Here is a 57,671-nt window from a genome sequence, read left to right as displayed (position 1 = left end):
TTGAACTTAAAAATATCAATGTGGTGTTTGAACAAAAAACCGCGTTACAGAATATCAATTTAAAAATTTACCCAAATTCCATTATTACCATTGTCGGACCAAATGGCGGCGGAAAATCAACATTACTCAAAACCTTGTTGAAACTACAGCCGCCCACCAGCGGAGACGTGATTTATAACCAAAATGTACGCATTGGTTATGTGCCGCAAAAAATTCATTTGGATCCGAGTTTACCGATTACGGTAAAACGTTTTCTCGCCCTGAAAAAAGGGGTAAAAACAACGGATATTTTGACCGCACTTGAGCAGCTTTCCATCACGCACTTATGCGACAACAATATGCAAAAACTTTCCGGCGGTGAAATGCAGCGAGTTTTACTCGCCCGTGCTATTTTAAATAAACCGAATCTATTAGTGTTGGACGAACCGACACAAGGTGTGGATATGACCGGACAAGCGGCGCTCTACCACCTTATTCATCAAACCCAACAAAACCTAAATTGTGCGGTATTAATGGTTTCTCATGATTTACACATTGTGATGGCGGATAGTAAAGAAGTGCTTTGTATTAACCAACATATCTGTTGTGCTGGCACACCCGAAACCTTATCGAACGATCCCGCATTTATGCGTTTATGGGGAAATCAGCTTGCCCAAAATGTCGGTTTTTACACTCATCACCACAATCACCATCACAACTTACATGGCGATGTATGCGGTTGTAATGCCTCTGAAAACTCTTGCCAAAATAAGGATGCCTAATGTTTGAAATTCTTCTTCCGGCATTTTTAACCGGTATTTTACTTTCACTGATAACCGCCCCATTAGGCGTCTTCGTCGTGTGGCGCAAAATGGCCTATTTCGGCGATACGCTTTCTCATTCCGCACTTCTTGGCGTGGCGTTGGGAATTTTCTTGCAAGTCAATCCTTATGTAACGATTGTAATTCTTACGCTTATTCTCGCCTTAGTGATGGTCTGGCTGGAAAGCAACACGCAATTTTCTATTGATACCTTACTCGGCATTATCGCGCACAGTTGCTTATCCCTCGGTGTGGTAACCGTCGGTTTATTAAAGAATGTACGGGTAGATTTAATGAACTATTTATTCGGCGATCTGCTGGCGATAAATTATACGGATCTCATCTATATCGGCATCGGCGTTGTTATGGTATTAAGTACCCTGACTTATTTTTGGCAAGCCTTACTTTCCACCACCGTTTCACCGGAGCTCGCCCAAGTCGAAGGCATTAATATTAGAAAAATGCGCTTTATTCTAATGATTTTGACCGCCCTTACCATCGCTTTAAGTATGAAATTTGTCGGTGCGTTGATTATCACATCACTGCTGATTATTCCTGCCGCCACCGCTCGACGCTTTGCCGCCACACCGGAATCTATGGTGGGGTTCGCTATCGGAATAAGTGTGCTTTCTGTCATCGGCGGATTGCTATTATCCGCTTTTTACGACACCGCCGCCGGGCCTTCCGTCGTTATTTGCTCCGCATTTTTATTTATATTGTCATTATTAAAAAAAGCCCGATTGTAAGCTTGCCCAACCAGTGAAAACTATTTGCGCCATAAGGTAATTCTTGATAAAGTGCGGTCAATTTTTGTGGTGTTTTTAGGATAAGAAAATGAGCCAAGAATATTTAGATTTTGAACTGCCGATTGCAGAATTAGAAGCCAAAATCGAAGCCTTACGCACGGCTTCCGATGATAAAGTCGATTTAACCGACGAAATTAAACGCTTACAGAAAAAAAGCGATGAATTAACCAGAAAAACCTTTGCTAATCTTGATGCTTGGCAAGTTTCCCGTATGGCGCGCCACCCAAATCGCCCTTATACATTAGATTATATCGAACACATATTCACTGAATTTGAAGAACTGGCAGGCGATCGCGCTTTCGCAGATGACAAAGCGATTGTAGGCGGTTTAGCCCGTTTAGAGGGGCGTCCGGTTATGGTAATCGGTCATCAAAAAGGACGAAGCGTAAAAGATAAAGTAAAACGTAACTTCGGGATGCCTGCTCCTGAAGGTTATCGCAAAGCCCTACGTTTAATGGAAATGGCGGAGCGTTTTAAACTTCCGATCATTACTTTTATCGACACTCCGGGGGCTTATCCGGGAATTGGCGCAGAAGAACGCGGTCAAGCGGAGGCCATTGCACGTAACTTACGCGAAATGGCGCAATTAACCGTACCGGTTATCTGCACCGTGATTGGTGAAGGCGGTTCCGGCGGCGCATTGGCAATCGGTGTAGGCGATAAAGTGAATATGTTGCAATATTCCACCTATTCCGTTATCTCGCCGGAAGGTTGCGCCTCTATACTTTGGAAAAGTGCGGAAAAAGCCTCAACCGCAGCTGAAGTGATGGGTTTAACCGCAGATCGCTTAAAAGAACTCAACTTAATTGACAGTATCGTACAAGAACCCATTGGCGGCGCACATCGTGATTATGCGTTGATGGCGGAAAACTTAAAACAACGGTTGATGGAAGATTTGAGCGAACTTGACGGATTATCAAAAGAAGCATTGTTAGACAGACGTTATCAACGTTTAATGTCTTACGGCTATTGCTAACCTGATTTAAAAAGAGCGGTATTTTTGACCGCTCTTTTTGTCGTTTATAAGACTCACATACGTTCAAATAAATATAAAATGAAATCGCACAAATAACAGGATTCAAAAATGAAAAACGTACTTTCTATCCAATCTCATGTCGTATATGGCTTTGCCGGAAATAAATCCGCCACATTCCCAATGCAGTTATTGGGCGTAGATGTTTGGGCACTCAACACCGTACAATTCTCTAACCACACGCAATACGGCAAATGGACGGGAATGGTAATTCCACAAGAACAAATCCGTGAAATCGTCACCGGTTTAGACAATATCGAAAAATTGCAGGAATGTGATGCGCTACTTTCCGGCTATCTTGGTTCGGCAGAACAAGTAGATCAAATCATCTACGCCCTAGAACAAATCAAAAAACGCAACCCTAATGCCCTCTACTTATGCGATCCGATTATGCCGCACCCGGAAAAAGTTTGCGTTGTTGCAAACGGCGTTCGCGAAGCCTTGATAGAAAAAGCAATCCCTGTGGCCGATATTATGACGCCAAACCTACATGAATTACGCCAACTGAGCGATTTCCCAATTAACAACTTTGACGATGTACTTCAAGCCGTACGTGCATTACTCGACAAAGGCGTGAAAAAAATCTTAGTAAAACACTTAGGCAAAGTAGGCAAAATTAATGATCCCGATACCTTTGAAATCATTATGGCGACACCGGAAGGTATTTGGCATTTAAGCCGTCCGCTTTATCAATTCAACTTTGAACCTGTGGGCGTAGGTGATTTAATCGCCGGTACTTTCTTAGCGAATTTACTCAATGGCAAATCAGATGTGGAAGCATTTGAGACAATGAATAATGAAGTCGCCGGTGTGATGAAAACCACTTTTGATCTCAATGCCTACGAGTTACAAACGATTGCCGCGCGTTTCGAGATTTTAAACCCAACCGCACAATACAAAGCTGAAAAAATTGCTTAATGGATCTTTTCTCAAGTTTTGAACAACAACTAAAACAAACCGCCGCACAAGGTTGTCTTATCGCCTTAAGCGGTGGTTTAGACTCCGGCGTACTTCTCTCTCTGTTTGCAAAATACCGTAAAAAACAACCGCACTTTCATCTGCGGGCAATTCACATTCATCATGGCTTAAGCCCAAATGCAGACAGCTGGGCAAAGCACTGCCAAACGTTATGTGATAAATTCGATATTTCGCTCATTATTGAATATGTTCAAATCGATCGTTGCAACGGTATTGAGGCCGGCGCACGTGAAGCTCGTTATAACGCCATACGCCGGCATCTTCAAGCTGATGAACTACTGGCAACCGCACATCACCTAAACGATCAAACGGAAACCTTTTTCCTTGCCCTTAAACGTGGTAGCGGTTTACGGGGCTTGGGGGCAATGCAAACGCATAGCGAAATGTTCGGTATGAACATTTTCCGTCCGTTGCTGAATTTCACCCGCGAACAATTAGAAAATTACGCTCAAATTGAAAATCTGATTTGGGTTAATGACGAAAGCAATAATGACAACCGCTATGATCGCAATTTTTTACGCAACCGGGTTTTGCCGATACTCCGAGAACGTTGGGCTTATTTTGATCGGGTCGTCCAACGTTCTGCGCAACATTGTTTTGAACAACAACAGTTGATTGACGAACTGCTACAAGAAACCTTTAGTAAACACTGCCAAACACAAACCGAGTTTAACCTTTGTCATTTCGTTCAATATTCACGTGCAAAACAGACCGCACTTTTGCGTATGTGGCTGACTGAAAATGATTGTGAAATGCCGAGTAAACGTCAACTTGAACAACTTATTCAAGATGTCATTTTGGCAAAAGAGGAGGCTAATCCGCAATTTCATCTTGGCGAAAAAGTAGTTCGCCGTTATCAATCTTGCCTATATCTTACGGATAACTTTGCCGATCTGGCACAAATTTGCCTTGAAATGAAAGAACCTAATCTTATTCTGCCTGATAATTTGGGTGAGCTTCATTTGCAGCGGACAGAGAAAATATTTATTTTTCATTGGCAGCAATATTCCGTTGAACTCCTGCCAACAACGCGACCCATTCAAATTCGTTTTTCTTATTCGGGTAAAATCAAACATCATCCTAAACGTCCAAGAGAGGAAATCAAAAAAGTATGGCAAGAATTGGGCGTTCCCCCTTGGCAACGACATCGGATCCCACTGATTTTCTATGGTGATAGGCTGCAAAGTGCGGTCGGTTTTTTTCAAGTTTTTGAAAACGCAAAAAAATAGCGCAAAATATCCTGCGCCACCCTCACTTTGCTCCATTTATTTGATAGAATGCCCCTCATTATTTTTTATTATTTAAAAAGGAAAGCGAATGTTTGATTCTTTTATTGTTCAATTTGTCGTACTTTGGGCTGTTATTGATCCTATCGGCTCAATTCCCGTTTACCTTTCTAAAACGATTGGATTCTCTCTTGAAGAACGCCGCAAAATCGCACGTAATGCGGTGATTATCTCTGCCGGCATCTTACTTTTCTTTTTAATCAGCGGACAAATTCTTTTTGAAGCAATGCAAGTCCCTTTACCGGCTTTTCAAATTGCAGGCGGATTAGTCCTTTTCCTGTTTGCTTTAACAATGATTTTCGGTGAAAGCAAGCCTGATCAGGAAATAAAAATGCGCGCCAATGTAACGGAAATTGCCGTTTATCCGCTTGCCGTTCCTTCTATCGCTTCACCGGGTGCGATGATGGCAATTGTGCTTTTAACGGATAATCACCGTTTCAATTTCAGCGAACAATTTATTACCGCCGGAATTATGCTGGCAGTGCTGCTGATTACTTATATTTTGCTTCTTGCCGCAAATCGTATTCAGCATTTTATTGGCAACTCAGGCGCGGCGATCATTAGTCGTGTGATGGGATTGATTTTGGCAACGGTTGCCGTAAATAACGTATTGGTGGGATTAAAAGAGTTCTTTACGCAGGTAGTATAAACTTTTAATGAGGCTTCTTTTCGGAAGCCTTTTTATTTTCTCGCTGAGCCTTTAAATACGCTGTAAGCTAAGAATCTAAAAAATCCCTCAAAATACCTGCGGTAAATTCTTTTCTTAAATAAAAGCCTAAAGGTAAGGTTTCCACCATCTCACCATGCTTTCCAATCCCTTTTGTGATGGCTTTACTGTTCGCTCCTTTTGGTCTTAACTGCATCACCTCGCCGATTCTTGCAGTAATTTGGTCAAGACGTCCAAGCGTGATGTATTCCATCAATTCTTCCCAATCTTGCTTTAATTGACGTTCTTGCTGCGCATTCGGTCGCCATAAAATCGGGGCACCGATATGGCGTTCACGTAACGCAATACTGCGACTGCCTTCAATCGGGATCCAAAGTACGCAAGATAATTTATGGCGAACATGAGAGGTTTCCCACCGCACACCGGAATTTTGTACTAACGGAGCAAGGCTAACAAAGGTGGTTTCTAATGGAAAACCCTGCTCATTAATAGGCAAGGTTTTCAGCTCAACACCAAGGTGGACAAAATCTTGTTCGGCTTTACTGCCGGCAGTTGCCCCCAATGCGGTTTCTAATAACATACCAACCCAACCTTTATTCCGTTTTAAATTTGGTGGAACAGCGATATTCAGTTCGTCCGCAAGTTCGCCAAAAGTTAAACCGGCGATCCTTTGTGCCCGTTGAAGGAGTTGTGATAAGGTAGTTGGCGATGTTTGGGAAATCATTCGTTATACTTTTTGAAAAAACGGGGTCTGGTGTATTCACTCCCTTTATCAATGTAAGGAATATTTTCTAATTTCAATAAAAAACGTTTTGCGGCTAATCCGCCACCAAATCCGGTTAAGGTTTTATCTTTACCGAGAATACGATGGCAAGGAATGATAATGCTAATCGGATTACTGCCCACTGCCCCCCCTACGGCACGTACGGCTTTAGGATTATTGATTATGTTTGCCAGCTCGCCATAACTCGACATCTCTCCATAAGGAATTTGGCGCAATGCTTGCCAAATCGCTTTCTGAAACGGCGTTCCCTCTGCTTTCAAAGGAATATCTGCAAAAGTCTCGGGTTCACCGTTAAAATAGCGATCAAAAGCTAACCGCACTGTTTGAAACAAAGGTAAATCGTTTTTTTCCTGCCAAGCCGGATTCGGTGCGTATTGTTCTTTCTCAAAATCAATATGTGTGATGTATTCACCATCAGACAAAATTAAAAGTTGTCCGACCGGTGAAGAATAATAAGTGTAATAAAGTGCGGTCATTTTTTTCTAAGTTTTTCAGTATTATGTATCAATCATACAAAGAGAAATTTATATCCAATATTTGTAGGGGCGTATTGCATATACCTCTACAATCCATTTCATCATTAAACCTCTATTGGTGCATTAGGATCTCGCCTAACGACACCCTACAATGATTTGTGCGAGTATTACATAATACTGAAGTTTTTTGGCGAGATAAATCTCGTACTACAAAAAAGCACAGACTTTATGTAAACCTGTGCTTTTATTATGCTAAATTTTTTAACGAATTAGAAACTATAATTTAAGTTTAAACCATAGAGATTCGCGCTTGCCTTAGAGGTGTAATCCGCCTCGATTTTCGCAATACCACGAACATCTTGTGATTCTTTGAATTGGATTTTTTTACCTTTTAAGTAAGCATAGCCTAAATCAACAGAAAGATTCGGGGTAACTTTATAGGTTGCACCAAAGCTATACCAAGTACGATCAGTATCAGGAATTGAGGCACTTGCGTGATTTAATGTCGCGGCAGCCTCATCATAAGCGATACCCGCACGTAAGGTGAGCTGATCGTTCACATCATAAGTCGCGCCAAGTGCGATACGGGAATTACTACGATAATTTTCATCTTTATGGAAAGCTAATTCACCGGTGTTATAAGTTGCATGTAACGATTTTAAGCGGCTCCAGTGCGTATATTTATAACTATAGTGCATTGCAAAGCGATCCGTTAACTGGTGAAAACCGGATACTTCCAAATAATCCGGTAAATGTAACGTTAAGTTACCTTCCCCTGCTGGTGCTCCCGCAATTGCACGTGGAGCGCTCACCGCATAGCGATCATTAAAATCAATATCGATTTTTGAATGATATGCCACACCGAGGCGATTACGTTCATTAAACTCATATAACAAACCTGCATTCCAACCGAAGCCCCATGCATTTCGATCACGTAAATGTGTTAAAACGGTATCTTTTCCCACACCTTGAAGTCTTGATAAAGACTGCGCTGCATTTGGAGAAATTTGTCCGGCAGCGACTAAAGACGGAACTAAAGGCGCAGCGTTTTTAACCGCAGTACTTAAAATCCCCGCACGGCGCTCGATTTCAGCTTTCGCATAAACCGCATTCAAACCCAAACCGGCACTTAACCCTTGGGTAACACGATATGAACCGCTTAAGTTAAGATTAATTGCGGTTAAATCGGTTTTACCGCCAAAAACACCCGCATCATAGTTGTTGTCATATTCGCTTTTTAAACCGAAGTTTACGTTCATTCCCGCTCCCACCGCAAATTTATCGTTGATAGGTGCAACAAAATACATATTCGGAATAAATGATCCCGGCACGACACTCTTTTGGGAAGCAGAACCTTGCGCAAGAGGACGACCAAAAGCGGTAACAGTAACAGGACCGCTCATATTAATCTTAGAGTCCACATAAACACCACCCACAGAGAATTGGTTCGTTTTAAACATACTCATCAATGCAGGATTCGTTGCCACAACAGAGGCATTATCCGCCATCGCTGCTTCACCGGCATAAGCCCGACCTAAGCCGGATGTAGAAACTTCCGCTAATTGGAATGCGGCGGCATTTGCGCCCCCGGCTGCAAATAACGTTGCGACAGCGAATAAAGATTGGTTAAATTTTTTCATTGGGAAACCCTTGTTATATTTATATGGAAATAATAAAAAGACGCAAAATTCTAAAACTCCATTTGTTGAAGTGCAAATTTATTTTGCTTATTTTTAATGAGTTCCGACCAGTGGAAATGATTTAAAGTGCGGTTAATTTTCAATAGGTTTTCAAAAGTGGTAAAATAACGCCAAATTAATTTCAAAATAAGGATGAAATATGACGATAAAATGCAAAGCGGAAGAGTCTCTTACCTGTAGCTGTGTAGATGTAGGCACAATTATTGACGGTTCGGATTGCACCGTAAACGTAGATCAAATTTATCACAACCAAACAGAGGCGGAACAAGCTCTCGCCCGTTTCACCGAAAAAGCCCGCAAAACAGAAAGCGAACCTTGCGAAATCGTTAGTGAAATCATATCCACCGAAGACGGAGTACAACTAAAAGCAAGCTTCACTTTCAGCTGCCAAGCCGAAGCAATGATTTTTGAATTGGCAAATCGTTAAAAACAAACATGGAAATAACCGCACTTTGATCTGCCCCCCAAAATTTGGACAGATAATTTAACTTAAATATTGAGTCCTGTAATCCACAGGGCTCAAATTTTTTAAACCTAATTTAATCCGTTTCTCATTGTAATAACGAATATAACGGTGAAGCGCCTGCTCCAACTCATCAATATGACTAAATTGTTTAGGGTAAAAAGCTTCTGATTTCAATAAACTAAAGAAACTTTCCATTACCGCATTATCATAGCAATTACCCCGACGACTCATACTCTGAATCGCATAAGGCGTGCCATCTTCTCTAAGAAGCAATTCCCGCCAACGTTTCAGCCCATAAAGCGTGCCTTTCACTATGGATTATCGGTAAATCTTCCCGGCTTAATTGTGCCAAGGTCTTCTTGAGCATACCGCTCACCAAGGCAAAGGAAGGTCGTCTCCCTATTTGATAGGCGATAATTTCTCTATTCGCCAAATCCATCATCGGTGATAAATACAACTTTTCTTTCCCCACCCGAAACTCGGTGACATCCGTCACGAATTTCTGCTTCAGTTTCTTCGCACTAAAATTGCCGGCCAGAAGATTCGGGGCAACGTAGCTTGTTTTCCCGCCTTTCCTACGACGTTTCACTTTGACACAAGAGCGAATATTCAGGGCTTGCATATGTGAAAGCACGGTTTTACCGCTTAGAAAAAGCCCTTCCTTACGTAACTTCACCCGTAACACCCGATAGCCGTCCCTCCCTTCATTATCTTGATGAAGCTGTAAAATTCGCTGTCGAATCCGAGTATTATCCTGTGCAGTCGTTTTATAGTAATAAGTTGAACGGGATAAGGACAGAATTTGCAATAACAGGGGCAAGCGATGCCTATGTCTTAAGGCATTCACTATGTCCCTTTTTTCCTTTTGACTTTCTGCTCCCGCAAGGCTTTTAACTTTTTTAGCACATCATTTTCCGCTTCAAGGTATTCTATTCGTTTTAAAAGCGCATTTCTATCCGTCAGGTCTTTGACCGTCTCCGAACCATCATATTTTTTCATTTTTTGTGAATATCCCTTATTAGGTTGGCGAATAAGCCCGTTCATACCTTGTTTTTGGAAACGTTGCAACCAATTTACGATAGAGGCATGGCTTGAGATATGGTAGCGTTCTGCCGCTTCTCGGATACCTAATTGGTCGTTTCGTATCATTTTAACGATGTTTAATTTAAAGTCTGTTGAATAATGTTTGCCCATAAAAGAATCTGCTCCTTAATTTGTTGGTTTGGATGTCCAACTTTTGGGGAGCAGATCACTTTCGCTGAAGTGCGGTTATTTTTACCCCGATTTTCTAGTCATCATGCTGGCTTAGGAAACCACCGCTTTGGTGTTTCCAAAGTTTGGCATAAAGTCCGTTTTGTTCAAGTAACTCGGCATGTGAGCCTTGTTCGACAATTTGACCTTTATCCAACACAATTAAACGATCCATTGCGGCAATGGTTGATAAACGGTGTGCAATCGCAATAACCGTTTTATTTTCCATCATTTTGTCCAGACTTTCTTGAATCGCAACTTCTACCTCGGAATCCAACGCACTTGTGGCTTCATCAAGTAACAGAATCGGGGCATCTTTCAACATAACACGGGCAATAGCGATACGTTGGCGTTGACCGCCGGAAAGTTTCACACCGCGTTCACCGACATGCGCATCATAACCTTGACGACCTTGCTCATCACGCAAGAATGGAATGAAATCCGCCGCTTCAGCCCGCTCTGCCGCCTGTTTCATTTCTTCTTCTGTCGCATTTGGGCGACCATAAATAATATTTTCACGTACCGAGCGGTGAAGTAAGGAAGTATCCTGCGTTACTAAACCGATTTGACTGCGCAAACTTTCTTGTTTCACATCCAATACATTTTGTCCATCAATGGTAATCGTGCCGTGTTGAGCTTCATAAAAACGGAGTAACAAATTTACAATGGTGGATTTACCTGCACCGGAACGTCCGATTAACCCGACTTTTTCCCCCGGTTTAATGGTAAGGTTAAAATGATTCAATAAAGGCTTTGTCGGATCATAGGCAAAGGTAATATCATTAAATTTAATCTCACCTCGTTTCACTTGTAGCGGCGTACTATTCGATTTATCCACAATGGTGTGCGGCTTAGTGAGCGTATTCATACCGTCATTTACCGTACCGATATTTTCAAATAAACGGGCGGATTCCCACATAATCCAGCGAGAAAGCCCATTCACCCGTAATGCCATTGCCGTTGCCGTGGCAATTGCCCCCACACTGGTTTGCCCTTGTTGCCATAAAATCACGCCTAATATTGCCGTGCTTAACGTCAGAAAAATATTAGAGGCATAAGTTAGCGTATCAAGCGAGCTTGCCAAACGCATCTGTGCATGCACCGTTACCATAAATTCTTCCATAGAACGTTTTGCGTAGGAGGCTTCACGTGCACCATGGGAGAATAATTTTACGGTTGCAATGTTTGAATAGGCATCCGTAATACGTCCTGTCATCAACGAACGTGCATCCGCTTGGCGTTCCGCCGTTTTGGCTAAACGTGGAATTAATAACTTTAAAATGATAACGAATAGCACAATCCAAATACCAAACGGCAATAAGAACCATGTATCTAATGCCGCCAATACCAAACCTGAAGTGATAAAATACACCACCACATAAACCAACATATCCGCAATCGTCATTACGGTATCACGCACGGCAAGTGCCGTTTGCATTACTTTGGCGGAAACCCGACCGGCAAATTCATCTTGATAAAAACTTAAACTTTGCCCCAGCATTAAACGGTGAAAATTCCAGCGTAAACGCATAGGGAATACGCCTTGCAACGTTTGTAAACGAACATTTACGCCAATAAAAGACCACACAATGCTTAATACAAGCAGTGCAGCCATTCCCAACAATAAATGACCTTTCTCCTGCCACAAGGTTGCCGGCGTATAGGTGCCTAACCAGTCAACGAGCAATCCCATAAATTGGAACAGTAACGCTTCCATTACCCCCGTACCGACCGTTAAGATCGCCAGCAAGAAAATCCAGCCTTTCATACCGTCAATACTAGACCAAATAAAACGGAACAAACCTTTTTCCGGTGTGATCGGATTACTTTCCGGATACGGATTTAAACGGTTTTCAAACCACGAAAAAATTTTGTTAAACATAGTATTTCCTTAAAAACAAAAGGCAACCTAAAGTTGCCTTCTCAAACGCCTGCCATTATAACGCAAAATTTTTACAATTTATAGAGAAGACAATTTCCGATATTGACTTGGGGAGAGCTGATAAACATTCTTAAAGGCTTTACTAAAATGCGCCTCCGATTGATAGCCCACCTCCAACGCAATAGCCAGTATTGACTGTTGCGATTGCTTTAACAAAAACGCCGCTAAATCTAACCGCACTTTGGTAAGAAACTTACCGGGAGACATTCCCAATTGCTGCTGAAACACACGAATAAAATTCGCACGTGACATCGCCGCCAACTTAGCAAGTTGTTCAATATGCCACTGCTTCGCCGGCGATTGCAATAATTGCACCAGCACCGTATTAAGACGCTTATCTTGCAGGGCATACAATACGCCTTTATCAATCACACTGCGAGAAATCACATCACGTAAAATATAAATAAATAACACATTTGCCAGCGCATCAATAACCGATTGCGTGCCGCTTTCTTGTTTTTGGGCTTCCTGTAAAAATAATCGAATCAAAGGGTGAATCGGCGTATCACATAAATTTAAATGTAAATAAGTCGGCAATGATTCTATCAATAGGGCATTTTTCTGATAATAAAACGCACCGCAAAACATTTTAAAATTCGGCGTACCCTGTCCGATTTGATGAATTTGAAAAATACCTTGTTGTTCCTTTTTTAAAGGAACGGAAGGCTTCCCTTCCGCTAAATTACTCATCAAGTGCGGTAGGCTTTGCGGAAGAAAAAAGATATCGCCGGTCTTCAAATGAAAGGTCTTTTCACCGAATGTCAGCCAACACTCGCCTTCTTCAATAAAATGAAAGATGCCTTTGTCATTATGCTGTTCTTCATAGTTGATCTGCCATTCGCCTTGAAAAAGGCAGTGGATATTAATTTCACCGCGTACTTGAGCTAAATGCGTGAGCCTATCTAAATAATCCATGATGAGATTTTAGCCATAAAAATTGAGATAAATTGGCAAGTATCATACCGCAGTCTGTCTATAATGGCTCGCAGAAATTACCTATATGTTTAATTGTTTCTAGGAGAAAATACAATGTTTACAGATTGGAAAGAACATACATCACACGTTAAAAAATCATTTGCCGCACTTGGTAAACAACACCCGAAAATGTTACAAGCCTATCAAGCATTAGGCGCAGCCGCTGCCGAAGGTAATGTACTCGATGCGAAAACCCGCGAATTAATCGCGCTTGCAGTGGCAGTTACAACCCGTTGTGAAAGCTGCATTAGTGTTCACGCAGAAGAGGCAGTGAAAGCCGGTGCGACAGAAGCCGAAGTGTCTGCGGCACTTGCGATGTCTATCGCCTTAAATGCAGGTGCGGCATACACTTATTCTTTACGCGCATTAGAAGCTTACCATACACAAAAAGGTGAGTAATCAAACCGTTTAAGCTTTATTATTTAGGAACCTAGTTTATATTGGCACTCGCTGAGTGCCTTTTTTATTGCCACAAATTTAACGTTTTTATTTGCGTGATGACATCTTCCACCTGAATTTGTGCCATCAAGTTTTTCGCTTTTAATTTTGTTACCCAAGGCAATTCGGAAGAAGGTTTACCAAACTCCCGCAACACATTTTGTTCATAAACGGAAACGACATTTGCTAAATTATGATAAGGTGCGGTGCGAAGCGGATTATGATAAGCATATAACCCGACCACCGGTGTATTTTGCGTTGTTGCGATATGAGCCGGGCCGGAATCCGGCGAAAGCACAAGATCCGCTTTTTCAATCAATGCGGCAAGTTGTTTTAGATTCGTTTTACCTGCGGCATTAATCGGTGTGAAATCACAAAGTGCGGTAATTTTTCCGACCATTTCTAATTCTCTTTTTGCCGCAGAACTGCAGAATATCACATTCACATTATGTTGATTGGCAATATTCGCCACCTCTGCATAACGTTCTACTAACCAATCTTTTTCTGCTTTACTGGAACAGGGGGAAATCAATAAATTCTTACGTGAAGGATCTATAAATTGCTGCGCAAATTGCCGATCTTGTTCAGAAATGGCTAACCGCCAAGCAGGTGCTGCTTTCGGCACTCCGATATATTCCGCAAACGCCATAAAGCCATCTAATACGTGCGGCGAAACAGGATCATTTACACGGCGATTGACAAACAACCACTGCCCTTCGCGCGAACGTTTTTTGCCGAAACCGATTTTGTATTTAGCCTTAATGCCTAAAGAAAGCACGGAAGCGCGAAATGCCGTTTGCATATTTAATAACGCATCAAAGCGTTCATTTTTAATCTGCCGCCATAAATTAAAAATGCCTTGCCAGCCCGTTTTTTTATCGTAAATCACCAAATTAATATTTGGAATTCCCTCCAGTAATGTCGACTCAGTTTTACCGATGATCCAAGTAATCTTCGTTTCAGGATAATAGGCTTGGATACACTGCACCACAGCAAGGGCATGGCACACATCTCCCACCGCTGAAAGTCGAAGAATACAGAGGGACTTAGGGGCTTTGTTAAAAAGTGGCATTTGAGATCCTTTATCGTTTAATTTGCCGATATTTTAAAGTAGAATGAAGGCATTTTCTATCAAGAATCCAACCCAAATGTTTGAATATCAACATAACAATCAATTTTTCATCTTCAATTTTGACCGCACTTTCGATACCCAAACGGAATTTTTTAATCCTGAATTTTGGCAATCCCAACAATGCATTTTGGGATCTGCAAAAGGGCGCGGTACAACATATTTTCTGCAAACGAAAGATTGGTTTGGGGTAAATTGTGCACTTCGCCACTATTATCGTGGTGGTTTATGGGGAAAGTTTAATAAAGATCGCTATCATTTTTCTTCCCTTGAAAAAACCCGTAGTTTTGCAGAATTTCGATTATTACAAAGGTTATACAACGCCGATTTACCCGTGCCGAAACCTATCGGCGCACGTGTAAAAAAAGGACAACTCGGTATTTGTTATCAAGCGGATATTCTGACGGAAAAAATAGAAAATGCCCAAGATTTGACCGCACTTTTATCAAATGAAACATTACCAACGGAAATATGGCAGCAAATGGGGCGACTAATCCGACAATTGCACGACTTACAAATTTGCCATTCAGATCTAAATGCGCACAATATTTTGGTACAACAAACCGTGCAAGGACAAAAATGTTGGTTATTAGACTTTGATAAGTGCGGCGAAAAATCGGGGGATTCTTGGAAAATGGAAAATCTAGATCGCCTTTATCGCTCTTTCATAAAGGAAGTGGGCAAAATGAATATTCGATTTAACGAACAAAACTGGTCGGATTTAACGGACGCTTATCATCAAAATTAAATATAACGAAGGATAAATTATGACAAAAAAAATCGTACTTGCTACAGGCAACAAAGGTAAAGTGAAAGAGATGGCTGATGTGTTGGCAACCTTTGGCTTTGAGGTTATCGCACAAACGGATTTAGGTATTGAAAGCCCGGAAGAAACAGGATTAACTTTCGTGGAAAATGCCTTATTGAAAGCCCGTTATGCTGCTAAAAAATCCGGTTTGCCCGCCATTGCCGATGATTCGGGATTAGTCGTAGCAGCGCTTAACGGCGCACCGGGGCTATATTCCGCCCGTTATGCCGGCGAAGACGGCAATGATGCGAAAAATCGCCAAAAATTATTGGCAGAACTTGCAAATACTGCGGAAACGGAACGTAATGCAAAATTTGTCAGTTGCATCGTTTTTTTACAGCATCCGACCGATCCCTCCCCCATTATTGCAGAGGGTGAATGCCATGGCGTGATTGGTTTTGAAGAAAAGGGCGAAAACGGTTTTGGCTATGACAGCCTATTTTTCAGCCCTGAACAAGGCTGTACTTTTGCCGAATTAGAAACCGCAGAGAAGAAAAAAATCTCTCATCGTGCACGTGCATTAAACATATTGAAAGCAAAACTTAGCATATAAAATACAAAAAGAAATGACCGCACTTAATGAGTATAAAGTGCGGTCACAAAATCTTTAGATTTTGAACGTTGGCTTGCCAACGGTGCCGTGAGGCATAACAATCGCTCAAAGCGATTGTGTATATTTTATGAAGAATTTTTACACGTCCTCTTGTTCTTTTTCTTTTGCTCTTAACAAGATTTCTTGAATATCTGCTGCCATCTTCTGATCACATTCACGTGCAATATCACGCATCAACGGATTACTAAAAATCCCCATTTTCGGATCATAAACTTGAGACATTAACTCTACCTCGTGGCGATCAGCATTAAAATAATATTTCGCGACTTCTTCCGCAACTTCTTCTTCCATACCAAGATGAACTAATGTTCGCTTACCTGTTCTCACCGCAGAATCAAAGGTTTCACGAATAATTTCATCAGCACCGACTCGGTATAAATCAAAAGTATGAAAACGATCATAAGAACGGGCAATAATTTTAATGTTAGGATTCACTTCTCGCGCAAAATGCACAATAGACAATACCTGCTCTTTATTATCAATGGCAACCACAAGAAATTCCGCCTTTTCCAATCCTGCGGCGATTAAAAACTCACGGCGGGAAGCATCACCAAAGTAGGATTTAATACCATATTCATTAAAACCCTTAATCATTTTCGGATTAAGATCCACAATTGTAGTAGCGTAACCACTTAAACGTAGTAGGTCGTTGACAATTTGTCCGAAACGTCCCATTCCGATAATTAGGATTGGGTGCTGCTCATCAATTTCATCCGGTTGAATTTCTTCAACACTTTCTTTCGAGCCAAATTTTTCATAAATGATAAGAATGATTGGCGTAAGCACCATGGAAAGCACAACAATTGCCGTCATATTCGCATTAGTCGTCTCATCAATCACCCCTTTAGATAGACCGGCGGAAAATAGCACAAAAGCAAACTCACCGCCTTGCGCCATTAATAATGCCCGCTCAAGTGCAGTCTTATGCGTACTTTTTGCAAGGCGGGCGATAAGATAAATACAGGCACCTTTCGTTAGCATTAATGCTACGACGCCGAGTAAAATCAATTGCCAATTTTCAAACACAACCTTTAAGTCTAATGCCATTCCCACACCAAGGAAGAAAAGACCAAGCAATAAGCCACGGAAAGGTTCAATATCGGCCTCCAATTGATGACGAAACGCCGATTCAGAAAGCATTACCCCCGCTACAAATGCGCCCATTGCCATAGACAATCCGGCTTTTTCCATCAATAACGCCGCCCCCAATACAACGAATAGCGCCGCAGCAGTCATTACTTCACGTGCTTTAGCATTAGCTAAAATACGGAATACCGGATTTAGAATGAAGCGACCGATAAATACTAACGCAGCCAACGCCAGCATCGCAATACCGGCAGATTGCCACCAAGGCATAAAAGCTTCCGTTTTTTCAAAAGGAGAAAGGAAAGTAACGATAGCAAGCAATGGTACGATGAGAAGATCTTCAAACAACAAAATTGATACGATTTTTTGACCGCGCTTTGTGGATAACTCTTTACGTTCACCCAATACTTGCATCACGATTGCGGTAGAAGTCAACACAAACCCAGCAGAACTGACAAATGCCACTTCCCACGATACCCCAAACAGCACGGAAACACAGGTCAGTACAATAGCGGAAATAATCACCTGCATACTGCCTAAACCAAAAATCTGGCGGCGTAAACTCCACAAATGCGAAGGTTTCATTTCAAGCCCAATCACGAACAAAAACATTACCACACCAAACTCGGCAAGGTGAATAATTGCAGTCGGATTATCAACGACATTTAAACCATAGGGCCCAATAGCCAGCCCCGCGGCAAGATAGCCTAAAACAGAACCTAAACCGATTCGTTTAAATAACGGCACCGCCACCACTGCCGCCCCTAATAAAGCAACAACCCTAAGCAAATCTCCAGTGCCTTCCGCAGCCATAGAAACTCCTAAAACAGTAAAAAAAGAAAGGTAAAGTAGGAACCGCAGTATTTTACTTGGTTTTCATTACAAATTATAGAGGGAAAAATGAAGATATGAAATTCAAGTTAGCACTGTTTTCATTAGAGGTGTAATAAAGCTGCTCTATTCACAAACGTAATAGACACAATAAGCTCAAAAGCATATTAAGGAAAGCCGTCTATTGACGTGTTTTTTCTTTACTTGCTCTAGAATCACGAATGCTTAACAGACCTCATGGGAACATAACAATTATGATTAAGTAAACGGCAGTACATGCTTTTGTTGCCATTTTGAGTAAGACTTATTGAATAGAAATTAAAATAGGAGAATAAAATTCTCCCGTTTTTTACCGCACTTTATTACATAACCTATTGGTTCTTTTGTGCTTTGTGAGCATTAAAATGTTTTACTGCCAAACCAATACAAATAAAGCTAATGAGAATAAATATTGCCGCCATAACCGGATAAAAATAGCTTTCACCAAGTGCTTCATAGATTAACCACACAAAACGAGGAACTCTCACACTGCCCCCGCTTTCCAATATAATTGGCAGTTTAAAATAAATATTGTATGCAGCGTAAAAACAAAATGGCACACCGATTAAATTACGGATTGCCTTTGATAAATGGGAGCTTTTTGCATAAGAAAGTGCCATAGTTAATTTCCTTTTGAGTTGATTGACTTTTTTAATATTTGGATTTATTACAATCCTATTATAAAAGGCAAAAATTTGTTCTATTGCCACTTGTCAAATATGATCCCACTCAAATAAAACCTTGAGTCTTATCTCCTCAATTTAAACACATTGTCTTTGTGGAAAAAGTGCGGTCAATTTTTGCAGACTTTTACTATCCACTATAGTGGCTTTTTCTGATTGCAAAATCAATGTGGGAATCGCTATATATCGGAAATAATTTTAGGGAATTTTTTTAATCTTAGTAAATAGAAATATACTCAACGAAAAGCCAGTGTTTATAAGAGATTAGTAAAAGAATACATATGAGGGCGAAAGAGTAGAAATTTAATGTTGGTCCCCCCTGCCGGACTTGAACCAGCGACCAAGCGATTATGAGTCGCCTGCTCTAACCGACTGAGCTAAGGGGGGAAAGCGGAGCTGATTATAGAGAAATAATTAGATGAAGTCTATAAGTAAAGGAATGGTCGTTGGAAAAATGACCATTCCTTATTAATTTTACGCTTGAAGGACAGAGATATCCGCCACTTGCAAGAACAAATCTTGCAGTGTATTTAAAATTGCCAAACGGTTTTGACGTAATACAGGATCTTCCGCATTCACCATCACGTTATCAAAGAAATTATCCACCGGCGTGCGCAAGTTAGCCAATTTATCTAATACGGCGCTGTATTCGCCTTTAGCAATCAGCGGTTGTACTTCCGATTGTAATCCAAGTACGATTTCAGCCAGTGCTTTTTCAGCCGGCTCCAAGCACGCGGCTAAATTGATCTCACCAATAGCACTCTCCGTTTTAGCAAGAATATTCGCTACACGCTTGTTTGCCGCAGCCAAAGCTTGAGCAGAATCTAAAGTGCGGAAATGCGATACCGCACGCACCCGCGCATCAAAATCGGCAGGACGGGTAGGGCGGCGGGAAAGTACCGCTTGAATCACATCCACCGCAATACCTTCGTCTTGATACCACGCACGGAAACGCCCCAGCATAAAATCCACTACGTCTTCAACAACATTCTTATTCGTAAGTTTATCACCGAAAAGTGCGGCTGATTTTTGAACCAAATCCATTAAATCAAGTGGCAAGTTTTTCTCTACGAGAATACGCAACACACCTAATGCCGCACGGCGTAGCGCAAATGGATCGGCACTCCCTTTAGGGGCTTGTCCGATACCGAAAATCCCCGTTAAGGTATCTAATTTATCCGCTAAGGCGACACTGCTTGCCACCAATGATTTCGGTAATTCATCACCGGCAAAACGCGGCATATATTGTTCGTTTAAGGCTACGGCAACATCTTCGTCTTCACCATCGTGGCGGGCATAGTGCATGCCCATCACACCTTGCGTATCGGTAAATTCAAACACCATATTAGTCATCAAGTCGCATTTTGAAAGTAAACCGGCACGTTTCGCTTTGGTTTCATCCGCCCCGATTTGTTTTGCGATTTCGCCTGCAAGTTGTTCAATACGAGCGGTTTTATCGCGTAATGTGCCAAGCTGTTGTTGGAACAACACGGTTTCTAAACGAGGTAAGCGATCAATCAATTTTTGTTTTAAATCGGTTTTGAAGAAAAATTCCGCATCCGTTAAACGCGGGCGAACTACCTTTTCGTTTCCTTCAATAATCGCAGTCGGATCTTCAGGATTGATATTCGATACAAAAATAAAGTGCGGTAATAATTTGCCGTCTTTATCATAGATTGGGAAATATTTTTGATCGCCTTTCATGGTGCAAACCAAGGCTTCAGCCGGCACGGTAAGGAAACGTTCTTCAAATTTTGCGGTAAGCACATTCGGAAATTCCACTAATGAGGTAACTTCCTCAAGCAAACTTTCGTCAATATCAGCCACGCCGCCAAGTGCGGTCGCTTTTGCTTGAGATTTTGCAAGAATCTCCGCTTTACGCTCGTTAAAATCCGCTACCACAGAACCTTTCTCACGCAATAATTGCGGATATTGGTCTGCGTGTTGAATTTCAAACTCTCGCTCGCCTAAGAAACGATGCCCCCGAATGGTTCGAGCGCTCGCCACACCTAAAATTTCACCTTCAATCAATTCATCGCCGAGCAACATTGTTACGGTGTGAACAGGGCGAATAAATTGCACGCTTTTGTCAGCCCAACGCATAGGTTTTGGAATCGGTAATTTCGCAAGGCTTGTCGAGACGACATCCGCCAGCAAATCTTTAGTCGCTTTGCCCTCAACGGTGGCACGGTAAACCAACCATTCTCCTTTGTCGGTCGCAAGACGTTCGGCTTGATCCACAGTAATACCACAACTACGTGCCCAGCCTTCGGCCGCTTTGGTCGGTTTGCCATCTTGATCAAATGCTGCCGACACCGCAGGACCACGTTTTTCAATTTCTTTGCTCGGCTGTTGTGTTGCAAGTGCTAACACCTTCACAGCTAAACGGCGGGGGCTGGCAAGCCATTCGATTTTATCGAATGACAAACCTGCTTGATTTAATTCGTTTTCTACATTCTCCGCAAAGGCGGTCGCTAATGTTTTCAGAGCTTTTGGCGGCAGCTCTTCTGTGCCGATTTCTACTAAGAAGTTTTGGGTTGTCATTTTGTTTTCTCTTAATTGAGGGGCTTTAAGCCATCAGTAATTTTTTAAAATATTAATGGGCGAAAGCCCACCCTATGTACTTATTTTTTAATTAGTATTCAATTTAATCGTTCATATCACTACCATAAATAATATAAAAACTCACGACCGACTTAACATTAGACAGAAACACTAAAAGTTTCGGATTTTCCGACCATTCTTAGTTTTGACTAGTCGAGGCGCTTGTTGAACGCATTTTTGTTGGCTGTAAGAATAGTATTCTCTTACTGCTGTTACACAACCATGCATCGCATTTGCATTTTGTCGAACGCCAATCATTGATTCTTTTGGCATATCCGAAGTCTGGCTACAAGCAGTTAAAATGCTAGCAAAAACGATTCCGGCAAAGCAATTTTTCATCATTTTTTAAATATTTCATTCAACAAATTTAAATCCAAAATCACGCTATCGTCTTCCAACCACAACGCAGGAAACCCTGCGAAACCTTGCGCTTTGGCGTTATCAAAAGCCGAGTGGCGGTCGCGTAAACGCAGCCATTGTTTCAGATTAGGAATAGAAGAAAGCACTTCCACTTCTTCATAATCGACACCTAATCTTTTTAATTCGGCGACAAAAGGCACTGTATCAGGACATTGTGCCGCATAATAAAGAATCGGTTTCATTATTTACCTTCTTTTTGTGCGGCAAGTGCGGTCGGATTCGGGGTTGCTTCTGCGATTTTGGTTAAACGATTACGATCACGATGTTCAAAGGATTTATCGTAGCCCGGAATCGTCATTAATGTCGTTTGATCGTAAGACCAAGTACCGTCATCATTAATACTCACTGTGATTTCATAACTCTCCGTAGTGAACGATTGCTCTATAAACGGATTTGAAATAATCCCGTTTGTTAATGAACCGCGCACGGCTTTTACGGTGAATTTTTTCGCATCTGCCGCTGCTTTCCCCACAGCCATTAGCGTTTGCCCGCGCGGAATACTCAAAGTGAATAAAATATTGCCTGTTGCCGGTTCCCACAACCAATAACCGACTTGATCGTGGAAAGTTTCCACTTCGTTAGGCTGCACAATGTGAGTGTGATAACGTAAACCGTAAAATAATTGCGGGCCATTGGTTTGCGCATCAATAGGTTGTAGCTCAATGTGTTCAATATAAGGATCCTTTACCGCGCCATCCGCTTTCGGATTAATATCCAAACCACGTTTGCCTTCCCAGCTCCCTGCTAAAGGGGCTAACGGCCCGAGATTGGCAAGGGTATTTACATCTGCTTCCGCTTCCGTGTAAATATCTTTCGGATATTGAAAATCGCTCATTATTATCTCCTTCATTATTGTCATCAATGCGTAAAAGTGCGGTCACAAAATCTTTAGATTTTGAACGTTGGCTTACCAACGGTGCCGTGAGGCATAGCAATCGCTTAAAGCGATTGTGTATATTCCGAGTTATTTTTTACAGCCCGGAAACCCTAAAGCTTCACGGCTGGCATAATAGGCTTCCGCCACACCTTTGGTTAGCGCGCGAATACGTAAAATATAGCGTTGACGTTCGGTAACGGAAATCGCTTTGCGTGCGTCTAATAGGTTGAAGCTGTGTGCCGCTTTTAAGATTCGTTCATAAGCCGGCAACGGTAGCGGTTTTTCTAAGGAAAGCAGAGATTGTGCTTCTTTTTCGTATTGATCGAAGCAGTAAAATAAGAAATCCGTGTCGGCATATTCAAAGTTATAAGTGGATTGTTCCACTTCATTTTGATGGAACACATCACCGTAAGTGGTTTTACCAAGCGGGCCGTCAGACCACACTAAATCATACACGCTATCCACACCTTGAATATACATTGCCAAACGTTCCAAACCATAGGTCACTTCCCCCGTTACCGGTTTACATTCCAAACCACCCACTTGTTGGAAATAGGTAAATTGGGTGACTTCCATACCGTTTAACCATACTTCCCAACCCAATCCCCAAGCACCAAGGGTCGGGTTTTCCCAGTTATCTTCCACAAAACGAATGTCATTTTTGGTCGGATCAAAACCGAGCATTTCAAGCGAGCCTAAATAAAGTTCTTGAATATTATCCGGTGAAGGTTTAATCACCACTTGGAATTGATAGTAGTGTTGTAAACGGTTCGGGTTTTCACCGTAACGCCCGTCTGTCGGGCGGCGTGACGGCTGCACATAGGCAAATGCCATCGGTTCAGGCCCTAAAGCACGCAATGCGGTCATCGGGTGCGATGTCCCCGCCCCGACTTCCATATCAAAAGGCTGTACAATTGTGCAACCCTGTTTTGCCCAATAATCTTGCAGGGCGAGAATCATACCTTGGAATGTTTTTATGTTGAATTGATTGCTCATAATATTGAATCGCTGAAATAGTGAAAAATGCCGACATTATACTTGAAAGCCAAGTGCGGATAAAGGCGAAAAGTGCGGTTAAAAATAGTGATGTTTTTTATGAATAAAATTTCTATTCGCAATGAAAAATCTCAACTGGTCAGAAAAAATCAACTATGTCAAAATACCCGCATTTTTTAATTACCCTAGGAACTTAAAATGAAAACCAATTTAATCACGACCGCACTTTTAATCGGTTTATCCGCTTCTGTTCAAGCCGAAAACGGCAAAAGCGAACTTGAGCCGATTAATGTTTATTCCGCTTACGCAACACCGATCAATCAAGATAAAACCGCCTCTTCAGTGACTGTGCTAACCGAAAAAGATTTTTCCAAAAGAAACGCTACTTATGTGAGTGATGTGTTAAAAACCGTTCCCGGAACGGCAATGAGTTTTTCCGGTGGGCGAGGTACGTTAAGCAATGTTTATCTACGGGGGGCGGATGCCAATCATACGGCAGTCATTATTGACGGGGTGAAAGTCAATCCCGTTTCGGGTTATGGCTTTGATTTCGGCGGCTTAAGTTTAAGCAATATTGAACGCATTGAAGTATTACGTGGTGAGCAATCCGCACTTTGGGGTAGCGATGCCGTGGGCGGTGTGATTTATATCACCACTAAAAGCGGTTTATATAAAGAAAAACCCTTTAATATAGACTTCGATTTCGGCACAGGTTCACATCGTACAAGGGACGGTTCCGTTACCGTTTCAGGCTATCACCAAGGTTTCTATTACGATTTACACGGTGATAGCCACCGTACAAGCGGTATTTCAGCATTGAGCAATAAACCCTTTTCTTACACTGCTCAAGACGGAACCAAAATTTCAGTAGGAAATGCAAAGGAAAAAGATAAATTCCATCTCGATAATGCATCGTTGCGTTTTGGTTATGATGATAATGACAAAGGCATTGAGTTTTTAACCTCTCATTCTTCTCAAAGTGCTTATTTCGATAGTAATCTTAACGATGAAACGGGACATCGCACCCGCACCCGTGAAACCTTGTTTAAATTAGGTAGCTATTGGGGAAATTCGCAAGATCTCTTTAAACATAAAGCAAGCGTCAGCCATATCAAAACAGATAGCGATACTTTCGGTATGACAAGCGGTTATGATGCGAAAAAGCTGAATGCAAATTATCAATTAGATATCAATTTTGATCGTGAAGGTGCAATTACTCAAGGCATTAGCTTATTAGGTGAATATCAAAAAACAACTTATGATTCCAGCTATTTCTTAACAGATAAGAAGGAACTCAAGGAAAAAAGTATTGCTGCGGAATATCGTTTATTGAGCGAACAGGATCACAGTTTATCAATCAGCGGACGTTACATTAATAGCAACAAGTATGATAATTCTTTCACCGGAAGAATTTCAGGTGCATATCGTTTATCACCAAACTTTAAAGCCCACGCAAGTATCGGCAGCGCAATTCAAAATCCTACAATCACGGAATATTATGGCTATAACGGTCAATATATCGGCAATCCGAACTTAAAACCGGAAAAAAGCCGTGGCGGTGATATCGGTTTACTCATTGAAAATAACGACAAATCACATCGTTTGGATCTCACCTATTTCGCACGTAACGTTGAGGACTTTATTTCATTTCAATCGAGCGGCGTTTGGCCAAACTTGGTAACACGTTCAATCAACCTTGAAGGCAGAACAAAAATAAAAGGCATTGAGATCGCCTATGATGGAAAATTAACCGAGGATTTAACCGCCTATGCCAATTACACTTATACGCAAACAAAAGATAGCAAAGGCAGTGAGCTGCTCCGCCGTCCTAAGCATACTGCAAATGCAGGATTAGCCTATCAACTGACAGAAAAATTGAGGGCAAATGTTAGCGTATCTTATGTAAGCAAACGAATGGATAACTACTATGAGTATTTACCACCTTATGCAACAAGAGCGGTAAAACTTCCTTCATATACTTTAGCTAATCTTGGAGTAAATTATCAGCTCGTACCAAACTTAACCGTTTATGCAAACTTAAATAACCTATTTGACAAAAAATATGAAAACATTCTCGGTTATGGTCAAGACGGTCGAAATGTTTATGTTGGATTAAAAGGTTCGTTCTAAACCAAAAGTGCGCTCACAAAATCTTTAGATTTTGAACGTTGGCTTGCCAACGGTGCCGCAAGGCATAACAATCGCGCATAGCGATTGTGTATAATTTTAACCGCACTTTGAACCACTCCATAAAGCGGTATCTCATTTGGGATACCGTTTTTTCTTTAATTGATTTCCTTAATCCGTAATTCCTTTGGTACTTCAAAGAACATATTTTCTTCAAGCCCCTGCAATTCTTCCAGTTCATCTGCACCAAATTCTTTAAGACGGGAAATAATGGATTGTACTAACTCTTCCGGAGCCGATGCACCTGCAGTAATACCAATGGTTTTCACATTATCAAACCAATCGGCTTGAATATCTTCAGGATCATCAAGAAGTTGTGATTTCACCCCCATACGGGAAGCCAATTCCGCCAAACGGTTAGAATTTGAGGAATTTTTTGAGCCAACCACCAGCACTAAATCCGATAACTTTGCCAATTCCCGAACAGCCTCTTGGCGATTGGTTGTGGCATAGCAAATATCATTTTTATGCGGCCCTTGAATTGCCGGATATTTCTCTTTCAAGGCACTGATCGTTTCTGCGGTATCATCTAATGAAAGCGTAGTTTGTGTCATAAAAGTGAGGTCATCATTTTCCTGCACCGGTAAACGTGAAATATCTTCCACGCTCTCGATCAAATAAATGCCGCCTTCATCATTGCTATATTGCCCCATAGTACCCTCTACTTCGGGGTGACCTTTATGACCGATAAGGATTGCTTTTGTTCCTTTACGGCTGGCACGTGCAACTTGCATATGTACTTTGGTCACCAATGGGCAAGTAGCATCAAACACTTTGAGTTGACGATCTTTCGCCTCTTGACGCACTGCTTGAGATACGCCGTGAGCAGAGAAAATCACGATTGCGCCGTCCGGTACTTCGTTTAATTCTTCCACAAAAATTGCACCGCGTTCACGTAATCCGTTCACCACAAAGCGGTTATGCACGACTTCGTGGCGTACATAAATCGGTGCGCCGTGAATTTCAAGAGCAAGTTCTACAATACTAATGGCACGATCTACACCGGCACAAAATCCCCGCGGATTCGCTAAAATTATCTTCATTTTTGACCGCTCTTTTCCTGCTGTTGAGTCTGTACTTTTTTCTTTTCGCTTTTAAAAGCATCAAGCGCCAATAATCCCGCACCGATACAAATCGCAATATCTGCGACATTAAACACAGGATAGTGATAAATATCCCAGTAGAAATCTAAAAAATCCACAACGAAACCGTTGTAAGCACGATCCGTCATATTGGCTAAGGCTCCGCCGATAATCAATGCATAAGCCGTATTTTGAATTTTTTGATCCGCCTGATTTTTGGCTAAGAAATAGATCAACATCGAAGAAATCAGTAACGCTAAAATAATAAAGAAGTATTGTTGCCAGCCGTCATGATCCGCCAAAAAGCTAAATGCCGCGCCGTAATTGCGTACATAAGTAAGATTAAATATCGGCAGTATGTTTACGCTTTCGTATAAATCAAACTTCTGTACTACGATGTACTTGATGAGTAAATCAAGAGCAAAAGCGACCGCACTTAGCCAAAGAAAAGAAAGTCCCGTTTTGTTTTTTGTCATTGATGTATTCCTAAATATTCACTGTACGGAATGATTTCCGCCCGTTTGCGATTTTAATCAGTTAGAAAAGAAAAGTAGGGTGGGCAACTTGTTGCCCACCATTGAGATTCCTCTGAATCGGTGGGCAACAAGTTGCCCACCCTACGAAATCTATTGGTGCGTTATGGATGGGTTCGCCTAACGACACCTTACGATGATTTGTACATAATATTGATATTTTATGCAACTGCCACACAATATCAAAAAAGTGCGGTCAAAATTATACACAATCGCTATGAGCGATTGTTATGCCTTGCGGCACCGTTGGCAAGCCAACGTTCAAAATCTAAAGATTTTATGACCGCACTTTTCAAAACGATAAACGGCGACTAAGCAAAACGGCGTACTTCGCCATTACCCGCCACATTTTCCACACAGCGAGAACACAATGCAGGGTGTGCCGGGTTTACGCCGATTTTATCGGAATAATGCCAGCAGCGAGGACATTTTTCACCGCTTGAGCGAACTACATTTACCGCAATCCCTTCAAGCTCACCCATCGCAACATCAGACGGTTTTTCTGATAATGGTTTTACCATTGCTTTAGATGTGATCAAGACGAAACGCAACTCATCGCCAAGTTGTTCAAGCAAGGTGCGGTATTCATCGTTCGCATAAAGGGTAACTTCCGCTTCTAAACCACCACCGATAATTTTTTCGTTACGAGCAACTTCTAATACACGGTTTACTTCGGAACGCACATTAATCAGTTGTTGCCAGTAAGCATCATCTAATTTCTCATTTTCACCTAAACCGAATAATCCTGTGTAAAACTCTTCGGTGAAAACAAATTCCGCACGTTCATTTTCCGTTTTCGGCAAGTATTGCCAGATTTCATCAGCCGTGAACGACAAGATTGGTGCCATCCAACGCACTAAGGCTTCGGCAATATGCCATAATGCCGTTTGGCAACTACGGCGGGCAAGGCTATTCGCTTTTGTAGTGTATTGACGATCTTTAATAATATCTAAATAGAATGATCCCATTTCCACAGAACAGAAGCGCATTAAGCGTTGAACTACCGCGTGGAATTGATAGTTATCGTAGGCTTCAATAATCTCTTTCTGTGCTTCTAAAGCGCAAGACACCGCCCAACGATCCAAACTCACCATCTCTTCCGCTTTCACTAAATCACGTGTCGGATCAAAACCATTTAAGTTCGCCAACAAGAAACGCGCGGTGTTACGAATACGGCGATAGCTATCCGCCGCACGTTTTAAAATCTCATCAGATACGGTCATCTCGCCGGTATAGTCGGTAGATGCCACCCATAAACGTAAAATATCGCCACCGAATTTATCCATTACCTCTTGCGGAGTAACGATATTGCCAATGGACTTCGACATTTTACGGCCTTGCCCATCCACCGTGAAACCATGCGTGAGAACCTGTTTATAGGGGGCTTTGTTATCCGTTGCCGTAGAAAGCATTAAAGATGACATAAACCAACCACGGTGTTGATCGGAACCCTCTAAGTACATATCCGCACTATTACCGTTAAATTCAGGACGATTCGCCACTACGGAAGAATAAGTTGAACCGGAATCAAACCACACATCTAGGGTATCCGGCACTTTACGATAATGCTCCGCATCAGCGCCTAATAATTCTTTCTCGTCTAAATCCCACCAAGCCTGAATGCCTGCTTTTTCTACACGTTTTGCCACTTCTTCAAGTAATTCTAGTGTGCGTGGGTGCAATTCTTCCGTTTCTTTATGCACGAACATCGTCATCGGCACGCCCCAAGTACGCTGACGGGAAATACACCAATCAGGGCGATTCTCTACCATTTTTTCAATGCGGGCTTGCCCCCAATCCGGGATCCAACGCACTTGTTTAATTTCGCCTAATGCTTGCGGGCGCAACCTCTGTACTTCCATACCAATAAACCATTGTGGTGTGGCACGGAAGATAATAGGCGTTTTATGACGCCAACAGTGCGGATAACTATGCTTAATTTTTTCGACTTTCAGTAAATTACCCGTTTCTTGTAATTTTTCAACCACGAGCGGATTTGCTTCAAACACACCTTTTCCTGCAAAAAACGGCGTACTCGAAATAAACTTGCCGTCATTAGATACTAAACCTGCCATTGGTAAATCATATTGTTTACTTATGATAAAGTCGTCTAAACCATGATCCGGGGCTGTATGAACCAATCCCGTACCGCCATCGGTGGTAACGTGATCCCCTAAGATCACAGGTACGGTATAATCATAGAACGGATGATGAAAACGGGTAAGCTCAAGCGTTTTCCCTTTTGCAGAACCCAACACTTCCACATTTTCAACGCCGACGGCTTTCGCCACTGATTCTACCAGTTCAGCCGCTAAAATTACCCGTTCATCGCCAAGTTGAATCAATTGATATTCAAGCTCGGCATTAACCGCTATGGCTCGGTTTGACGGAATTGTCCAAGGTGTGGTTGTCCAAATCACTGCGGAAAGGTTCCCTTCTCCCTTGCCTTGTGCATTAAATTTCGCTTCAATTTCGACCGCACTTTCCGCCGGAAAACGCACATAAATTGATGGAGAAACTTTATCTTCGTACTCTACTTCCGCTTCGGCTAAAGAAGATCCACAATCCAAACACCAGTGAACCGGCTTGGAACCTTTGTATAAATGACCGTTCTCTATCACTTTCCCCAAAGTGCGGATAATATTGGCTTCCGTATCGAAATTCATCGTTAAATACGGATTATCCCAATCACCCAATACACCTAAACGGATAAAATCTTTCTTTTGTCCTTCCACTTGCTCCGCTGCATATTCTCGACATTTTTGACGAAACTCCGCCGCCGAAACTTTCTCATTCGGTTTTCCCACCAAACCTTCTACTTTTAATTCAATCGGCAAGCCGTGGCAATCCCAGCCCGGAATATAAGGTGAATCAAAACCTAATGCGGTTTTGGATTTAATGATAATATCTTTCAGAATCTTATTGACAGCATGACCGATATGAATACTGCCGTTCGCATACGGAGGACCATCATGCAAAATAAAGGATTTTTTGCCTTTGGAAGCCTGACGAATTTTTTGGTAAAGATTTTTCTCATACCAATTTTTTAGCATCACAGGCTCGCGTTTCGCTAAATCGCCACGCATCGGAAAACCTGTTTCCGGTAGGTTAAGGGTGTTTTTGTAATCAGCTGTCATTTTATTTCCCAATTTTTACATTTTTAAATTCTTACTAAAAAACGCTTTCGCTATTTCTACATCACATTCAATTTGCGCTTTTAAATCATCAAAAGACGGAAATTTTATTTCATTTCTAATTTTATGGCAGAACTCAACTTCAATATGTTCGCCGTAAATATCTCGTGAAAAATCAAATAAGTACACTTCCAGTAATTGAATCGTCCCATTGATTGTCGGGCGTTTGCCGATATTTGCCACACCATTGAAAAACTCGCCGGATTTTAACCACACTTTAACGGCATACACGCCCTTAACCGGGTTCACTTGGCGGTGTAAACGAATATTTGCCGTGGGGAAACCGATGGTTCTCCCTAATTTATTGCCGTGAATCACCCGCCCGAAAATTCGATAAGGTTTACCGAGCAAACGTTCTGCCAAAAGTAAATTATCGGCGGCAAGGGCTTCACGAATCGCCGTACTACTAATGCGTTGTGCATTAAAACAGAAACTGTGATTATCTTCCACCGTAAAACCAAACCGTTTGCCTGCTTCCTGCAACATAGTAAAGCTGCCTTGGCGATTCAAACCGAATCTGAAATCATCACCAATACTTAAAAATTTTACATTTAGCCGTTTTACCAGTCCGTCTTCAATAAATTGCGCCGGCGGCTGTTCGGCAAAAGTGCGGTCAAATTTTTGAACGACGACAAAATCAACTTTCGCTTGTTGCAGATAGTGGAGTTTATCACGCAAACGCATTAAACGCGCCGGTGCATTTTCAATCATAAAATATTCGCGGGGCTGCGGTTCAAATAACAATACCACCATCGGCAAATGTAACTCATCGGCTTTTTGGCGAAGATGTCGCAACACGGCTTGATGCCCTAAATGCACGCCATCAAAGTTGCCGATTGTTAGCGCACAACCTTGAGAAACACGACTTACATTACCTAGCCCGCGAATTAATTGCATGTCCTTATCCACGAAAATAACAGAATTTCGGCATTATAGCGGTAAGTTAGTTTCTTGTCAGCAAATGGTGCTTGCGAATCCCTAATAAAATCAATGTTATCGAATAAACAATCACAGCCAAGGCAATCAGCCAGCCCAACCAATACACACGCATCATAAAACTCATTATAGCCCACTCATTAATAGCCGGGACGTAATACCATACGACAGCGCCCATAGCGAGTGCGGCAAATAAAACTTTCACAAAAAAGACCGCACTTTTACGTGAGAAACGGTACACCTCCGTCTTCACTAAACCCCGATAAAGCAAATAGGCGTTGAGCGTCGCCGACATTGCAGAAGCAATCGCTAACCCGACATAACTAAACGGAATCGCTAACAAATTAAATCCCATATTGCTCACCATCGCGATAATACCGATTTTCACCGGTGTTTTCGTATCTTGGCGTGCGTAATAACCGTTTGCGAGAATTTTAATCAGCATAAAACTCAGTAAACCCGCATTAAACGCCCATAAAGAATAAGAAGCCGAATGCACATCATTTAGGGTGAAACTGCCGCGCATAAACAGGGTAAGCAGCATAGGTTGCGCTAACACCGCAATGCCGACGGCGGCGGGGACTCCGAGTAATAAAATCATACGTACTCCCCAATCCATCGTGTTACGAAAATCGACCGCACTTTGTGCTGAATCATCTTCACGATTAACGTGATGACGGGCAAGCGTCGGTAAAATTACCGTTGAAATGGCGATGCCAAATAAACCGAGAGGAAATTCAAGTAGGCGATCAGAATAGTAAAGCCAGCTGATAGAACCTGTCATAAGGAAACTGGCAATCACCGTATCCAGCAATAAATTAATTTGACTCACCGATACGCCGAATAATGCAGGAATCATTAACTTACGAATTTTCACTACGCCTTCATCGTGCCAAGCCCATTTGGGTTTCACTAACAGCCCGGCTTTTTTCATAAAGGGAATTTGAAACAAAAATTGCAATAAACCGCCAATGAAAATACCGATTGCAAGGGCAAGATCGGGGTTATCCATTTGCGGCGCAAGAAAAAGTGCGGTCGCAATCATCGCAATATTTAACAGCACGGGAGAGAAAGACATCACGCCGAATTTACCGAGCGTATTCAACACCGCACCGGACAACGCCACAAAGGTAACAAACCATAAATAAGGAAAAGTGATTTTGAGCAATAATGAGGCTTGTTCAAACTTATGGGCATCAGGACCATCATTTAACCAATCGGTAAACCACCCCATTCCGAATAAAGCGGCAACGAGGGGAGAGCCCACCATCGCAAGAAGGGTTACAATACTCACCAAACCGCCCAATGTTCCCGAGACCTTGCCGATAAATTCACGGGTTTTATCAAGATCACCTGATTTGCGATATTCCGCCAATACGGGAACAAAGGCTTGAGAAAACGCCCCTTCGGCAAATAAACGGCGTAGAAAATTGGGGATACGATTGGCAAATAAAAAGACATCTGCCGCCGCCCCGGCACCGATAAGATGAGCGATAACCACATCACGTACTAAACCTAATATGCGTGATAATAAAGTCATACTGCTGACAATCACACCCGATTTCAAAAGTCGTTTACTCAAAATACTGTTCTCTTAGCTGAAAAATTTTGTCTAATTGTATAGAAATTTTGTTTTTACGCTATATTCCGCCAAAAAAAACTGATAAAATCCGCCCCACATCGTTTGTGTGAGCCCCTATTGAAAGCGCTTGTGAAAATAACGATGCTTACTTTCGGTTGTGTCTCACCGAAATCAACACAAATATTTCATTGACAAAAGTATAAAAAATCGGCATATTGACGCCCTTTATTTTGTCTATCAATCAACAGAAATTTTAGGAGTTTGACCTTGGCTAATATCAAGTCAGCAAAAAAACGCGCGATCCAATCTGAAAAACGTCGCCAACACAACGCAAGCCAACGCTCTATGATGCGTACTTACATCAAAAAAGTCTATGCTCAAGTAGCGGCAGGTGAAAAAGCAGCAGCCGAAGCAGCATTCGTTGAAATGCAAAAAGTTGTTGACCGTATGGCATCTAAAGGCTTAATCCACGCCAACAAAGCAGCCAACCACAAATCTAAATTAGCTGCACAAATCAAAAAGTTAGCGTAATTAAAACAGCTTGAAAAAAACCGCACTTTAAAGGTGCGGTTTTTTTATCGCTTAAAATTAAGTAAAAAAGTGCGGTCAATATATTCAAAATATCCATTATTATGTGGCAGTTGCACAAATCATTATAGGGAGCGGTTAGGTGAAACCGCAGCGCACCGTAATGAAATCGATTGATAAATCTTACTGCTTCGCCTAACGCTCCCTACCCTTATAAATCGCCCAGTTTCTAACTTCCCTGCCCAGAACTCGGCTTACGGCGTTTTCCGATATTTTTTGTCTCTTTATGACGTAATTTTACCTTTTTCTTCATATCGGTTTTTTTCCTTTCTTCCCGTTTTTCTTTAATTCGCGCTTTTTGTTTTTTGCTGACGGATTTTACTTCACCGTCTTTGGGTGGCTTAGTGCGAGGTTCTAATCCCTCTAAAATACGGGATTTTAAAATTTCTTCCGTATAACGTTTAATTTTGCCGAGTAATTTATAATCGTGCGCTTCCACAAAAGAGACTGCCGTGCCTTTTTTGCCGGCACGTGCCGTGCGTCCGATACGGTGCAAATAAGTATCAGCACTGTATGGAAGGTCAAAATTCATCACGTGGGTAACATCATCAATATCAATGCCCCGTGCTGCCACATCCGTTGCCACCAACACCGCTACAACGCCTGATTTAAGTTTATCAATGGCGTTATTGCGCTGAGTTTGCGCCATTTCACCTTCCAAATAAGTGGAACGAATCCCGCGTTTACGCAACGTTTCGGACAACTCTCGAGCCTCTTCACGACGGCGAACAAAGACAATCCCTCGGCTTATTTCTTCCGTCTCGATAAAACGGGCAAGCAATTTGATTTTGTGTTCTTTACTATCTGCGTGGTAATACCATTGATTGATTTTTTTACGTTCACGGCGGCTTGGTTCAGCCACCACTTTTACCGGATCATTCAACAAGCGTTCCGTAAAATCGATCAATAATTCTCCTTCAAGGGTGGCAGAGAAAAGCAAGGTTTGTTTGCGCCAACGGGTTTCCGCCGCAATTTTTTCCGCATCTTGTCCAAAGCCCATTTGTAACATTCTGTCCGCTTCGTCAAAGATCAAAATTTCCACCGAACGACAATCAAAATTTTCCTCTTGAATATATTGCAACAACCGTCCCGGCGTTGCTACCACAAGATCTTGATTGGTATTGAACACTTCACCGTGATTCTGATACGCCACACCACCGGTAATCGTTGCAATTTTCAAATGCGTAAATTGCGCTAATTCTTCCGCCTGTTCCGCCACTTGCATTGCCAATTCACGCGTTGGTGTCAGCACCAAAATACGCGGTGGCCCGGGTTTACGGCGGGGAGTATCCAACAAATGTTGTAATGCCGGCAATAAAAACGCAGCGGTTTTCCCCGTGCCGGTTGGTGCAGAGCCCAGCACATCACGCTCTTCCATCGCAGCCGGAATAGCTTCAAGTTGGATCGCTGTCGGGCGGGAATAACCTTTTTTATCTAGGGCTTTGAGAAGTTCGGGGGAAAGATCGAATTGTTCAAATCGGGATAAATTCATTATTATATGATTCTTTGTTAAAATTGACGCGGATTATACCCGAAAGCCCACCTAAAGTGCGGTCAATTTACGAAATATTTTATGATTTATGAACGGTTTCACCTTTAAACAATTTCATATCAATCAACAACAATGTGCAATGAAAGTCGGCACAGACGGCATTTTGCTCGGCGCTTGGGCAGGTGTATCCAAGTGCAAAAAAATCTTAGATATGGGCTGTGGAACAGGATTATTGGCATTAATGTTAGCGCAACGCAGCACGCCCGATTGCCACATTTATGCCGTGGAATTGGATACGCTTGCCGCACAACAAGCGCAAGAAAATATTGATTGTTCACCTTGGCAAGCACGCATTAAATTGATTCAAGACGATGTCTTGCATTTTTTGCGAACAACTCAAGAAACTTTTGATCTCATCGTGGCAAATCCCCCTTATTTTGAACAAGGTTTCGCCTGTAAAAATGAAGAACGGGAACTGGCGCGTTACACGCAACAAAGTCATTCGGAATGGCTTCATTGTGCGGAATCTCAGTTATCGGAACAAGGCAAAATTAGTTTTGTATTGCCTTATGAGGCAGCAAAAAAACTTGAAAAATCGACCGCACTTTATTGCATAAAAAAAACGGAAATCATCACTAAAATCGGCAAACCACCGCAACGTATTCTTATCACCTTTGCCAAGCAGCCTTGCCTTTTCGAGCAGGATCAACTCATCATTTACGATGAAAACAACCGCTATACAGCAGAGTTTATCGAATTAACTAAAGATTTTTATCTAAAATTTTAACTAAAAGGGGGCAAACTAACCCCTCACTTTTTAATAACTTATGTTTTATGATTTTTCTTTGAGCATTTCTACCATTTGTTTCAGAAGAAGATTTTCACTACGTAAATTGTCAATAATCTCATTTTTATACTTTAACTCAACTTTCAATTTTTCATTTTCCTCAACTACCACTTCTGAACCATTATAGTAGTTATTATTATCACTAAAGAGATAAAACAACCCTTTTTCTTTTGCAGAATAAAGTTCGGACACATTGATATTAAAAATTTGAGCAATACGCTCTAACTTATCTAAACTCAATTTAGTAATACCTCTCTCGATTTTTGAATAAGCATTTACTGAAATATTTAGTTTTTCTGCTAATTCTTCCTGAGTTAGTTGATTCATTTCTCGCATAGTACGAATAGTATCTTGAACTTTCATAGCAAATCTCTCTGAAGTTGATAAATATTGATTAAAAGGAGATAAATACACATCAAAGGTTTATGTAAAAACAGCCTCCTGAAGTATAACATGTAAAAAAGTAATCATTAAACTTCACATAAGGAAAAATAAAATGAGTAACGAAACTACAACAACAATTCTAGGCGTACCTTTAGTAGTTGTATGGACTATTGCTCCATTATATGCAGCATACAAAGATTTCCAACATGGAAATTTCTTCCTAGCATTAATTGATTATACTTTTTTTCCAATAGGTCTTATTAGAAGTCTTATGTTTGCATTTGGATAATATGAAAAAATTCATCTTTTATTTGTTTTGTATAATATCTATCAATGCAAACAGCATGACTATTGAACAACAAGGAAAGATCTTAAGTGCATTAACACCTAAGAATTCAAAAGAAATACTTAAAAAAACTTGTATGAATGTTATTGTGCCAGGATTTGAACAGTATTTTCACATTAAGATACCTTATTCTAAAAAAAGCAAAGGTTGTGACTGTTACGCCCAAAGTATTCTCGATGAATTTAGCTGGAATGAGGTAAAATTAATTGCTATTGGCAAATACGATTCCGTATACAATCGACAAAATAGAGTAGATAAAGTATTCCATTCTTGTTTTCTCTAATTAGCCTTTTAGTAGGCGAACTCAAAAGTTCGCCTTTCTTGCCCCAAGGTGCGGTTAGTTTTTAGCCTATTTTGACAACTTCGTCCAGTTGTAATAACCATAAATAGAGTTCAGCAAATAGGCGGAATACATTAAATACATTGCCGGTGTTTCAGCCCAAAGTGCTATGGAAAGAATGTTTAATGCGATCCATAGTAACCATTGTTCACGATAACGCAATATCATCAACAATTGTGCAGTCACCGTTATCACGGTAGTTAAGCCGTCCAACCCTGTTGAACTTCCACCTGCGGCTTGCAAGGCTTGTACGAATAGCAATGTGCCGACGGTTATCGTCACCAGTAAAATCCCCCAGCCTTTTAGCGTTAAGGTCTTTGCCATTACACTTTCGCCGCCATTATCATTTTGCATATTATTTTTCCACATAAAATAACCGATAAACTGCGCCGGCAAATACACATAAAGCACGGTATTCATTTCGCCTAAGAAATTTGCTCCCCAAGCAACGTAAAAGTAGGTATAAGCAAAAATTAAGCCGAAGAAATAGTTACTGATTTTTCCTTTACTCACAAACACTACGCACAAAATGCCGGAAATACCGGAAATCATCGCCAACCAAGAATCCGGTGTTTGTGTATATACCCAAATTTGCGCAATGATAAACACGGCAAGCCAAATGATCTCAAAAGGTTTCCAGCCAGACAGAAATTCGCGTTTAAAACGTTCAGACCAATCCATAATTTACTCCGTGAGATAAAAATTCGGATTATGTATTAATTTCACAAATCATCGTAGGGTGGGCAACTTGTTGCCCACCGAAAATGTCGTGGTTAAAACGGTGGGCAACAAGTTGCCCACCCTACCCAATAAATGTTGAAAATAAAATTTTCTTTGTGCAACTACTACATAATAATGTAAAAATTTGTGTCATTTTTACACCGCACTTTTTTAAAGTAAAGGACTGATTCACAAGAATCCCGTAATTATGAAGTAGATCACGTTTTTTCATTGCTTTCCCTTTCAATCGGACTAAAATAGCCGCCCTAATTTTAATAAATGGAAAAACAATATGATGCCTTTTGCCCTTGGTCAGCGTTGGTTAAGTGAAAGTGAAAATAATCTTGGATTAGGTGTAGTTACCGCTTTTGATGCCCGCACGGTGAGTCTCCACTTCCCTGCGGCGGATGAAAGCCGTATTTATTCGATAGCGCAAGCGCCACTTACCCGCATTCAATTTAACAAAGGCGAAACGCTAACACATAAAGCTGGTTGGCAAGGGAAAATCATTGATATTCAGTCCCTAAGAAATCTAAATTGTTACTTGGTAGAAAATCCGCAAGGCGAGCAGGTAGTTGTGCAAGAAAGCGATATTTCCCCTCTCGTCTCTTTCAGCTCGGCAAAAGATCGTCTTTTTTCCGCACAATTGGATCGCAGCCATCATTTTGCATTACGTTATCGCACGCTGAGACATCAACAAGCACAATTTCAATCACCACTCCGTGGGTTACGCGGTATTCGCGCGGGTTTAATTCCTCATCAATTGCATATTGCCGCCGAAGTAGGTAAGCGTGTGAATCCCCGCGTGCTACTTGCCGATGAAGTGGGATTAGGAAAAACCATTGAAGCCGGAATGATTCTACAAAATCAATTGTTCGCCGAAAAAGTGCAACGCGCCCTTATTCTCGTACCGGAAAACTTGCAACATCAATGGTTAGTTGAAATGCTACGCCGCTTTAACTTACATTTTTCATTATTTGATGAAGAGCGTTGTGCCGATTTCGTTACCACGGGAGAAAACCCCTTTGCTTCGGAATCCTTGATAATTTGTGCGTTAGATTGGTTGGTCAATTCCCCAAAACGTGCCGAACAAGCCCTCGCCGCCGGTTTTGATTGTTTAATTGTCGATGAAGCCCATCATCTTGTTTGGCACGAAGATGCACCGAGTCACACTTATTTATTGGTAGAACAACTCGCACAGGCTATTCCTTCCGTATTATTACTCACCGCGACTCCTGAACAATTGGGGCAAGAAAGCCACTTCGCCCGCTTGCGATTGCTCGATCCCGAACGTTTCTTCGATTATGCCGTATTCCAAAAAGAGCAAAAAAATTATCAACCTGTCGCAAATGCGGTGCAATCATTGCTGGCGGATAAATCGCTAAGTGCGGTTGAAAAAAACCATATTTCCGATTTGTTAAATGAACAAGATGTAGAGCCGCTGTTCCGCGCCATTGATTCCCATAATGACGAAGAGCAGCAATCTGCCCGTCAGGAACTCATTCAAAGCCTTATCGATCGTCACGGTACCGGTCGCATACTGTTCCGCAATACCCGTCAAGGGGTAAAAGGTTTTCCACATCGTATTTATCATCAAATTACGCTCACCGCGGAAAGCGAAAGCCAAGTTCAAGATGATAAAATGCAATGGCTTTTGAATTTCCTTAAAATGCAACGCGATGAAAAAATTTTCGTCATTTGCCAAAGCGCACAAACGGCAATCCGCTTAGAACAACTTCTGCGTGAAAAAGAAGCGATTCGTGCGGCAGTATTCCATGAAAAAATGTCTATTATCGAACGTGATCGTGCCGCCGCCTACTTTGCCGATATGGCGCAAGGGGCGCAGGTGTTATTGAGTTCCGGTATCGGTTCGGAGGGGCGTAATTTTCAATTCGCCAATACGTTGGTACTATTTGATTTACCGCACAACCCTGATTTATTAGAACAATGTATCGGGCGTTTGGATCGTATCGGTCAAGCCCGTGACGTACAAATTTACGTTCCTTGTATGGAAAACTCTGCCGATTATGCGCTGGCGCGGTGGTATCACGAAGGCTTGAATGCCTTTGAACAAACCTGTCCAATGGGTATGACGCTGTTTGAACATTTTTCCGAACCGCTACAAAAAGTGCGGTCAAATTCAACCGCACTTTCGGATATGGATAAACTCATTACCGAAACGAAAAAAGCACGGGAAAAATTAAAACGAGAACTGGAACAAGGACGTGATCGGTTGTTGGAACTCAATTCCAACGGTGGCGAACAGGCGCAACAATTAGCGCAAGAAATTGCGGCACAAGATAACGAAGTCGAATTAGTGAATTTTACGCTGGATTTATTCGACATTATCGGTGTAGAACAAGATGATCTCGGTGAAAATAGCCTCGTTATCACACCTACCGGCACAATGCTTGTACCGGATTTTCCGGGGCTGAAGGAAGAGGGGGTTACGGTAACCTTTGATCGCAATCTCGCCCTTGCACGTGAGGAATTAGAATTTTTAACTTGGGATCACCCGATGATCCGTCAAGGCATTGATCTTATTGCTTCAGGCGATATCGGCAAAGCGGCAATGGCATTACTCATCAACAAGCAATTACCGGCTGGTACTTTGTTATTAGAAGCGGTTTATGTAATAGAAACCCAATCACCGAAAGGATTACAGCTAAATCGTTTCTTACCGCCAACCCCGATTCGCCTATTACTTGATAGCAAAGGCAACAATATTGCCGAACAGGTCGCTTTTGAAACCTTACAAAATAAACTCAAACCGCTCGGCAAAGATGTGGCAAATAAAATGATCAAAATGGCCCGTCCAACCTTGGAACAATTACTGGTGATGGGAGAAGAGAAAGTGCAATCTCTCGCACAAACCGCAATTTCCGAAGCAAAACGTTCTGCCGATTACGCATTGACTGCCGAGCTCAACCGGCTACAAGCCTTACAAGCCGTTAATAAAAACATTCGTCAAAGCGAAATTGATATTTTGGAAGCGCAACGCCTGCAATCCTTGCAGGAACTTGCCAAAGCCACATGGCGATTGGATAGCCTACGCGTCATTATCACCAATAAGGAATAATTATGGCACTGATTGAATATAATCCCCCACAGGATCCTTATCTGGATCTTATTTATCAGGATAACTATATTTGTGCGGTAAATAAACCGAGCGGCTTACTTTCCGTGCCGGGTAATCAACCTCAATATTACGACAGCGTGATGAGCCGAGTAAAAGAAAAATTCGGTTTCTGCGAACCGGCACACCGCCTTGATATGGCAACCAGCGGGATTATTTTATTTGCCTTGAGTAAAGCCGCCGATAAAGAGCTTAAACGCCAATTCCGTGAACGCGAACCGCAAAAATATTATCAGGCCCTTGTGTGGGGTCATTTGGCACAAAACAGCGGCGAAATCGATTTACCGATGATTTGCGACTGGGAAAACCGCCCCCGCCAGCGTTTAGACTTTGTATCCGGCAAAAGAGCGGTCACAAAATTCAATGTTTTAGAACGTTTACCTAATAACAGCACGCGCGTAAAACTCACACCGATCACCGGACGTTCTCACCAACTTCGCTTGCATATGCTGGCACTGGGACACCCTATTTTAGGCGATAAATTTTATGCACATCCTCAAGCGAAAAGGATGTCGCCCCGCCTTTGTTTACACGCCGAGATACTTCGCATTACACACCCGATAACCGGCGACCCCATCACATTTCACGCTGATGTGGATTTTTAATCAAAAAGTGCGGTCACAAAATCTTTAGATTTTGAACCTTGGCTTTGCCAACGATGCCGTAAGGCATAACCATCGTTCAAAGCGATTGTGTATAATTTTCACCGTATTTTTCGGTATTATGTAGCACTTGCGCAAATCATTGTGGGATAACGTTAGGCGAAGCCGTAACGCACCGTAATGAAATTTATTGACAAAAAGGCGTGCTACGCCTACGGCTAACACACACCCTACCTCAAAATATTGAATATAAAATTTTCTTTGTGCAACCGCATAATACCGATATTTTTATATCCCGTTCTTTTCCAACAAAAATTCAATCACTGTCTGAACCTTTCGTACTTTTTGAGCCTGTTGTAAATAGTACAAATAAAGCGGCGGATATTCTCGCCAATGGGCTTGCAGGATTGGAACAAATTCTTCTTTGTCGGCAAAAGTTTGCATATTAGGTTCAAAAATACGCCCGATACCTAAATCTTGACGAGTCGCATCAGCAATAATTTCCGGATCATTGCACAACAATCGCGTGTCGATATTTAAGGCGGTTTCCAACCCGTTAATATTAAGAACCAACGGTTCAATACGGTTAGAAGAAATAAAACGGTAGCCGATGAGTTGATGTTCGCTCAGATCTTGCGGCGTTTTCGGTTTTCCCCGTTTTGCCGCATAAGCCTTACTCACATACAAACCCTCTTTGAAAGCAGGTAATAATTTTCGAGCAATCATTCCCTCATCTATCCGATTACCGAAACGAATACCGAGATCAACTCCTTCCTCTAATAAATTTACCAAAGCATCATTCAGTGAAATTTCCAACTGAATTTTTGGGTAACGTTCGCAAAATTCCGCCAAATACGGACGAATAACTAGTTGATAGGCAAAACGGGACATCGTTATCCGAACTATACCTCTTGGCTCAGCATTAAAATGTTGAATTTCATCTAACGCTTGATTAAGCGTCATCATTGCCTCTTTGGTACGTTCAAGCAGCTGTCGCCCCGCATCGGTAAGTTGAATATTGCGTGTGGTACGGTGAAAAAGCGGTACGCCGATTTTTTGTTCAAGCAATTTTAATGATTGACTAGCGGACGGCACGGCAATTTGTAATTTACGCGCTGCCGCAGAAATACTGCCTTCTTTAGCAATTGTTTGAAAGACATTAAGCTGCCCGTAGTAAGAATTATCCTGTTGCATTATTAGTTTTTACCTAATAGTAATTTTATCTTTATCTGTCTAATCATCATAATTATTTTACGTATAATACGCAACATCAAATGAGATATGAACAAAAAGGAAAACAAAATGAAAAACGTACTTATTGTATCAGGCCACCCGGATTTAAATACTTCAGTCGCTAACAGCGAAATTTTACAAACCATCGAAAAAGCCTTACCCAATGCCAAAATTCACCGCTTAGATAGTCTTTATCCAAACTATCAATTTGATATAGAAGCGGAAAAAACGGCAATCTTAGCCGCGGATATTATCGTATTCCAATTCCCTTTCTCTTGGTATTCCGTACCGGGATTAATGAAATTGTGGATAGATAAAGTATTCGTGCATGGCTTTGCGCACGGCTCGACAGCGAAAATCGGTGGTAAAAAATTAATTATTTCCACCACCACGGGTGCCCCAGCCGAAGTCTATCAAAAAGACGGTTTTTTCAAACACAGGGTGGAAGATTATTTACCCCAATTTGAAACCTTCGCAACCTTATGTGGATTAGATTATCAAGATCCTGTCATTACTTGCGGCATAAGCTATGTAGGACGTAATGAAGCAAAAATCGCCGAACAAAAAACCATAGCACAAGATCATGCTGCACGTTTAATTACAGCAATTGAAAAAGCCGCTGCAGAATAATTAGTCTTTTTACCTTTTAAATAGCATTAAATAAGGAAAAACAATGTACATTATCAATATCACCGTCAAACCTACTCTTTCCGAAGAAAAACAAAACGCACTTTTTCCAATCCATGCGGAATGGTTTAAAAAATACTTTCAAAACGGCAAATTTTTAATACTCGGTCCTTACATCGACACCGAAGCACACGCCGGCGTGATTTTTGCCGAAACCGAAAACCGCGAAGAACTACAAAAAATCTTGGAAGAGGATTGCTACTATCCCGATCTCGCCGACTATGATATTCGTGAGTTTGCCCCAAAAATGATCGCAGCGGATATTACTGAAGCGATAAAAGTATAATAAGGAATAGTTTCAATCATGGTCGAGCTTACTTGATATTCCGCCTAATTCATACTCAAAGGAACTTATTTCACTGTCATACTATCGTCATATTTACCATATATTCTCTTTATAAAATTAAATGAAAGAGGAAAAAATGTATGAAAAACAAACAGCTTTTAACTATATTGAGTTTAACCTTAGGTATGACAAGCGTTGTTCAAGCCGCCTTTGAAGTACCGGCTGAACTATCTGCACATGCTGTATTACCTGCAAATGCCGTTGTTTCGGTGCCGAATAATGCACCAAATGATTTAAAAACGGCTGGAAAATATACAACATTTAAACGGATAGAAAAATTACAATCAGTGCAAGGAAAATCGAAAGATCGTGAAACCGGTCATTTTTTACCAATTCAAAATCAACCCCGACAAGGACACTCCGGAATCAAAGTCATCGGAAAAGATACGGTATGGCTCCTTACAGATAATGGATTTGGCAGTAAAGCAAATTCAGCCGATTCAATGCTTTACTTAAACCAATACAAAGTTGACTGGTCACAAGGGCAATTTAAACCAATTAAAACTGTCTTTTTATCCGATCCGGATAAAAAAGTACCGTTTCGTATCACTCATGAAGATACTAAGGAAAGATATTTAACCGGGGCGGATTTCGATACGGAAAGCTTTCAAATCATCGGTGATAATATTTGGATTGGTGATGAATTTGGTCCTTACCTAATTAAAGCAAATTTAGATGGAAAAATATTATCCGTGTTTGAAAGTGAAGTGGACGGAATAAAAATTCAATCTCCCGATCACAGCCAAATTGTCTCACCGAGTAAACCAAACGAACATTATAAAAATGTTAATTTAAAACGTTCGAAAGGTTATGAAGGAATGGCGGCCTCACCTGACAATAAATATCTTTACCCATTATTAGAAGGTCCTTTATGGGATGAAAATAAACAAAGTTGGGAAACCAAAGATGGTAAAGTTTCATTACGTATTTTAGAGTTTGATGTTGATAAACAAAAATGGACGGGACGTTATTGGTTTTATCCTTTAGAAAATGAACATAACGCTATCGGTGATTTTAATATGATTGATGCTGAAAACGGTTTAATTATTGAACGAGATAATGGAGAAGGAACGCTTGATAAAGCCTGCAGAAATCTTGAAGACACAACACATTGTTTTTCCGATCCGGCAAAATTTAAACGTGTTTATAAGATAGCGTTTTCTGATAACAACGTTGGTAAGGCAGTAAAAAAAATTGCTTACATTGATTTACTCAAAATTGCCGATCCAAATAAAATCAGTCTAAAACCATTAACCGGAGAAGTATTCACATTTCCATTTTTTACTATTGAAAACGTAGATATTGTGGATAATGAGCACATTATTGTCGGTAATGATAATAACTTTCCGTTTTCATCCAGCCGCGAACCTAATCGTCAGGATGATAACGAATTAATTTTACTGAAAGTACCGGCATTACTCAGTGCTGAGTAGTCGCAAAGCCTAACTAAACCAACCGCACCTTTATATTTCACTAAAAACAAAAGTGCGGTTATTTTTTGACGCTTTTACTGCTCTTCTTTAAATAGAAGTTAATCTCAATGTTTTTGAGTAATTGATAATAACCGACAAAAGCCACCATAATCTTAATATATAATAAACCTAATCTCTACGTTTTAGAGTTACACATAATATTATTTTTAGCTTTGTGTGCTTGCTACACACATGATGATTTCCTCTTACTTAAGAAAAAAACAATGAAAAAATTATACAAAATCGCTTTGAGCGATTGTTATACCTTATGGCACCATTGGCAAAGTCAACGTTCAAAATCTAAAAATTTTTTGACCGCACTTTTAGGACTAACGATGGCAATAACAGTAAACGCAAATCCAATCATCAATCTATTTGAACTCGGCATAAAAGAAGGGGCGACCGAAAAATATGATGCCGTTGCCGAACACAATATAACGACCTCAATACAAATCGAGAAAGGCACGCTGGCAATGTATTCGGTAAAGCAAAAAGCAAATCCGAATATGGCATATATGGTGGAAATCTATGCCGATCAAACCGCCTATGAAGCACACCGTAATTCACCGCAATACAAGGCATTTTTACAAGCATCTCCTGAAATTTTAACAGATCACAAAAAACGTATTGTGCTCAATGCACAATTTCTAGGGGATAAAAAGGTACAGCAAAAAGTCGAAACGCGGACAAATCTTGTTACGGTGGAAGTCAAACCGGAAGATAATGCGAAATTTAAAGCCATTGTTGCGGCGGAAATGGCGCAATCTTTAAAACGGGAAGAAGGCGTTATTGCAATGTATGCGGCGACAACGGAAGAAAATCCCAATAAATGGTTTTTCTTTGAGATTTATGCCAACGATGCGGCTTATGAAAATCACCGCAACACTCCCCACTTTAAAGATTATATTCAACAAACAGGCAATATGTTGAAAGCGAAAGATTATGTGGAAATTCAACCGGCGTTTTTAGAAAATCAGGGGGAATTGAATTTTATTCAACCTTAAGGGAAGGGTTAAAGTAGATTAATCCTAAATTTCACTGCATTTTGCAAGGTTTTAAGCTATTTTTTGTTTCCAAAAATTAAACCGAAATTCACATTCTTTCAAAAACAAGGAAAGTGTTTTCGGTTTATTCCGTTGTGTTTTCCGAGCCTTCTTGGCTTTTCAATACGTTGATGTGTTTTTGTTGCACTGCGAATCGTTCAAAGATGTAATCAAGCTGATATTAACAACTTTCCGTTCTCATACGAATCGTTTCTAAAGTATCATCAATTAATAACTGTCCATTAACAAACACAGTACGCAATTGATTTTTTTGACCATTTAACGCCTGCAGAGGGATCGTTTGCCATTGATGTTGTTGTTTAACCAAGGCGAGCAAACCTTTTTTAGAACGCTTTGCCTGACCGGTGATCGGGTCTTTATACACGTCTTGCCATTGACCTGCGATATTCACCGCACTTGCTTTCATCGCCCAGCTCATCGTATCTCGGTTTACTTGTTGCAATAATCCCCCACCCATTCCAAAATTCACGTTATCAACGCTAAATCCGTGAGCCATTATTGATTCTAGAATCGGCACGATTGAATTACTATTAATCCCGTCTCCTTGAATAAGCCGTATATAATCAGGCAACACCCGATAACCTTTGCTATTCAAGGTTGAACCGAATTTACGCGCTAAAATCTCTAATGCTCGGCATATTACTTCGGCAGGATCGCCGCTATCCGGGCGGATAACTAAAGTTCCCCCGAGTCCCTTTACTTTATCTTTAAGCTGTTCTCCCCAAATGTGCTCCAGTGCATACCAAAGATCATAACTATCAGAAACAACCGCATAAATTTTATCTTTACCGGCGAATTGATTTAACATATTTTCATAGGCATCAATTTCTCTTTCTTTGCCCCATGAGGTTATCGTGCTATGTTCTGCGGCGGGAATCGAAAAAGCAGGCATTTGCTCCGCATTATACCAACGGCGGGCGGCAACTAATGCAGAAACACTATCCGTTCCCATAAAATTAACCAAATGAGCCAAACCGCCTAAAGCAACGGTTTCTAGACTAGAAGCCCCTCTTGCGCCGAAATCATGTAATTTAAATAATAAGTTATCTAAATTATCGGCAGATTTTTCAAGTGCCTGTTTAATCTTCTGTTTACAGAAATAAGAAATACTCGCCACCGTGGAAGGATACCAAATTGCACGTAATAATGCGGTTTCCAGATATCCTGTCAGCCAGAAGAACTCAGGATCGGTATTAACAATCTGGCAAACCACATTACCTACCGGTAACACCGTCCCTTCCGGAACAGCTTCTATTTTTAATGGTAAAAACCCTTGATATTTCTCAATTAAACGCTGCCAACCAAGACGGTTAAACGGCAACCCGTGCAGGTTTAACACAATTTCCGCCTCTTCAATATCCCGTTGGGTAACAGGAGTTAATAAATATTCTTTGATAAAGGCTTGTAAACCAAAAAAAACAACATCAAGCTTTCCGCTACGCGCCTCAACATAATAAGAGACATATTCCGTATTAGGCGGGTATTGTAACCAATGAGACGCCTTATAACTGTCAACATTTAAGATAAGATTTAAAAAATTAGATGTGTACATTCCATTTAACTCATTTAAATTAAAAGGTCTAACCTAGATTAGCCCTAAATTTCACAGGGTTTTAAGCTGTTTTTTAATATCCCAAAGGTAAACCGAAATTCACATTCTTTCAAGGATAATAATGGAAAGTTTTTTCATTGAATACGATTTTGTTTCTTCTGACTAAATGAACGCTATCCGCGAGTTTACCCAACGACTTTTTCAGGCTCGCTTTGAGCTTATCCACGTCAATATTCGGGTTGGTTTGTGCGACTTCGTTATCCGAAAGTGCGGTCACTTTTGGCGAATTTTGTTCACGATTTTGTTTTTGCCCGCCAAATTTTCTGGCAAGTTCGCATCGTAAAACGCCGTCGGCATATTGATACAACCGAGCGATAAGTAGTTGTCGTTCGCCATAGCAGACTTCAACGCGGCGTGGCGTTCAGGTTTATTAATCAGACGATGAACCGCTAAAACCCCACCGCTTTTACCGCGGATAAGCTCACCGGTTTGTGGGTCGGTAAAGTCTATCTCCGCCCCACAAATTTACCCTATTCCCTTGCATTCTTTCTTCCTTAGTGCCAAACTCTCTCAAATTTTCAAAACAACGCCAAATAATGACAAAAAAAGCCAATACCTTACCTCATCAAGATCCCCATTATCAGCGGGAATTGAAAAAATACGGCAATCCCATTCCAAGTCGTGAGTTTATTTTAAATATCATTCGCGAAAATAATGCGCCGATGAATCGGGAAGAAATTTTGACCGCACTTTCTATTCATAATGAAGAGCAAATTGAAGCGATGCGCCGCCGTTTGCGGGCGATGGAAAATGACGGGCAACTCGTATTCACAAAGCGTAAACGTTACGCCCTACCGGAGAAATTAGATCTCATAAAAGGCACGGTGATCGGTCATCGTGAAGGTTACGGATTTTTGCAGGTGGAGGGGCAAAAAGAGGATTTATTTATTCCCAACCACCAAATGCAACGGGTTATGCACGGTGATTTCGTTTTAGTCCAAAGAGCGGGTTTAGATCGCCGAGGTCGGCGTGAGGTCCGTATTGTTCGCGTGTTAGAGAACCGAAAAAAACAAATTGTGGGGCGTTTTTTCTTAGAAAACGGTTTCGGTTATGTGGTGCCGGATGATAGCCGCATCGGGCGTGATATTTTGGTACCGAACGAACACCGCAACGGCGCACGTATGGGGCAGGTGGTTGTGGTGGAATTGCAAGAACGTTCCTCCAATTTCAGCCAACCGGTGGGGATTATCACGGAAATTTTGGGTGATAATATGGCGAAAGGAATGGAAGTGGAAATCGCTTTACGCAATCACGATATTCCCCATAAATTTCCAAGTGCGGTCGAAAAATACGTTAAAAAATTTACGGAAGAAGTGCCTGAAGAAGCGAAAAAAGGACGTATTGATTTACGCAATCTACCGCTCGTTACCATTGACGGAGAAGACGCTCGGGATTTTGATGATGCCGTATATTGCGAAAAACAGGGTAAAAGCTGGAAACTTTGGGTTGCCATTGCAGATGTGAGCTACTATGTACGATTGCACACCGCCCTAGATGCTGAAGCGCACAAACGAGGTAATTCCGTCTATTTCCCAAACCGTGTCGTTCCCATGCTGCCGGAAATCTTATCCAACGGCTTATGTTCGCTTAATCCGCAAGTAGATCGCCTATGTATGGTGTGCGAAATGCAAATTTCCGCTAAGGGCAAACTTACCGACTATCGTTTTTATGAAGCGGTCATGAACTCTCACGCTCGTTTAACCTATACCAAGGTGGCAAAAATGCTGGAGGGAGATACCGAATTACGTGAACGTTATGCCCCGCTTGTTCCGCATTTGGAAGCGCTTTATGATTTATATCAAGCCTTGCTTTCCGCCCGTCAACAGCGTGGTGCAATAGATTTTGAAACCGTTGAAAGCAAATTTATTTTCAATGCAATGGGACGTATTGAACGAATTGAACCAGTGATTCGGAATGATGCTCATAAAATCATTGAAGAATGTATGATTTTAGCCAATATTGCGTCTGCAAATTTTATGCAAAAAAACAATGAACCGGCATTGTATCGTATTCACGCCACGCCAAGTGAAGAAAAGCTCACTTCATTCCGCACATTTTTAAATGAGTTCGGTTTAACGTTAGAAGGCGGTTTAAAACCGATCACCAAGGATTACGCCGCCCTGTTGGAGAAGGTGAAAGAACGCCCTGATCACGAATTAATTCAAACGATGCTACTTCGCTCTCTTAGCCAAGCCGTGTATCATGCCGACAATATCGGGCATTTCGGTTTAGCCTTAGAAGAGTATGCACATTTCACTTCGCCGATTCGCCGTTATCCAGATTTAACACTTCATCGTGGTATTAAATATTTACTTGCCAAAAAACAAGGCACAAAACGCAAAACCACCGAAACGGGCGGCTATCGTTATTCCTTTGATGAAATGGATTTATTGGGCGATCATTGTTCAATGACCGAGCGCCGAGCCGATGATGCCACGCGTGAAACGGCTGACTGGCTGAAATGCGAATATATGTTGGATCACATAGGCAACGAGTTTAACGGCGTAATTTCATCCGTTACCGGTTTTGGTTTGTTTGTGCGTTTGAACGAACTGTTCATTGATGGTTTAGTGCATATTTCTACGCTAGAAAATGATTATTATCAGTTCGATGCCACAAAACAACGTTTGATCGGTGAAAACAGCGGTATGCAATATCGCTTGGGCGATAAAGTGCGTATTCGTGTAGAAGCCGTCCATTTAGAACAAAAAATGATGGATTTCTCTTTGCTAAGCAGCGAACGAAAAGCACGCCGAGCAGGAAAAACCACCAAAGAAAAAGCCAAGAAAATATTTAAAGAATTACCGTCAAAAATCGGAAAAAAGCGAAAAAGTGCGGTAAAAAAGAAAGAAGTTTCTAGCAAATCAAGAAAATCAAAGAAATAGTTATTTAGGAAGGTTGAAGGAATTATCACCATTTCGCACAGACAATCCAATCAATGCGAAAATGTCCGCTTCCACCACCTACAAAATTGAGAGAAAGAAAATTTATGTCAGAACAAATTTACGGTATTCACGCCGTCAACAGCATTTTAACCCATACCCCCGAACGTTTAATTGAGGTCTTTGTACTAAAAGGGCGCGAAGATAAACGCCTACAACCTTTATTAAACGAGCTATACACTATGGGTATCAGCGTGCAGTTTGTAAATCGCCAAACCTTAGATAAAAAAGCAAACGGTGAAGTGCATCAGGGGGTGATCGCTCGCGTGCAGGCGGCAAAAGAACTCAATGAAAATGATCTTGATGCCATTCTCAACAATAAACAAAATCCGCTTTTGTTGGTGCTTGATGGCGTAACTGATCCTCATAATCTTGGTGCTTGTCTGCGCACCGCAGATGCTGCGGGTGTAGATGCGGTTATCGTTCCGAAAGATAAATCGGCACAACTCACTTCTATCGCCCGTAAAGTAGCCTGTGGCGCAGCAGAAACCGTTCCGCTTATTCGGGTAACAAACCTTTCCCGCACGCTTCGTGAGCTACAACAAAATCATAATATTTGGGTAGTTGGTACGGCGGGTGAAGCCGCAGATACCATTTATCATACCAAGCTTAATGGTGCAATTGCGCTGGTTATGGGGGCGGAAGGGGAAGGTGTGCGCCGTTTAACGCGTGAGCATTGCGATCAACTCATCAGTATCCCTATGGCGGGATCGGTTTCTTCATTAAATGTCTCCGTGGCAACCGGTGTGTGTTTATTTGAAATTGTTCGCCAGCGTTTAAATTTCTAAAACCTCGGTATTATGTATCAGTCGCACAAAGAGAATTTTATCTCCAATCTTTATCGTGAGTAGGGGCGTTAAGCTTTGCATAACGCACCATTTCATCATAAAACCCTCTATTGGTGCGTTACGGCTTCGCCTAACGCACCTTACAATGTTTTGAGCAGGTGCTACATAATACCGTAAAACCTCTTAAAATATGACCGCACTTTGTAAAAATACCGAGCATTTTGGGCTCGGTATTTTTTATCGTGAAAGGTAAAATTACATTGATTTTCTTCCGAAAAGGAAAGATAAGACAAGCACGACAAATGATGGGATCAACCACGCCATCCCTGCCGAATAAAGCGGTAAATGCCCCAACAGATTTTCAATTGATTGAGGTAATAAATTCATATTCTTCAAACTATCACAGGCGCTGAAACAGAGAGTAACAAGCAAAGTAGAATAATAGCTGAATTGAATATTCGGCAATTTACTACGGATAATTTGTAAGAATACCAACATAATCGCGACAGGGTAAATTAATAACAATGCCGGAATAGTAATACGCAATAATTCCGTTAAACCTGTTTGTGCGATTGTGGTGGTTAAAATGGTAAAAACTACCACCCAAAACGGATAAGACAAACGAATATGGAATTTAGAGAAATAATCCGCACATGCACTGCTTACCCCTACAAGGGTCGTGAGATTTGCCAAAATAATGATGCCAGACATAATCCAGGTGCCACCTATTCCAAATAAGGCATTTACATAGCGAGAAAAAATTTGTCCGCCGTTCGTTGCCCCTTCTGCAACTTTTGCCCCTGTTGCCCCTAAATAAAATAACGAGAAATACAATAGGGCGAGCAAAAGCACGGAAATTAAACCGGCTGAAATCGTGTATTTCATTACTTTTTGCGTAGAGGATACATTCTTCACAGCCAATGCACGCGCGACAATACCGCCGAATGCAATCGCCGCGAGTACGTCCATCGTTTGATAACCGCTGATCAAACCTGCCGTAATCGCGGAATTTGTTACGTAGGCGTTGCTCGGTTCAACAATTTCCGAAAGAGGAGAAATCAACACATTCACGGCCACCACAACTAATAACACGAGGAGGGCCGGTGTCATAAATTTGCCTACGGTAGAGATAATCGTATTCGGGCGCAGCATAAATAGCATACCGATAAGATTAAAAATAAGAGAAAAGATAAAGTGTGTGCTACTGCTATCTTCCATAATGTTTAAGGGTAACCAAGCCATCTCATAGGCTACATTCGTCACCCTCGGCATAGCAAACAAGGAACCGATCACCAAATATAAGGTGGTTAAAAAGATAACTTCCGCCCATTTCGGTAAATCGCGCATAAGTTCTTCACCACGCCCAAGCACTGCCACCACAACTAAAGTGATAAATGGCATTAATACACCGGTTAAAACAAACCCTAAGGAGGCACTCGCCCAATGATGACCGGCGGAAAATCCTTCCATCGGTGGGAAAATAATATTTCCAGCCCCTAAAAAGAGTGCGAAAATCATCATCCCTAAAATAATAATATCTTTACGACCAAACATACATCTTCTCAATAAATAAAAAAGGGGGGTAAGTTTACTATAAAGACGAATATAACCCTAATCTCAACATGAAAAAATGTGAACAAAATCACATTATCGGTCTCACCATAAAAATATGCATTATTATGTAGCAGTTGCACAAAGAGAATTTTATTTCCAATCTTTATCGGGAGTAGGGTTCGTTAGCCGTAGGAGTAATATACCATTTCATCTGTCGGTGAGTTGCAGCTTCGCCTAACGCCCCCTACAATGGTTTGTGCAACTGCTACATAATGCCGAAAATATGTGAAAAATGACCGCACTTTTTTGTCTCGCTTTTCCGTATAAGCGAAAAACTGTGGTAATATCTGAAGTTCGTTAATTTTTTGTAAATTTATTTTTAACTTTTTTGGAGAGATTTTAGTGTTACCACTTATACAACGATTTTTTAAACTTGAATCCGCAGGAGGCATTTTATTGCTTTGTTCTGCATTAATCGCAATGTTTTTTGCCAATTCGCCTTTAAATGGCGCTTACAACGATTTCTTGAATTTACCGGTGAGCATTAAAATCGGTAGTTTCTCTATTGATAAAACACTGATTCATTGGATCAATGACGGCTTTATGGCGGTATTTTTCGTTTTAGTAGGATTGGAAGTAAAACGCGAGCTGTTAGCAGGCTCTCTTTCCAGTTATCAACAAGCCGTTTTCCCTGCCCTTTCAGCAATAGGCGGCATGGTGATCCCGGCTTTAGTTTATGTGTTTATCACGCACCAAGAACCAGCCTTTGCCAACGGCTGGGCAATCCCAATGGCAACGGATATTGCTTTCGCACTCGGCATTATGGCGCTTCTGAGTAAACAAGTCCCCTTGCCATTAAAAATCTTTTTACTCGCCCTAGCGATTATTGATGATTTAGGCGCAATTGTCGTCATTGCCTTATTTTTCTCTCACGGATTGAGTATTCAAGCGCTTATCTTTGCTGGGATTGCCATCGCCTTACTCATCACATTAAATCGCTTTAAAGTTACCGCGCTTTGCGCCTATATGGTAGCAGGCGTCATTTTATGGGCATCCGTATTAAAATCCGGTGTACACGCCACACTTGCAGGAGTGATTATCGGTTTCTGCATTCCGTTAAAAGGTGAAAAAGGCGAAAGGCCATTAGAAGACTTTGAACATCTGCTTGTGCCTTGGACTTCATTCCTCATTCTGCCGCTATTTGCTTTTGCCAATGCAGGAGTGAGCTTTGAAGGGATTGATTTATCAATGCTATCTTCACCGTTACTCCTCGCCATCGCCTTAGGTTTGATTATCGGTAAACCGATCGGTGTATTCGGCTTTAGCTATCTTTCGGTAAAACTCGGCATTGCGAAACTCCCGGAGGGAATTAACTTTAAACAAATTTTTGCAGTCGCAATTTTATGCGGTATCGGTTTTACCATGTCGATGTTTTTGGCAAGTCTCGCCTTTGAGGCAAACGCAGGCGAAAGTGTGAATGCGCTTTCACGCTTGGGGATCTTGCTTGGCTCTACGGTTTCAGCCCTTGTTGGATATTATTGTTTGAAAAAAACAACGTCCGTTTCCCATTAATAAACAATCAAGAAAAAAGACTTAGTGAGATCGTAAGGCTAAAAATATAACGGATAGAATACCGGACAGATTAAATGATCAAATCCATTTCGGTAGGTAAAACGATATGCTATCGGCTAATTAATTACTTCGGATTATCAGATTAGGGGGGGATACAGTTCCCCCCTGATTTTTATCTAGGGTATTAAAATTTTAGAGATTCGGCACACTAAGTGATTAATGAATCAAACAAGTTTACGCTGACTTTTTATGATTTTCATAAGCCGCTTTTACAAACCCGGCAAATAACGGATGACCGTCACGTGGCGTGGAAGTAAATTCCGGATGGAATTGACAAGCCACAAACCAAGGATGATTCGGCACTTCGATGATCTCCACCAATTTTTTATCCGCAGATAAACCTGTCACTTTCAAGCCTGCCTTTTCAATTTGAGGAAGCAAGGTGTTATTCACTTCGTAGCGGTGGCGATGACGTTCTTCAATAATTTCCGAACCATATAATTCACGCGCACGGCTGCCTTCGATTAAATGGCATTGTTGTGCTCCCAAACGCATCGTTCCGCCAAGATCCGAGTTATCGGTTCTAACCTCTGTATTTCCTTCCGCATCCTGCCATTCGGTGATTAACGCTACCACCGGTTGTTCGCAAGTGCGGTCAAATTCGGAGGAGTTTGCCTTGGCTAGTCCCGCAACGTTACGTGCATATTCAATCAATGCAATTTGCATTCCTAAACAAATGCCTAGGTAGGGAATGTGATTTTCACGCGCATACTGTGCAGTCATAATTTTGCCTTCCACACCGCGATAACCAAAACCACCCGGTACAAGAATACCGTCTATCCCCTTTAATACTTCTACGCCTTTGGTTTCTACATCTTGCGAATCAATGTATTTGATATTCACGGTTAGGCGATTGGTTAAGCCTGCGTGTTTTAATGCTTCATTCACGGATTTGTAGGCATCCGGCAATTCGATATATTTCCCGACCATACCGATGGTGACTTCCCCGACCGGATTCGCTTGTTTATAAAGCACTTGTTCCCATTCGGAAAGATCCGCTTCCGGACAATTCAAACGAAAACGCTCACATACGAAATCATCTAAACCTTGAGATTTTAATAATGCCGGAATTTGATAAATCGAATTGACATCCTTTAATGAAATAACCGCACGCTCCGGCACATTACAAAATAGTGCAATTTTCGCACGTTCATTCGGCGGAATCATTCGGTCAGAACGGCAGATCAATACATCCGGTTGAATCCCGATAGAAAGCAATTCCTTCACGGAATGCTGCGTCGGTTTCGTTTTCACTTCACCGGCTGTAGGAATGTAAGGAACTAAGGTTAAATGCATAAATAAGGTGTGTTCACGCCCCACTTGTACCGCCAGCTGACGTAAGGCTTCGAGGAAGGGTAAAGATTCAATATCCCCGACAGTGCCCCCCACTTCTACAATCACGACATCATGACCTTGCGCCCCGGCAATAACACGATCTTTGATTTCATTGGTAATATGCGGAATAACCTGAATGGTTGCCCCTAAGTAATCACCACGGCGTTCTTTACGTAATACTTCAGAATAGATTTTACCGGTGGTGAAATTATTACGTTTTGTCATTTTGGTACGAATGAAACGTTCATAATGCCCGAGATCCAAGTCTGTTTCAGCGCCGTCTTGAGTAACAAAGACTTCACCATGCTGTGTAGGGCTCATTGTCCCCGGATCCACATTAATGTAAGGGTCAAGTTTCATAATGGTCACGTTTAAACCACGCGCTTCTAAAATTGCCGCTAATGAGGCCGCTGCAATGCCTTTACCTAACGATGAAACCACACCACCGGTAACGAAAATATAATTTGTAGCCATAGAGAACCTAATCTTTGTTGGGATAGAAATGATTATAGCTAATCACTTTGCTTATATATTCCACCGAAAGTGCGGTCAGAAATCAAAGAGGATTAGCTATCAATAGACGGGACGGTAGTTTACCTGATTTGTTAAGGTAACTCAATGGAAAGCTAAGTTGATCTGTCTCTAAAAATTGGATTTATTAATTATTTTTGAATGAAATTACAAAGGCTGAGCCCGCTACGATACCGGAATCAGCCCTATAATCTATACGTCATTTTGGGCGACATCTATATTGCCTAATCGCCTAAAATTACATCTGCATATATTTAGGTTCTTTAAACACTGTTACGGCAGGGACTTCACCTACAAATTTCTCAACCTGAACAATAGCGGTATTCGGTGAGTTTCCTTGTGCTAATTTAGATGTGCCTTCATCACGGGTTAAAACGTTAGGGCAACCGTTTTTGCACAATGGTTTTTCTGCCGTAGCCAATTCGTGCGGGTCATACCAAGCACCTTCATATAATGCCACTGTGCCTTTGATGATTCCGTCCGTCACTACAGCCCCCGCCAAAACTTGACCGCGTCGGTTGAAAACACGTACCACATCGCCGTTCACAATGCCACGAACCTTAGCATCTGCCGTATTAATTAATACAGGTTCACGATCGCTTACCGCATATTTTTCACGTAGTGACGTATTAGCTAATTGACTATGTAAACGATAATAAGGATGCGGAGTAACTAACGCAAGCGGTGCTTCAGCCGTTACATTGCCGGCAAATTCTTCCGGCACCATCCAAGTCGGATGACCTTTACAATCGTCATACTGCATTTTAGCAACGACCTCAGAATAAATTTCAATTTTACCGGATGGCGTACCCAATGGG

The 57,671-nt window shown here is 41.5% G+C and carries 51 protein-coding genes, 1 tRNA gene and 4 pseudogenes (2 of these 56 only partly in view); 24 read left to right on the top strand and 32 right to left on the bottom strand.

Annotation, left to right across the window (positions count from 1 at the left end; all coding sequences use genetic code 11):
• The 6 genes from znuC to IHV77_RS08965 all read left to right on the top strand — a co-directional run.
• Positions 1–761 carry the 3' portion of a zinc ABC transporter ATP-binding protein ZnuC gene (znuC, locus tag IHV77_RS08990; protein ID WP_194811632.1) on the top strand. It extends 43 nt beyond the left edge of the window, so the window shows 761 of its 804 coding nt (coding positions 44–804); the start codon falls outside the window, past its left edge; it ends in the stop codon at positions 759–761.
• On the top strand, positions 761–1,546 hold the full coding sequence (gene znuB, locus IHV77_RS08985) for a zinc ABC transporter permease subunit ZnuB (RefSeq protein WP_194811631.1): 786 nt from the start codon (positions 761–763) through the stop codon (positions 1,544–1,546). The genes znuC and znuB overlap by 1 nt, the downstream gene beginning before the upstream one ends.
• A gap of 88 nt (positions 1,547–1,634) precedes the next feature.
• Positions 1,635–2,582 carry an acetyl-CoA carboxylase carboxyl transferase subunit alpha gene (gene accA / locus IHV77_RS08980; protein ID WP_194811630.1) on the top strand — a complete coding sequence of 316 codons (948 nt, stop codon included), beginning with the start codon at positions 1,635–1,637 and terminating at the stop codon, positions 2,580–2,582.
• Positions 2,583–2,690: 108 nt separating this feature from the next.
• Positions 2,691–3,557, top strand: a complete 867-nt coding sequence (gene pdxY, locus IHV77_RS08975; RefSeq protein ID WP_194811629.1) for a pyridoxal kinase — start codon at positions 2,691–2,693, stop codon at positions 3,555–3,557.
• Positions 3,557–4,846 carry a tRNA lysidine(34) synthetase TilS gene (gene tilS / locus IHV77_RS08970; protein ID WP_194811628.1) on the top strand — a complete coding sequence of 430 codons (1,290 nt, stop codon included), beginning with the start codon at positions 3,557–3,559 and terminating at the stop codon, positions 4,844–4,846. Before pdxY ends, tilS begins: the two co-directional genes overlap by 1 nt.
• Before the next feature lie 88 nt (positions 4,847–4,934).
• Positions 4,935–5,552, top strand: coding sequence for a MarC family protein (locus IHV77_RS08965; protein WP_194811627.1), 618 nt, complete (start codon positions 4,935–4,937; stop codon positions 5,550–5,552).
• A gap of 67 nt (positions 5,553–5,619) precedes the next feature.
• On the opposite strand, the gene mutH is transcribed toward IHV77_RS08965, so the two are convergent.
• The 3 genes from mutH to IHV77_RS08950 form a co-directional block, all read right to left on the bottom strand.
• On the bottom strand, positions 5,620–6,294 hold the full coding sequence (gene mutH, locus IHV77_RS08960) for a DNA mismatch repair endonuclease MutH (RefSeq protein ID WP_194811626.1): 675 nt from the start codon (positions 6,292–6,294) through the stop codon (positions 5,620–5,622).
• Positions 6,291–6,830, bottom strand: coding sequence for a methylated-DNA--[protein]-cysteine S-methyltransferase (locus tag IHV77_RS08955; RefSeq protein WP_194811625.1), 540 nt, complete (start codon positions 6,828–6,830; stop codon positions 6,291–6,293). Before IHV77_RS08955 ends, mutH begins: the two co-directional genes overlap by 4 nt.
• Before the next feature lie 269 nt (positions 6,831–7,099).
• Complete coding sequence (locus tag IHV77_RS08950) at positions 7,100–8,470, bottom strand: outer membrane protein transport protein (RefSeq protein WP_194811624.1); 1,371 nt, start codon at positions 8,468–8,470, stop codon at positions 7,100–7,102.
• A 199-nt stretch (positions 8,471–8,669) separates the two neighbouring features.
• On the opposite strand from IHV77_RS08950, the gene IHV77_RS08945 reads away from it, so the two are divergent.
• Positions 8,670–8,957, top strand: a complete 288-nt coding sequence (locus IHV77_RS08945; protein WP_194811623.1) for a YfcZ/YiiS family protein — start codon at positions 8,670–8,672, stop codon at positions 8,955–8,957.
• Between the two features lie 57 nt (positions 8,958–9,014).
• Here the strand turns inward: IHV77_RS08945 and IHV77_RS08940 are convergent.
• The 5 genes and pseudogenes from IHV77_RS08940 to IHV77_RS08920 all read right to left on the bottom strand — a co-directional run.
• Positions 9,015–9,233: pseudogene (locus IHV77_RS08940) on the bottom strand (transposase); the annotation flags it as partial.
• Positions 9,234–9,298: 65 nt separating this feature from the next.
• Positions 9,299–9,498, bottom strand: a pseudogene (locus IHV77_RS12105) (DDE-type integrase/transposase/recombinase); the annotation flags it as partial.
• 344 nt (positions 9,499–9,842) lie between these two features.
• Positions 9,843–10,190, bottom strand: coding sequence for a helix-turn-helix domain-containing protein (locus tag IHV77_RS08930; protein ID WP_194811620.1), 348 nt, complete (start codon positions 10,188–10,190; stop codon positions 9,843–9,845).
• 94 nt (positions 10,191–10,284) lie between these two features.
• Positions 10,285–12,129, bottom strand: a complete 1,845-nt coding sequence (locus tag IHV77_RS08925; protein ID WP_194811619.1) for an ABC transporter ATP-binding protein — start codon at positions 12,127–12,129, stop codon at positions 10,285–10,287.
• Between the two features lie 78 nt (positions 12,130–12,207).
• Entirely contained in the window at positions 12,208–13,104 is an 897-nt protein-coding gene (locus IHV77_RS08920; RefSeq protein ID WP_194811618.1) for a cupin domain-containing protein, read from the bottom strand.
• 114 nt (positions 13,105–13,218) lie between these two features.
• Here IHV77_RS08920 and IHV77_RS08915 point away from each other — a divergent pair, with 114 nt between their 5' ends.
• Positions 13,219–13,563 (top strand): carboxymuconolactone decarboxylase family protein, encoded by a 345-nt coding sequence (locus IHV77_RS08915; RefSeq protein ID WP_194811617.1) that lies wholly within the window; start codon positions 13,219–13,221, stop codon positions 13,561–13,563.
• 64 nt (positions 13,564–13,627) lie between these two features.
• Here the strand turns inward: IHV77_RS08915 and IHV77_RS08910 are convergent, their stop codons facing one another.
• On the bottom strand, positions 13,628–14,674 hold the full coding sequence (locus IHV77_RS08910) for a glycosyltransferase family 9 protein (RefSeq protein ID WP_194811616.1): 1,047 nt from the start codon (positions 14,672–14,674) through the stop codon (positions 13,628–13,630).
• 76 nt (positions 14,675–14,750) lie between these two features.
• Here IHV77_RS08910 and IHV77_RS08905 point away from each other — a divergent pair, with 76 nt between their 5' ends.
• Together IHV77_RS08905 and rdgB are read left to right on the top strand one after the other, a co-directional pair.
• Entirely contained in the window at positions 14,751–15,479 is a 729-nt protein-coding gene (locus IHV77_RS08905; RefSeq protein ID WP_194811615.1) for a 3-deoxy-D-manno-octulosonic acid kinase, read from the top strand.
• A gap of 19 nt (positions 15,480–15,498) precedes the next feature.
• Positions 15,499–16,092: an RdgB/HAM1 family non-canonical purine NTP pyrophosphatase gene (rdgB, locus tag IHV77_RS08900; protein WP_194811614.1), complete on the top strand. Its 594-nt coding sequence runs from the start codon at positions 15,499–15,501 to the stop codon at positions 16,090–16,092.
• A 138-nt stretch (positions 16,093–16,230) separates the two neighbouring features.
• Here rdgB and IHV77_RS08895 read toward each other — a convergent pair whose 3' ends face one another.
• From IHV77_RS08895 to glyQ, 8 genes and pseudogenes are all read right to left on the bottom strand, one after another.
• A complete protein-coding gene (locus IHV77_RS08895; RefSeq protein ID WP_194811613.1) occupies positions 16,231–18,051 on the bottom strand; it encodes a monovalent cation:proton antiporter-2 (CPA2) family protein in 1,821 nt (606 codons plus the stop codon).
• Between the two features lie 389 nt (positions 18,052–18,440).
• The gene (locus IHV77_RS08890; RefSeq protein ID WP_194811612.1) at positions 18,441–18,818 is read right to left on the bottom strand and encodes a hypothetical protein; all 378 of its coding nucleotides are present in this window, start codon (positions 18,816–18,818) and stop codon (positions 18,441–18,443) included.
• 57 nt (positions 18,819–18,875) lie between these two features.
• Positions 18,876–19,003: pseudogene (locus IHV77_RS12075) on the bottom strand (alpha/beta fold hydrolase); the annotation flags it as partial.
• Between the two features lie 98 nt (positions 19,004–19,101).
• Positions 19,102–19,178 (bottom strand) — tRNA-Ile (locus tag IHV77_RS08885).
• A gap of 87 nt (positions 19,179–19,265) precedes the next feature.
• Positions 19,266–21,335, bottom strand: coding sequence for a glycine--tRNA ligase subunit beta (glyS, locus tag IHV77_RS08880; protein WP_194811611.1), 2,070 nt, complete (start codon positions 21,333–21,335; stop codon positions 19,266–19,268).
• A gap of 398 nt (positions 21,336–21,733) precedes the next feature.
• Positions 21,734–21,997 (bottom strand): hypothetical protein, encoded by a 264-nt coding sequence (locus IHV77_RS08875; RefSeq protein WP_194811610.1) that lies wholly within the window; start codon positions 21,995–21,997, stop codon positions 21,734–21,736.
• Positions 21,997–22,650, bottom strand: coding sequence for an FABP family protein (locus IHV77_RS08870; protein ID WP_194811609.1), 654 nt, complete (start codon positions 22,648–22,650; stop codon positions 21,997–21,999). The genes IHV77_RS08875 and IHV77_RS08870 overlap by 1 nt, the downstream gene beginning before the upstream one ends.
• Before the next feature lie 129 nt (positions 22,651–22,779).
• Positions 22,780–23,688 carry a glycine--tRNA ligase subunit alpha gene (glyQ, locus tag IHV77_RS08865; RefSeq protein WP_194811608.1) on the bottom strand — a complete coding sequence of 303 codons (909 nt, stop codon included), beginning with the start codon at positions 23,686–23,688 and terminating at the stop codon, positions 22,780–22,782.
• Between the two features lie 198 nt (positions 23,689–23,886).
• Between glyQ and IHV77_RS08860 the strand changes: the two genes are divergently transcribed.
• Positions 23,887–25,818: a TonB-dependent receptor plug domain-containing protein gene (locus tag IHV77_RS08860; RefSeq protein ID WP_194811607.1), complete on the top strand. Its 1,932-nt coding sequence runs from the start codon at positions 23,887–23,889 to the stop codon at positions 25,816–25,818.
• 155 nt (positions 25,819–25,973) lie between these two features.
• Here IHV77_RS08860 and ispH read toward each other — a convergent pair whose 3' ends face one another.
• The 5 genes from ispH to murJ form a co-directional block, all read right to left on the bottom strand.
• Positions 25,974–26,918, bottom strand: a complete 945-nt coding sequence (ispH, locus tag IHV77_RS08855; RefSeq protein WP_194811606.1) for a 4-hydroxy-3-methylbut-2-enyl diphosphate reductase — start codon at positions 26,916–26,918, stop codon at positions 25,974–25,976.
• The gene (gene lspA, locus IHV77_RS08850; protein WP_194811605.1) at positions 26,915–27,433 is read right to left on the bottom strand and encodes a signal peptidase II; all 519 of its coding nucleotides are present in this window, start codon (positions 27,431–27,433) and stop codon (positions 26,915–26,917) included. Before lspA ends, ispH begins: the two co-directional genes overlap by 4 nt.
• A 368-nt stretch (positions 27,434–27,801) precedes the next feature.
• Entirely contained in the window at positions 27,802–30,627 is a 2,826-nt protein-coding gene (ileS, locus tag IHV77_RS08845; RefSeq protein WP_194811604.1) for an isoleucine--tRNA ligase, read from the bottom strand.
• Between the two features lie 15 nt (positions 30,628–30,642).
• A complete protein-coding gene (ribF, locus tag IHV77_RS08840; protein WP_194811603.1) occupies positions 30,643–31,581 on the bottom strand; it encodes a bifunctional riboflavin kinase/FAD synthetase in 939 nt (312 codons plus the stop codon).
• Between the two features lie 46 nt (positions 31,582–31,627).
• Positions 31,628–33,202: a murein biosynthesis integral membrane protein MurJ gene (gene murJ / locus IHV77_RS08835; protein ID WP_194811602.1), complete on the bottom strand. Its 1,575-nt coding sequence runs from the start codon at positions 33,200–33,202 to the stop codon at positions 31,628–31,630.
• 267 nt (positions 33,203–33,469) lie between these two features.
• Here murJ and rpsT point away from each other — a divergent pair, with 267 nt between their 5' ends.
• Positions 33,470–33,733 (top strand): 30S ribosomal protein S20, encoded by a 264-nt coding sequence (gene rpsT, locus IHV77_RS08830; RefSeq protein ID WP_077424925.1) that lies wholly within the window; start codon positions 33,470–33,472, stop codon positions 33,731–33,733.
• 226 nt (positions 33,734–33,959) lie between these two features.
• Here the strand turns inward: rpsT and srmB are convergent, their stop codons facing one another.
• On the bottom strand, positions 33,960–35,282 hold the full coding sequence (srmB, locus tag IHV77_RS08825) for an ATP-dependent RNA helicase SrmB (protein WP_194811601.1): 1,323 nt from the start codon (positions 35,280–35,282) through the stop codon (positions 33,960–33,962).
• 88 nt (positions 35,283–35,370) lie between these two features.
• On the opposite strand from srmB, the gene IHV77_RS08820 reads away from it, so the two are divergent.
• A complete protein-coding gene (locus IHV77_RS08820; RefSeq protein ID WP_194811600.1) occupies positions 35,371–36,069 on the top strand; it encodes a tRNA1(Val) (adenine(37)-N6)-methyltransferase in 699 nt (232 codons plus the stop codon).
• 45 nt (positions 36,070–36,114) lie between these two features.
• On the opposite strand, the gene IHV77_RS08815 is transcribed toward IHV77_RS08820, so the two are convergent.
• Entirely contained in the window at positions 36,115–36,492 is a 378-nt protein-coding gene (locus tag IHV77_RS08815) for a helix-turn-helix domain-containing protein (RefSeq protein WP_194811599.1), read from the bottom strand.
• Between the two features lie 133 nt (positions 36,493–36,625).
• Here IHV77_RS08815 and IHV77_RS08810 point away from each other — a divergent pair, with 133 nt between their 5' ends.
• Both IHV77_RS08810 and IHV77_RS08805 read left to right on the top strand, forming a co-directional pair.
• Complete coding sequence (locus IHV77_RS08810; protein WP_194811598.1) at positions 36,626–36,802, top strand: hypothetical protein; 177 nt, start codon at positions 36,626–36,628, stop codon at positions 36,800–36,802.
• Between the two features lie 55 nt (positions 36,803–36,857).
• Positions 36,858–37,142, top strand: a complete 285-nt coding sequence (locus IHV77_RS08805; protein ID WP_194811597.1) for a hypothetical protein — start codon at positions 36,858–36,860, stop codon at positions 37,140–37,142.
• A 66-nt stretch (positions 37,143–37,208) separates the two neighbouring features.
• Here IHV77_RS08805 and pnuC read toward each other — a convergent pair whose 3' ends face one another.
• Positions 37,209–37,880 (bottom strand): nicotinamide riboside transporter PnuC, encoded by a 672-nt coding sequence (gene pnuC, locus IHV77_RS08800; protein WP_194811596.1) that lies wholly within the window; start codon positions 37,878–37,880, stop codon positions 37,209–37,211.
• 334 nt (positions 37,881–38,214) lie between these two features.
• Here pnuC and rapA point away from each other — a divergent pair, with 334 nt between their 5' ends.
• Together rapA and rluA are read left to right on the top strand one after the other, a co-directional pair.
• A complete protein-coding gene (gene rapA, locus IHV77_RS08795; protein WP_194813268.1) occupies positions 38,215–40,998 on the top strand; it encodes an RNA polymerase-associated protein RapA in 2,784 nt (927 codons plus the stop codon).
• Between the two features lie 2 nt (positions 40,999–41,000).
• Complete coding sequence (gene rluA / locus IHV77_RS08790) at positions 41,001–41,660, top strand: bifunctional tRNA pseudouridine(32) synthase/23S rRNA pseudouridine(746) synthase RluA (protein WP_194811595.1); 660 nt, start codon at positions 41,001–41,003, stop codon at positions 41,658–41,660.
• A gap of 285 nt (positions 41,661–41,945) precedes the next feature.
• Here the strand turns inward: rluA and IHV77_RS08785 are convergent, their stop codons facing one another.
• Entirely contained in the window at positions 41,946–42,851 is a 906-nt protein-coding gene (locus IHV77_RS08785; protein ID WP_194811594.1) for a LysR family transcriptional regulator, read from the bottom strand.
• Between the two features lie 108 nt (positions 42,852–42,959).
• On the opposite strand from IHV77_RS08785, the gene IHV77_RS08780 reads away from it, so the two are divergent.
• From IHV77_RS08780 to IHV77_RS08765, 4 genes are all read left to right on the top strand, one after another.
• Positions 42,960–43,520, top strand: a complete 561-nt coding sequence (locus IHV77_RS08780) for an NAD(P)H-dependent oxidoreductase (RefSeq protein ID WP_194811593.1) — start codon at positions 42,960–42,962, stop codon at positions 43,518–43,520.
• Between the two features lie 43 nt (positions 43,521–43,563).
• Positions 43,564–43,863 (top strand): YciI family protein, encoded by a 300-nt coding sequence (locus IHV77_RS08775; protein WP_194811592.1) that lies wholly within the window; start codon positions 43,564–43,566, stop codon positions 43,861–43,863.
• Positions 43,864–44,003: 140 nt separating this feature from the next.
• Positions 44,004–45,356, top strand: coding sequence for an esterase-like activity of phytase family protein (locus IHV77_RS08770; protein WP_194811591.1), 1,353 nt, complete (start codon positions 44,004–44,006; stop codon positions 45,354–45,356).
• 374 nt (positions 45,357–45,730) lie between these two features.
• A complete protein-coding gene (locus IHV77_RS08765) occupies positions 45,731–46,399 on the top strand; it encodes a putative quinol monooxygenase (RefSeq protein ID WP_333473535.1) in 669 nt (222 codons plus the stop codon).
• Positions 46,400–46,619: 220 nt separating this feature from the next.
• Here the strand turns inward: IHV77_RS08765 and IHV77_RS08760 are convergent, their stop codons facing one another.
• The 3 genes and pseudogenes from IHV77_RS08760 to IHV77_RS08755 form a co-directional block, all read right to left on the bottom strand.
• On the bottom strand, positions 46,620–48,011 hold the full coding sequence (locus IHV77_RS08760) for a nicotinate phosphoribosyltransferase (RefSeq protein ID WP_194811589.1): 1,392 nt from the start codon (positions 48,009–48,011) through the stop codon (positions 46,620–46,622).
• 44 nt (positions 48,012–48,055) lie between these two features.
• A pseudogene (locus tag IHV77_RS12070) lies at positions 48,056–48,145 on the bottom strand (IS1595 family transposase); the annotation flags it as partial.
• On the bottom strand, positions 48,121–48,378 hold the full coding sequence (locus tag IHV77_RS08755) for a hypothetical protein (protein ID WP_194811588.1): 258 nt from the start codon (positions 48,376–48,378) through the stop codon (positions 48,121–48,123). The gene IHV77_RS08755 and the pseudogene IHV77_RS12070, both read right to left, overlap by 25 nt.
• A 229-nt stretch (positions 48,379–48,607) precedes the next feature.
• Between IHV77_RS08755 and rnr the strand changes: the two genes are divergently transcribed.
• Complete coding sequence (rnr, locus tag IHV77_RS08750; RefSeq protein ID WP_194811587.1) at positions 48,608–50,956, top strand: ribonuclease R; 2,349 nt, start codon at positions 48,608–48,610, stop codon at positions 50,954–50,956.
• A gap of 104 nt (positions 50,957–51,060) precedes the next feature.
• Positions 51,061–51,801 carry a 23S rRNA (guanosine(2251)-2'-O)-methyltransferase RlmB gene (rlmB, locus tag IHV77_RS08745; protein ID WP_194811586.1) on the top strand — a complete coding sequence of 247 codons (741 nt, stop codon included), beginning with the start codon at positions 51,061–51,063 and terminating at the stop codon, positions 51,799–51,801.
• 255 nt (positions 51,802–52,056) lie between these two features.
• Here rlmB and brnQ read toward each other — a convergent pair whose 3' ends face one another.
• Positions 52,057–53,355 (bottom strand): branched-chain amino acid transport system II carrier protein, encoded by a 1,299-nt coding sequence (brnQ, locus tag IHV77_RS08740; protein WP_194811585.1) that lies wholly within the window; start codon positions 53,353–53,355, stop codon positions 52,057–52,059.
• Between the two features lie 402 nt (positions 53,356–53,757).
• Between brnQ and nhaA the strand changes: the two genes are divergently transcribed.
• Positions 53,758–54,927, top strand: a complete 1,170-nt coding sequence (gene nhaA, locus IHV77_RS08735) for a Na+/H+ antiporter NhaA (RefSeq protein ID WP_194811584.1) — start codon at positions 53,758–53,760, stop codon at positions 54,925–54,927.
• Between the two features lie 234 nt (positions 54,928–55,161).
• On the opposite strand, the gene pyrG is transcribed toward nhaA, so the two are convergent.
• Positions 55,162–56,796, bottom strand: coding sequence for a glutamine hydrolyzing CTP synthase (gene pyrG / locus IHV77_RS08730; RefSeq protein ID WP_194811583.1), 1,635 nt, complete (start codon positions 56,794–56,796; stop codon positions 55,162–55,164).
• A gap of 295 nt (positions 56,797–57,091) precedes the next feature.
• Positions 57,092–57,671, bottom strand: the final stretch of a protein-coding gene (gene torA / locus IHV77_RS08725) for a trimethylamine-N-oxide reductase TorA (RefSeq protein ID WP_194811582.1). It continues 1,916 nt past the right edge of the window; 580 of the gene's 2,496 nt are visible here — the last part of the coding sequence; the start codon falls outside the window, past its right edge; the stop codon is at positions 57,092–57,094.

The organism is Rodentibacter haemolyticus (assembly GCF_015356115.1).
Taxonomy (GTDB): Bacteria; Pseudomonadota; Gammaproteobacteria; order Enterobacterales; family Pasteurellaceae; genus Rodentibacter; species Rodentibacter haemolyticus.
This window is presented reverse-complemented; position numbering and strand designations above follow the sequence as displayed.

Excerpts from the sequence above, each read along its gene's own strand:
- znuB (WP_194811631.1), top strand. The coding sequence starts at position 761 with ATGTTTGAAATTCTTCTTCCGGCATTTTTAACCGGTATTTTACTTTCA.
- accA (WP_194811630.1), top strand. The coding sequence starts at position 1,635 with ATGAGCCAAGAATATTTAGATTTTGAACTGCCGATTGCAGAATTAGAA.
- pdxY (WP_194811629.1), top strand. The coding sequence starts at position 2,691 with ATGAAAAACGTACTTTCTATCCAATCTCATGTCGTATATGGCTTTGCC.
- tilS (WP_194811628.1), top strand. The coding sequence starts at position 3,557 with ATGGATCTTTTCTCAAGTTTTGAACAACAACTAAAACAAACCGCCGCA.
- IHV77_RS08965 (WP_194811627.1), top strand. The coding sequence starts at position 4,935 with ATGTTTGATTCTTTTATTGTTCAATTTGTCGTACTTTGGGCTGTTATT.
- mutH (WP_194811626.1), bottom strand. The coding sequence starts at position 6,294 with ATGATTTCCCAAACATCGCCAACTACCTTATCACAACTCCTTCAACGG.
- IHV77_RS08955 (WP_194811625.1), bottom strand. The coding sequence starts at position 6,830 with ATGACCGCACTTTATTACACTTATTATTCTTCACCGGTCGGACAACTT.
- IHV77_RS08950 (WP_194811624.1), bottom strand. The coding sequence starts at position 8,470 with ATGAAAAAATTTAACCAATCTTTATTCGCTGTCGCAACGTTATTTGCA.
- IHV77_RS08945 (WP_194811623.1), top strand. The coding sequence starts at position 8,670 with ATGACGATAAAATGCAAAGCGGAAGAGTCTCTTACCTGTAGCTGTGTA.
- IHV77_RS08930 (WP_194811620.1), bottom strand. The coding sequence starts at position 10,190 with ATGGGCAAACATTATTCAACAGACTTTAAATTAAACATCGTTAAAATG.
- IHV77_RS08925 (WP_194811619.1), bottom strand. The coding sequence starts at position 12,129 with ATGTTTAACAAAATTTTTTCGTGGTTTGAAAACCGTTTAAATCCGTAT.
- IHV77_RS08920 (WP_194811618.1), bottom strand. The coding sequence starts at position 13,104 with ATGGATTATTTAGATAGGCTCACGCATTTAGCTCAAGTACGCGGTGAA.
- IHV77_RS08915 (WP_194811617.1), top strand. The coding sequence starts at position 13,219 with ATGTTTACAGATTGGAAAGAACATACATCACACGTTAAAAAATCATTT.
- IHV77_RS08910 (WP_194811616.1), bottom strand. The coding sequence starts at position 14,674 with ATGCCACTTTTTAACAAAGCCCCTAAGTCCCTCTGTATTCTTCGACTT.
- IHV77_RS08905 (WP_194811615.1), top strand. The coding sequence starts at position 14,751 with ATGTTTGAATATCAACATAACAATCAATTTTTCATCTTCAATTTTGAC.
- rdgB (WP_194811614.1), top strand. The coding sequence starts at position 15,499 with ATGACAAAAAAAATCGTACTTGCTACAGGCAACAAAGGTAAAGTGAAA.
- IHV77_RS08895 (WP_194811613.1), bottom strand. The coding sequence starts at position 18,051 with ATGGCTGCGGAAGGCACTGGAGATTTGCTTAGGGTTGTTGCTTTATTA.
- glyS (WP_194811611.1), bottom strand. The coding sequence starts at position 21,335 with ATGACAACCCAAAACTTCTTAGTAGAAATCGGCACAGAAGAGCTGCCG.
- IHV77_RS08875 (WP_194811610.1), bottom strand. The coding sequence starts at position 21,997 with ATGAAACCGATTCTTTATTATGCGGCACAATGTCCTGATACAGTGCCT.
- IHV77_RS08870 (WP_194811609.1), bottom strand. The coding sequence starts at position 22,650 with ATGAGCGATTTTCAATATCCGAAAGATATTTACACGGAAGCGGAAGCA.
- glyQ (WP_194811608.1), bottom strand. The coding sequence starts at position 23,688 with ATGAGCAATCAATTCAACATAAAAACATTCCAAGGTATGATTCTCGCC.
- IHV77_RS08860 (WP_194811607.1), top strand. The coding sequence starts at position 23,887 with ATGAAAACCAATTTAATCACGACCGCACTTTTAATCGGTTTATCCGCT.
- ispH (WP_194811606.1), bottom strand. The coding sequence starts at position 26,918 with ATGAAGATAATTTTAGCGAATCCGCGGGGATTTTGTGCCGGTGTAGAT.
- lspA (WP_194811605.1), bottom strand. The coding sequence starts at position 27,433 with ATGACAAAAAACAAAACGGGACTTTCTTTTCTTTGGCTAAGTGCGGTC.
- ileS (WP_194811604.1), bottom strand. The coding sequence starts at position 30,627 with ATGACAGCTGATTACAAAAACACCCTTAACCTACCGGAAACAGGTTTT.
- ribF (WP_194811603.1), bottom strand. The coding sequence starts at position 31,581 with ATGCAATTAATTCGCGGGCTAGGTAATGTAAGTCGTGTTTCTCAAGGT.
- srmB (WP_194811601.1), bottom strand. The coding sequence starts at position 35,282 with ATGAATTTATCCCGATTTGAACAATTCGATCTTTCCCCCGAACTTCTC.
- IHV77_RS08820 (WP_194811600.1), top strand. The coding sequence starts at position 35,371 with ATGAACGGTTTCACCTTTAAACAATTTCATATCAATCAACAACAATGT.
- IHV77_RS08815 (WP_194811599.1), bottom strand. The coding sequence starts at position 36,492 with ATGAAAGTTCAAGATACTATTCGTACTATGCGAGAAATGAATCAACTA.
- IHV77_RS08810 (WP_194811598.1), top strand. The coding sequence starts at position 36,626 with ATGAGTAACGAAACTACAACAACAATTCTAGGCGTACCTTTAGTAGTT.
- IHV77_RS08805 (WP_194811597.1), top strand. The coding sequence starts at position 36,858 with ATGACTATTGAACAACAAGGAAAGATCTTAAGTGCATTAACACCTAAG.
- pnuC (WP_194811596.1), bottom strand. The coding sequence starts at position 37,880 with ATGGATTGGTCTGAACGTTTTAAACGCGAATTTCTGTCTGGCTGGAAA.
- rapA (WP_194813268.1), top strand. The coding sequence starts at position 38,215 with ATGCCTTTTGCCCTTGGTCAGCGTTGGTTAAGTGAAAGTGAAAATAAT.
- rluA (WP_194811595.1), top strand. The coding sequence starts at position 41,001 with ATGGCACTGATTGAATATAATCCCCCACAGGATCCTTATCTGGATCTT.
- IHV77_RS08785 (WP_194811594.1), bottom strand. The coding sequence starts at position 42,851 with ATGCAACAGGATAATTCTTACTACGGGCAGCTTAATGTCTTTCAAACA.
- IHV77_RS08780 (WP_194811593.1), top strand. The coding sequence starts at position 42,960 with ATGAAAAACGTACTTATTGTATCAGGCCACCCGGATTTAAATACTTCA.
- IHV77_RS08775 (WP_194811592.1), top strand. The coding sequence starts at position 43,564 with ATGTACATTATCAATATCACCGTCAAACCTACTCTTTCCGAAGAAAAA.
- IHV77_RS08770 (WP_194811591.1), top strand. The coding sequence starts at position 44,004 with ATGAAAAACAAACAGCTTTTAACTATATTGAGTTTAACCTTAGGTATG.
- IHV77_RS08765 (WP_333473535.1), top strand. The coding sequence starts at position 45,731 with ATGGCAATAACAGTAAACGCAAATCCAATCATCAATCTATTTGAACTC.
- IHV77_RS08760 (WP_194811589.1), bottom strand. The coding sequence starts at position 48,011 with ATGTACACATCTAATTTTTTAAATCTTATCTTAAATGTTGACAGTTAT.
- rnr (WP_194811587.1), top strand. The coding sequence starts at position 48,608 with ATGACAAAAAAAGCCAATACCTTACCTCATCAAGATCCCCATTATCAG.
- rlmB (WP_194811586.1), top strand. The coding sequence starts at position 51,061 with ATGTCAGAACAAATTTACGGTATTCACGCCGTCAACAGCATTTTAACC.
- brnQ (WP_194811585.1), bottom strand. The coding sequence starts at position 53,355 with ATGTTTGGTCGTAAAGATATTATTATTTTAGGGATGATGATTTTCGCA.
- pyrG (WP_194811583.1), bottom strand. The coding sequence starts at position 56,796 with ATGGCTACAAATTATATTTTCGTTACCGGTGGTGTGGTTTCATCGTTA.